We start from the raw sequence: 55,402 nt of genomic DNA, 5'->3' as shown, positions 1-55,402 counted from the left end.
GGGCGCCAGCGCATCGCCCTGGCCGCGCCGACCGGCAAGGCGGCGGCGCGCCTGAAGCAGTCGATCGACAAGGCGCTGACCGAACTGGCCGACAAGGTCGGCACCACCTTGCCGCTGCGCGACCTGACGGCCCGCATGGGCGCGGCGCGCACCTTGCATAGCTTGCTGGGCGCGCGTCCCGACACCCGCACCTTCGCGCACAACAAGGGTAATCCGCTCGATATCGACGTGCTCATTGTCGACGAAGCGTCGATGGTGCACCTGGAGATGATGGCGTCCCTGCTGGACGCGCTGCCCGCGGGTGCGACCCTGATCCTGCTGGGCGACAAAGACCAGCTGGCGTCGGTGGAGGCGGGCGCGGTGCTGGGCGACTTGTGCCGCGACGCGCAGGCGGGCGGCTATTCGGCGGCCACGATGGCGTATGCGCTGGCGGCCAGCGGCGAGACCATTCCGGCCGACTATGGCGGCGCCGGCGGGGCGCTGGCGCAGCAGACCGTCATGTTGCGCAGCAGCCGCCGCTTCAGTGGCCCGATCGGGCAACTGGCGCTGGCGGTGAACGCGGGCGATGTCGCGCGTGCCGAGGAAGTGCTGCGCGGTGGCGACGGCACGGTGCGCTGGATCGAGCATGGACACCAGCAGCATGTGGTGCAGCTGGGGTTCGACGGCTATGCGCCGTATCTGTCGTTGATGGGCGAGGGCGATGGCGGCGGCGCGCACGAAACCTGGGTGCGCGCGGTGCTGCACCGTTTTGAAGCGTTCCGCGTGCTGTGCGCGGTGCGCGAGGGCGAGTGGGGCGTGGGCGGCCTGAATGACGCGATCGAACAGCGGCTCGACGGGGCGGGACTGATCCGGCGCCGGGGCGAGTGGTATGTGGGACGGCCGGTGATGATTACGCGCAACGACTACGGCACCGGCGTGTTCAATGGCGATATCGGGCTGACCTTGGGCGATCCGGCGCGTCCGGGATCGCTGCGCGTGTATTTCCTGGAGGGCGACAAGGTGCGCAGCGTGCTGGCGACGCGCTTGCGGCATGTGGAGACCGCGTTCGCGATGACGGTGCATAAATCGCAGGGATCGGAATTTGCGCACACGGTGCTGGTGCTGCCGCGCGAGCGCGGGGCGATGATTGCGCGCGAGCTGATTTACACGGGGATTACGCGGGCCAGTGCGCAGTTCACGCTGGTGTCGCCGGGGGCGACGATCCTGGGCGAGTCGATCGCGCAGAGGACGCAGAGGGCGAGTGGCTTAAGGGAGATGATTGCGGGGTGAGGACGACCGTCGTTGGCGTCACCACGTCGTTGTTCCCGCAACTGGCTCGTCGTTCCCGGCCTGGGCGGCCCCCTTGGTGGGAACGACGGAGGTTTTTTACGCCCGGCGGTGAACGTGAATGACCGGCTTGTTCTGCTTTAACTTCACGCGGCTGGTGAAACGCGCCTTGGCCGGCGGGGTTTTGGCCACGGCCACAACGCGCGGCTGATGACGTCCGTGACTGCGCAGGCTGGTCTTGAGCACGGGCGCACGCGCCGCCGACGCCAATACAATCACCGGCTGGGTGACGCGCTGGCGCGTCCTGGCGCGGGCAATCACCGTCGCCGGCGCTTCGTCGCCGGCGATAAAACGGCGGATGCTCAGCGCGTCCACAATGCGCGCCGAACTGGCTTTGGCATTGAGCAGCACCAGGGTGGCGTTCTTGCCCGCCGATTTGATCTTCATGATCAGGCAGCGGCCCGCTTCTTCGGTATAGCCGGTTTTCGACAGGCCGATTTCCCAGCCCTTGGCGCCGACCAGGCGGTTGGTGTTGCGGTACTCGACCTCGCGCCCGCTGATATTGATCGTGTCGCTCGACTCGGTCGTGATGCGCGTGATTTCCGAATACGCCGATGCGGCCCTGGCCATCTTGACCAGGTCCGAGGCCGTCGATTTATTGTTCGGCGACAGGCCGGTTGGCTCTTCGATCACGGTCTGCGTCATGCCCAGCGCGGCCACCTTGGCGCGCACGGCCGACTTGAACGCCACCACGCCGCCCGGATAGGTGCGGCCCAGGGCGGCGGCGGCACGGTTGTCGGAACTCATCAGGGCCAGGGTGAGCACGTCCTGGCGGCTGATCACGCCGCCGACCGGCACCCGCGAGGTGCTGTGCTTGACGATGTCGACGTCACGCTCGTCGATGGCGATCAGTTCGTTCATGTTTTGTTTGGCGTCGAGCACGACCATGGCGGTCATCAGCTTGGTCAGCGAGGCGATCGACACGACCTGGTTGGGGTTCTTTTCGAGAAGGACCTTGCCGGTGGCGTCCTCGATCACCAGCACTGATTGCGAGCCGAAAGGCACGGCCATGGCGGCTGCGGCCGACATCGACATCAGTAGGGTGACAAGCAATTTCTTGATCATGTGGTGGGTCTTTGCAGTAGGGCTGGTCTGGGGCGGCGCTCGGTGTGCGCGGCAGCTGCTGGATGGGTTAATTCTATGCGGCAACTACTATAAGGGGCACGATAGCATCAAAGGCGCGGCCATGTCTAGCGTGTGCGCGGCAAAACGAGCTCGAGCGCAAGAAACACGCGAATAAACTGACGTAAGTACCTGAATTATTTCAAGAAAGCAAAGTTTCTTGTATGCTATGCGGGTGGCGAAAGTGCTACCGGAAGGGGTGGGGAGGGGTGGAAAAAACCGCTTCCGCGCCGATGGCGGAAGCGGCCAACCAGGCTTACTTGGCCTGGTAGATTTTGTCGAATTCGCCACCGTCGTCGAAGTGGGTTTTCTGCGCTTTTTTCCATCCGCCGAAGACCTCGTCGACCGTGAACAGCGAGATCGGCTTGTAGTTGGCGGCAAATTTCTTGGCCACCGCTTCCGAGCGCGGACGCAGGAAGTGCTTCGCGCCGATCGTCTGGCCCGCTTCCGAGTACAAGAAGTTCAGGTAAGCCGTGGCCTGCTTGCGCAAGCCGCGCTTGTCGACCACCTTGTCCACCACGGCCACCGGCGACTCGGCCAGGATCGACACGGGCGGATAGACGACCTCGAAATTGTCGCCGAATTCGGTGCGCACCATCTGCACTTCGCTCTCGAACGTCACCAGGGCGTCGCCGATGTCGCGCTGGGTGAAGGTGGTGGTGGCCGCACGCCCGCCGCCGTCGAGCACCGGCACGTTTTTGAAGATGCGCGTGACCAGCTCGCGCGCCTGGGCCTCGGTGCCGCCCTTCTTGATCGTGGCGCCCCAGGCGGCCAGGTAGGTATAGCGACCGTTGCCGGCCGTTTTCGGATTCGGAATGACCACTTTTACGCCCGGCTTGGCCAGGTCGTCCCAGTTCTTGATCTGTTTAGGGTTGCCTTTACGCACCAAAAAAATCATGGTGGAATAAAACGGCGCCGCATTGTGGGGAAATTTCTTGGCCCAGTCGGGCGAGACCACGCCGCGCTCGGCCAGCATGTCGATATCGTTGGCCTGGTTCATGGTCACCACAGACGCTTCGAGCCCGTCCGCGACCGAGCGCGCCTGCTTGCTCGAGCCCCCGTGCGACATGTTGATGCTGACCGTCTCGCCGCTCGTCTTCTTGTAGTCGGCAATGAAGGCCGGGTTGATTTCCTTGTACAGCTCGCGGGCCACGTCGTAGGACACGTTGAGCAACTGGGCGTCGGCGGCGCTGGCGCCGAGCGGCAGGATGGCCAGGCCGGCGGCCAGCGCCAGGATCGCGCGGCGGGTACGCAAATTGCATGTTGTTTTCATGGTGTTCTCTTGGGCTTTCTATTGTAGGAACTGAGACGCATGGTCTAAAATCCGCAGCCAAAACGGAAGGATTGTTTTGTCATATGCTTAGACTGCCCGGTACGGGTAGCGTTGCATAAGCTTCCTTGATTTTCTTCGTTGGGTTCGGCTGCGGGTCGGGGTAGGCTGATTGGATTGGGCAGATTCGCAACAGGTCATGTCGCCGGTTCTTGGTATAGTTGGTGGGTTGCGATTGAGTGGCGGCAACAACTATTTCTTCTGATTATTAACTATGGGTACACATGGGTATTGAGATTCGCACAGCAGTGCCTGACGACGCGTTCGCCGCGTGTGATGTGTTGCGCCGCTCGATTTCCGAGTGCTGCGTGGCCGATCATCGCAACGACCCCGACTTGCTCAAGGCATGGCTGGGCAACAAGACGCCGCAGAATGTGGCGAGCTGGTTCGTGTCGCCGGCCAACCACGTTCTCATCGCCGAGCGCGACGGGGTGGTGGTGGGCGTGGCCCTGCTGACCCAGGCCGGCAAGCTGTCGCTGTGCTATGTGTTGCCCGAAGCGCTGTATGGCGGCGTCGGCAAGGCCCTGTTGCACGGTGTCGAAGCCCAGGCCCGCGCCTGGGGCGTGAGCGTATTGCGCCTCAATAGTACGGTCACTGCCAGCAAGTTTTACGAGCGCAATGGCTACATCCTCGCGGGCAAGGAAATGAGCTGTTACGGGCTGGAATGCGACTTCTTCTGGAAGAAGCTGAACGCGACCGACGCCTGCGACCCGGCGCCGAAAAAGCGTTTTTGTCACTGCAGCGGTCAATAACGCGCGTGCGCCCTGTGCGCGGGGCAAGCTTGCGCTATAGTGTGCGCCTTGTTTACTGAGTATTCGTCATGGCCACGCGCAGAGATTTTCTACATCAAGGTTTATGCCTGTCCACCATGGGCATGATTTCCGTTCCGCTGATCGGCTGCGGCAGCGCCAGCGCGGCGCCGTCGGCGTCGGACAAGCCCAAGCGGCCGCTCCAGACCGCCAAAGCGGGCAAGCCCGCCCCTGTGGCCCGGCCTGCGGCACCAAGCGCCTCGGTCGCGCAGACCGAACTGGCGCCTCCTCCCGATATTTTCGACGCGCAAGCGCTCGATCTCGATTTCTGGCTCAAGCCGCGCGTGCTGACGATGATTCGTCCGCAAAGCGGCGAGAAAACCAAGGTGCTGTACTGGAAGGATGGCCAGGTCATCGATGCCGCCTATCAGGAACTGTGCCACCTGATGCGCGACGTCAACGGCAAGGAGACCGCGCCGATCGACCCCAAGCTGTTCGAAACGCTGTGGGGCACCCAGGCGTTCCTCGAGCGTTACGGGATCGAGCAACCGCTGGAAATCCTGTCGGGTTTTCGCACCTCCAAGTCGAACGAGAAGTTGCGCGAAGCGGGTGTGCCGGCGGCGCGCCAGTCGCTGCATATCGAAGGCAAGGCGGCCGATATCCGCATCGCCAACCTCAATAGCGAGGTGCTCGGCGGCCTGGTGCGCAGTTTCCGCCAGGGCGGTGTCGGCTATTACTACCGTTCCGGACCGCGCGGCGGCTGGATTCATGCCGATACGGGACTGAAACGGACCTGGAAGGGTTAAGGTCGGCGGCGCTATCCAATCGGCGGTATTTATGCCACTATGGATTTTTAATTGCCGAGTGACAACCATGCGAGTTATTTTTGCCGTCGTGGCGTTCAGCGCCGCATCCGGGCTGGCCACGCTGGCCTGGTCGACGGAACAGGCGAAGCCTGCGGCCTCCCGGTCCGCCGCCGATCCGGAAGTCATCAAGCGGGCCCGGGAAGGGGAGCGCGATGCGCGCATCGCGATTGCCCAAGGCAAGGACCGCTTGCAATACAGCGTGGGTGGCGGACCGCCGCCGCGTCCGGAAGAAGTCGAGCCCATGCGACTGCACGCCGAGATTCCGGTGCAGGTCATGAAAAAGCATGGCATCGAGGCCGTCATCCAGTCCAGCGGCTGCGACATGCAGACCGCGCGCTGGCAGGAAGCGTATGCCACGGCCTACAACGCCGTGATGGACGCGCACCTGCGCAAACAGCGCGGCCCCGACTACCGCAAGGCAATCGACGCCGAGATTGCGGCTGAGCTTCAAAAGGCGCTTGCCGCCCTGGCCAAGCGCTAAAGCAAGCCACGGCCGGCCCCCTGCGCTGCGGCCGGCCGGGCAAGAAACTACTTCGCCCCGTTCAGCATGATCGTCTTGACTTCGCCCTCGGTGACATCTTCCTTCGAGGTGAGCAAGCCGACCTGGACGCCGTGGAATGGCACAGTCCAGGTCAGTTCGCTACGCACATAGTAAGAACCGGCCAGGCCCCGCGCACCCCGCCAGCAACGCTAACGGGGCAAGCGATAACGTAAAAGTTTTCATAGTCTGCACTCGATCAGGAAGTTAACGTACCCGTTTTTATAGCTGCAGGGTACTTAAGCTAATGATTTTGCCAAAATTCCCCAACGGAAATTTGTATTTTGCCGATCCGAGGCGCTACTGCGGGCAGGCCCTGCCGCTGTGCGCATCGTTGATGTGTTCGCTGCGCGGGAGCGCTCGCGCCGCTATGATCGTTGAACAGCCGTGCTGCCTGCGGCAGTGTTACGCATATCAACGATTGGAGAAAACCATGAACCATCAGAATTGGCCCTGGAACTTTCCGGAGAGCGTGCCCGTCTCCCTGCGCGATTTGATCGGACGACCTGTCCGCACCGTGCGCCCTGGTGAAGTGATTACGCTGGAGTATCTCGCCGGGCGGGTTACTTTCTTCCTCGATGAAGCCGGCCTGGTGACCGACATCGGCTTCGAGCCGGAAGAGGCCGTTACACGAACGGTATGAGGCGTGTACTTCGCGCCAAGGCCGCGTTCAGCTGGCTTTGTCGGTGTGACAAAGCCAGTTCCGGCAATAGCCTGTTTTTCTGAATAAGCCACGCTCAGCCCCATTCGGACCGCCAGCGCGCCAACGACGAAGATCGTACCGCGCGGGTGTCAGTCGAAAGCGCAATCGGGGTTCATTTCCCAAGGCGTTCTCCAGGTGATGCCGTGACGCTCCAGTAATTCGCGCTTTACCCATGCTGAACGACTGCCGCCACTCCCCATGCCTCTGCCAAATTCCCCTTGCTCGCTCAGTTGGCCGGCTTCACAACGCAGTTCCGCCAGCGCGGCGCGCACTGCCGGATCGAGCTCCACCGGGTCGATAAAATAGCTGTGCTTATTCGATTCCATGTACGCGACGTAGGCGACGCGATTCGCCTCCGGAAGCTCTTCCAGGAACTGCTTGCAGAGCTGCGGTGGACGTTCCGTGACGGCGCGCAGTCGCATGGCAAGCCTGGCCAGACTGGTAGAGGAATCACTCATCTTTCGCGGCGCTTTAACAGGGATCGACACAGTTCCTCAGGGCGACAGTTCCAATCTGTGGCGGGCTTTCGGTGGCCAAAAGACTGTTATAGCAGGGCAGCGTGCATCATCGAGGCCATTAAGCCGCCAATGCCCGACCGAGCGCGCCTTGCCCGGTGGCCGTCCATTTTACCCGGCCGCGAGCGGCGCCTGGTTTTTACACACTACTTAGCGAGAATGCTTTTCATCACCACGACGTCGGATGCGAGTGCCTTGTCCGGCATGCCTGTTTTCATGGAAGCGAGCTTGGCTGAAAGGATCTCTTGCATCCTTTCCCTGGCCGGCGCATACACCGTGCCCAATAAGCCCCATGCCTGGAAGCCGCACGCCCGTCTGAATACTTCCGAGATGGGTTCGTCCGGCACCGGATGATCGTGCAGCCAGACGAATGCTTCCAGGGCATCAGGGTAATTGCCTTGCACGACTAATTGACATGCCCTGATGTATGTTTCCTTCAGCCTTTCCATACGCCATCTCCAAGTTAGGAAAATGGGTTGGACCGTGCCGGGGACCCGGTAGTTCGCCGGGTGGAGCGTGATCAGTATGGCCCGCGATAGCTGTCCAGCCAGCTCCAGTCGCCGGTGTGGCAGCTTTCCGTGCAATGTCGCAGAAAATCGTTGATCACCATCCTGCAGTTGTACCGGCCCTCGCTATCGCGCGCGGTGGTCAACTCGCAGACGACATCCAGGTTGATCGAGGCGGGTATGCAAATCGATAATTTGCAGCGCCGTGGATCTTTGTGCGCGTCGCGCAGGTTGGCCAGTGGATCGCCACCGGCAACGTTCCGGATCAGATCCGGCGTTGCGCATATCGATGGATGACGACCGAACGTCGTATTCGCGCGCCACGTCGGTGCATCCTCTTTTGCATTCGGCGCGACGACGACGGTCACGTCGGCTGCCGCATCCCGTGCTGCGCCGGCCGTCATGAGCACCAGCATCATGCCGACCGCAAGTTTCTTCTTCATAGCATCCCTGTCAAAATGAACGAGCTCGACAAACAAGCAAAAATGGACGCACCCCGGCGGCCAGGCTATGTGCATGGGAAGCTGGAAGGTGATGTAACCGGGAGTTAATATACTGTATGGATGTACAGTAGTAAACTGGAAAAACAAAGGGGGGGGCGGCTCAGGGCAAAGCCCTAAGCCGAGGTGATGTCGGGCAAGCCAGGCAGCCGGCTGGGTGGAAGATGGGAGCGGGGCGGGTCAGGCCGCTGGTGTCAGCGGCTTTCTTTTCGTGTGGGTGAAGTCCAGCTGGAAGACGAATTGTCGGGCACGGCGTGGGGAGGTGACGGGATCGTGATCACGATAGGTGGAGCGACGGCTGGCGCCTTCGTCACGACGTTATTGAAAAGAAATGTCATGATGGCGAGCCCAATCGTCCCGAGTAAGAGGACGACGCCGACTACCCACTTGAGGGTATCGGCTTGTGATTTGTGTAGTGTTGCCTCAAACCTGGCAAATTGGGCGTCCATATTGGTTCTTAACGATGAGATGCCGCTCTCAAGGGTGAGTTCGATCGCCGCCAACCGACCGTCGACTTTCGTCTCGATGGTTTTCAGCTTTGCATCAACTTCTTCTCGGCTTGGGCTGGTCATCATGCGATCTTCAATCGCGTCGGCGCGCTTGTCAACCGGGGCGCGCAAGAACAATGCGCTTGCCTGTGTGGACACTGTCGAATCTGGTGCGTGGTCCAGGAATCGAACCTGGTTATCAGTCATTCGGTCTGAGACGCTCCTGACTGGGCTTTACCAAATAAGCGAACCGCGCACCTTCATCATAGCCCGAAAATTCTAATTCGCAATAGAAATTTACATTGAACAATTAAATGATTCAATCGTACACATACGGCTTGACCGGCAATGCATTCTCGCGCTGCTTGTCGAGCTCATCGAGGTCGACGCGGTGATCCCACCATATATACCAACCGCGCTGGCGGTCTTGCTCCACTTCCGGATGGCGCGCCAGATAGCCGTCCATGAATTGCTCGAATTCGGATACATACTGCCTGCTCGCAGGACGGTATTTCTCGGCGTGCTTCATCATCAGGCCTCCCGTTAACGCTACTATGACCACCCATGCGCGCGTTGGTTCCACGCCCATGTACGCGCGGCCGAAAATGCCGTACGATACGCGCCGTTATCGCTTAACTCTCAGGACGCAATGAACTCAGAAACACCCGCGCCAGCACCGGCGCCGCGCTTTCGCCCCCGTCCCTGGACCGCCCTGGAAACGCCGCAAGACGTCGAACTGTGGATCGACGAGCACAACCAGAGCCTGACCGAACACATCGCCCCGCATGAAACCGGCTACGGCGTCTGCTTTACCCTGGCCGTGGGCGGCAATATCTATATGCAGACCAGCGCCGACGCCGTCATCCTCGACGTCGACGACGATGCCGCATGGATCGCGCCGTTGATCATGGCCGCCACCGGCGTCGAGGCGCCGCAGGGCCAGTTGTGGGTGCTGCCGGACGATAAATTGGTCCAGCTCATCATCGGCCTGTCGACCCTGGTCGCCAGCACCACCCTGGTGGTCGGACACAATTTTGGCGGACGCCACCGTAAAGCGAGCTATTCGCGCTAAACTGATTTTCTTTTCCATAACATTGCCGCCTCCATGCCCATCCTTTCCCGTCGCCGCCTGACCCTGACCCTGACCCTCGGACTGATCGGCGCCGCCCTGGCCATGCCGGCCGGCGCGGCTGACCTGCTCACTACCGTCAAAGCCCGCGGCACCCTGAAAATTGCCATGGAAGGCACTTATCCGCCCTTCAATTTCAAGGACTTGAAGGCCAACCAGTTGGCCGGCTACGATGTCGACGTCGCCACCTTGCTGGCGGCGCGCCTGGGTCTCAAGCCCGAGTTCGTCACCACCGAGTGGAGCGCCATCCTGGCTGGATTGGCCGCCGGCAAGTTCGATGTGGCGATCAGCCAGGTGGGCATCAATCCCAAGCGCGAGCAAACTTTCGATTTTTCCGAACCGTACACCTATTCCAATCCACAACTGATCGTGCGCAAGAATGAAAAGGCGAGCTACGCCAGCCTCGCCGATCTCAAGGGCAAGAAACTGGGCGTGGGGCAGGGCAGTGTCTACGAGCAGCAAGCCAAGGCCGTGCCCGGTATCGACGTGAAAAGTTACCCGGCCGCGCCGGAAACCTTGCAGGACCTGGCGTTCGGCCGCATCGACGCCGCCCTCAACGACAGCCTGATGGTCGCTTACCTGCTCAATCATTCCAAGCTGCCGATCCAGGCCGGCGCGCGTGTCGGCAATGTGGAGCGCATGGGTATTCCCATCCGCAAAGGCAATCCCCAGCTCAAGGCCGCCTTGAACAAGGCGCTGGCCGAGGCCCAGGCCGACGGCAGCCTCAAAAAAATCTCGGTCAAGTGGTTTGGTAGCGACGTCAGCCGCCCGGCCGCGCAGCCCTGATCCGGGGCGCTGCCGATGGACTGGGCCGCACTGGCCGAACTGTTGCGCGATGCCGCGCCGTCGATGCTCAAGGGCACCGGCTACACGGTCGCCTTTGCGCTGGCCTCGATGGTCGGCGGCTTGCTGCTCGGCTTTCCCACCGCCCTGATGCGCCTGTCGCGCTGGAAACTGGTGCGCGCCCCCGCCGAACTGTACGTCAGCGCCATGCGCGGCACGCCGCTGCTGGTGCAGTTGTACGTGATCTACTACTGGCTGCCCAGCATCGGCATCGACTTCCCGCCCGTGGTGGCGGGCGTGTTGGCGCTCTCGCTCAATGCCGGCGCATTCCTGTCGGAGAGCATTCGCGGCGCCGTGCTCGGCGTGAGCGAGGGCCAGTGGCGCGCCAGCTTCAGCCTGGGCCTCGGTTACTGGTTTACCCTGTATCACGTGGTGCTGCCGCAAGCCTTGCGCGTGGCCGTACCGTCGATGAGCAATACCCTGATCAGCCTGATCAAGGATACCTCGCTGGTCTCGGTCGTCACTATTAGCGAGCTCATGCTTGCGACCAAGGAAGCGGTGGCCGGCAGCGCCAATCCCTTGCCGCTGTATATGACCGCGGCCGTGATCTACTGGTGCCTGAGCCTGCTGTTCGAAGCGCTGCAGCGCTACCTGGAACGGCGCCTGAACCGCGCGCAGCGCTGACGATTGCATCGCGCCGCACGAATATGCGGCGCGATCGCCGGCTGCGTCCAGACGGCGCTCGACATCGCGCCCGCGCCCATGCTAGTCTAGGCGACAGTGCTTCCACCTTCCGTCCTGCGCTGCTTGCGTGCCGGTGCGTGGCAGGTTCGCTGGCGTGTGCTATGTGTGCGAGGTGAGATGGACAAGGATCACGATCCGGCAGCACAGGGTTCCGCGCAGGCGCATCAGCGCCAAGCCGGGCCGCGCCAGGCCGCGCCGCGCCCGGCAGGGCCGGACAGCGCCCTGCCGGGTGGCGCCTTCGCCTGGCATCCCGGACAGCCGGCCGCCGTGCCCACCGCCCCGCAGGCTCAAGCACTTGCCCCCGCCCTTGACAGCAGTGGCGTGACCATCGAGCGCCTGCGCCACGAGCAAGACCTGGCCCGTTCGGGCGACTTGTACCTGCTGGCCCCGGTCGGCTATTTCCTGCTCGCCTTCGACACGACCATGCTGCAGGTTAACCTGGTCGGCGCCACCATGCTCGGGGTGGCGCGCGCCAGTCCCGGCCTGCACCATTTTCGCTCCTTCGTGGTGCCCGCCTTCCTGCCCGACTTCGACGGATTTTTTGCCCGTTCCCTCAATAGCGGCAAGGGCGAAACCTGCCGCATGCGCCTGCGAACGCCCGACGACAGCGCGCTCGACGTCACCCTGCATGGCAGCGCCGACGGCAGCGGCCAGGCTTGCCGCCTCGTGGTCGAGCGCGCCGAAGGCCGGCAAGCCGCGCTCGAACGCAGCGAGGAACGCTTCCGGCGCATCGTCCACAGCGTCGGCGAAGGTATCTGGGAAATCGACGCCACCGCCAGCACCACCTTCGTCAACCCGCGCATGGCGCAGATCCTCGGCTACAGCATCGAAGAGATGCTGGCGCGCCCCTTGCTCTCGTTCATGGATGACGAGGGCATGGCCATGCTCGAGCAGTGCATCGCCGAGCGCGCCCAGGGCGTGCCGGCGCCGTACGAATACCGCTTCATCGGCAAGGATGGCAGGGTGGTCTGGACCACCATGTCGACCAGCCCCATCCTCGACGCCGACGGCGCCTGTCTTGGCGTGCTGGCGCTGGTCACCGATATCACCGAGCGCAAGCAGTCAACCGAGCTGATCTGGCATCAAGCCAACTACGACACCCTGACCGGACTGCCCAACCGCCACATGTTCATGGACCGGCTGGGCCACGAAACGCGCAAGGCCGATCGCGGCGCCGCCTTCCTGGCGCTGCTGTTCATCGACCTCGACCACTTCAAGCAGGTCGACGAACGCCTCGGCCATGCGCTCGGCGACCTGGTGCTGATCGAAGCGAGCCGGCGCATCGCCAACTGCGTGCGTTCGAGCGATACCCTGGCGCGCCTGCAAGGCGACCAGTTCACGGTGATTTTGTCGGGGCTCGACCATGTCGGCAGCGTCGAGCGCATCGCCCACGCCGTGGTCGCGGTGCTGGCCATGCCGTTCGATCTGGGCGGCGAGAAAGCGTTCCTGTCGGCCAGCATCGGCATCGCCCTGTATCCGCCGGACGGGCGCGACGTCGGGCACCTGCTCGAGCGCGCCGAACGCGCCATGGCGGTCGCCAAACATGCCGGCGGCCACCAGTTCAGCTATGTCACGCCGAATCTGCAACAGGCGGCGCAGGCGCGCCAGGGCATTGCCGACGACTTGCGCGCAGCCATTGCGCTGCGCCAGTTCGAGATCGTGTACCAGCCGATTGTGTCGCTCCAGACGGGGACGGTGCACAAGGCCGAAGCGCTGCTGCGCTGGCGCCATCCCACGCGCGGCTTGCTGGGGCCGGCGGAGTTCATCCCGTTTGCCGAGTCGAACGGGCTGATTGTCGAGATCGGCGACTGGGTGTTCCGCGAGGTGGCGCAGCAGGTGCAGCGCTGGCAGCGCAGTATCGACCCGTCGTTCCAGATCAGCGTCAACAAGTCGCCGGTGCAATTCCGGCGCGACGCCGACCTGTATCTGAGCTGGCTCGATTATCTGAACGAGCTCGGTTTGCCTGCGAACAGCATCGTCATCGAGATTACCGAAGGGGTGCTGTTCGAAGGCGCGACCCAGGTCATCGAGCGCCTGCGCCAGTTTCGCGCGATGGGCTTGCAGGTCGCGCTGGACGATTTCGGCACCGGATATTCATCGCTGTCGCACCTGAAGCGCTTCGATATCGATTATGTGAAGATCGACCAGTCCTTCGTGGCCACGCTCGAGAACGACGTGGGCGACCTGGCGCTGTGCGAAGCGATCATCGTCATGGCGCACAAGCTGGGGCTTAAAGTGGTGGCGGAAGGGGTGGAGACCAAGGTGCAGCGTGCGCTGCTGGTCGACGCCGGCTGCGATTACGCGCAGGGCTATGTGTTTGCCCGACCGATGCCGGCGCAGGAGTTCGAAGCAATGGCGGCTGCGGGGGCGCCGCGCTTGCCGCATTGAGCGGGCAGCGTCGGCGTCGGCTTCGCCATGGCGAAACCGACGCTGCCGGACTTACATTCCCGGATAATTCGGCCCGCCGCCACCTTCCGGCGTGACCCACACGATATTTTGCGTCGGATCCTTGATATCGCAGGTCTTGCAATGCACGCAGTTCTGCGCATTGATCTGCAGGCGGTCCTTGCCCTCGTCGGTCTTCACATACTCATACACGCCCGCGGGGCAATAACGCGACTCCGGACCGGCATACTGCGCCAGGTTGACCGACACCGGAATGCTGTCGTTCTTGAGCGTCAGGTGAATCGGCTGGTCTTCCGCGTGGTTGGTGTTCGAAATAAACACCGACGACAAGCGGTCGAAGGTCAGCTTGCCATCCGGCTTAGGATACGCGATCGGCGCATAGTTGGCCGCCGGCTTCAGGCACTCATGGTCGCCATAATCGCGGTGCAAGGTCCACGGCGCCTTGCCGCGCAAGATCAGCTGGTCGAAGGCGGTCATGATCGAGCCCAGGTACAGGCCTTTCGACAGCCACGGCTTCACATTGCGCGCCACGTGCAGCTCCTCGTGCAGCCAGGACTGTTCGAACGCGGTCGGGAAGGTCGACAATTCATCGTGCTGGCGCTGCTCGCCCAGCGCCGCGAAGGCCGACTCGGCCGCCAGCATGCCGGTCTTGATCGCCGCGTGGCTGCCCTTGATACGGCTCATGTTCAAGAAGCCCGCCTCGCAACCGATCAGCGCGCCGCCCGGGAACACCAGCTTCGGCAAGGCTTGCAGGCCGCCGGCCGTGATTGCGCGCGCGCCGTAGGAAATGCGCTTGCCGCCTTCGAAGAAGGTGCGGATTTCCGGGTGCGTTTTATAGCGCTGGAATTCTTCATACGGCGACAGATAGGGATTCTCGTACGACAGCCCGATCACATAACCGACCATGACCTGGTTGTTTTCCATGTGATACAGGAACGAACCGCCATAGGTATCCGACTTGAGCGGCCAGCCGGTGGTGTGGATCACCAGGCCCGGCTTGTGCTTGGCCGGATCGATTTCCCACAATTCCTTGATGCCGATGCTGTACGACTGCGGGTCCTTGCCCTTGTTCAGGTCGTACTTGACCATGAGCTGCTTGCCGAGGTGGCCGCGCGAACCTTCGGCGAACATGGTGTACTTGGCATGGAGTTCCATGCCGAGCTGAAAGGCTGCGGTCGGCTTGCCGTGGCGGTCGACGCCCATATTGCCGGTTGCCACGCCCTTGACCGAGCCATTTTCGTTGTACAGGATTTCGGCGGCAGGGAAGCCCGGGAAGATTTCCACGCCCAGCGCTTCGGCCTGTTGGCCCATCCAGCGCACCACGTTGCCCAGCGAAACCACATAATTGCCATGATTTTCAAAGCAGGCCGGCACCACGAAACCCGGCGTCTGGTACGCCTTGCTTTCGGTCAGGAACAGGATGCGGTCTTCGGTGACGGCGGTATTCAGCGGCGCGCCGAGTTCTTTCCAGTTTGGAATAAGTTCAGTCAGTGCGCGCGGATCCATCACGGCGCCGGACAGGATATGGGCGCCAATTTCGCCGCCTTTTTCCAGCACGCAAACGGACACTTCCTGGCCCTTGTCGGCCGCCATTTGTTTCAGGCGGATGGCGGCGGCCAGGCCGGCAGGCCCCCCGCCGACGACGACAACGTCGTACTCCATTGCTTCGCGCGGACCGTATTGTTCGAGGATGTTGATAGGCTCTGTCATGGTCTCTTCATGGGATAGAAAAATTTAAGCACGAGTGTGCGGCTTTTTGTCGAGGATTGCAACTTTGGCGCCATTTTACGGACAATATTAGACGCTGCCATCTAATACTGGCAATTTGTGACATCATTATGCTTTCGCAAGACCACCGCACAGGAGCCGATCGTGGGTATTGAAGTAAATTTCGAAGGAAAAATCGCACTCATTACCGGCGCATCGAGCGGCCTGGGCGCACGTTTCGCCAAGGCCCTGGCCGGGGCCGGGGCTCAGGTCGTGCTCGCTTCACGCCGCACCGACCGCCTCAAGGAGTTGCGCGCCGAGATCGAAGCCGACGGCGGCGCCGCGCACGTGGTCACGCTCGACGTGACCGACCTGGCCAGCATCAAGTCGGCCATTGCGCACGCCGAGACCGAAGCCGGCCCGATCGATATCCTGGTCAACAACTCGGGCGTCTCGACCACCCAGCGCCTGGTGGACGTGACGCCGGAAGACTACTCCTACGTCATGGACACCAACCTGCGCGGCGCGTTTTTTGTCGCGCAACAAGCCGCCAAGCGCATGATCCAGCGCGCCAAGGGCGATCCCAAAAAGCAGCATCGCATTATCAATATTGCCTCCGTGGCCGGCCTGCGCGTGCTGCCGCAGATCGGCGTGTACTGCATGAGCAAAGCCGGGGTGGTGCAGATGACCAAGGCGATGGCGGTGGAGTGGGGCAAATATGGCATTAACACCAACGCCATTTGTCCAGGCTACATTTCGACCGAAATCAACGAAGAGTACTTCGCCACCGAGCAAGGCCAGAAGCTGATCGACATGCTGCCGCGCAAGCGCCCCGGCAAGCCGGAAGACCTCGACGGCCTGTTGCTGCTGCTCGCCGCCGAAGAAAGCCACTTCATCAACGGCGCCATCATCACCGCCGATGATGGTATGACCGCGCAATAAGGTCATAGTTCCCCGTTCGCCGGCGCGGCGAACGACGCGTTCAACAGGCGATGCGCGTCCCCCAGGCGGTGCCAAGACGGTGTGTGCCAAAGACGGTGTCAAGACGGTGTCAGGTCTGACATTCGGACACGGCCTGTGCAGTTAAACGCCTCCCCCGGCTGGTGTCAGACATCGTGTCCGAGACGGTGTCAGGTCTGACATTCGGACACGACCTGTGCACTTGAACGCCCCCCCCCGACTGGGGTCAGACATCGTCGTGCTGTCGAGGTCGAGTCCGAATGTCAGACCTGACACCGGCGGTGGCGGTAGTGTCGAGGTCGTGTCCGAATGTCAGACCTGACACCGGGGTTTGACACCGGGGTTTGCGCACCAAGGTTTGCGCCATTTCGTCATTTTCGCAACACCCGCCACCCTGCTAGTACTGTCCACCTGCGCACAGGTCGAGAATCGTCTTTGTTGCTCGCCGGCCCCCCTCCAGCCTCCGTTCCTGTTGTGTATCAGCTATTTATTTGCATAAAATCCGCTAACAGTGGGACAATTCGCACTTCTGTTGCTTGGTGCTACTTTAGTTTCTCGAATGGAAGTATTCCCCTAGGAGCTAGTATTAGCTGCAGCTTATAATTTGGGCTGTACGTACCTTATAGAAAATAGTACCCAATGCGAGTAGACGGGCTGAAGTTTTCCATTGCTGCGCATTCGGCGTGGGCGCCCGGGCTGGCAACGGCCGAGGCCTGGTCCGCATGGGCGCAAGCGCCGACCCGGATCGGCGAGGGCGCCGACCCGGTCGTGGCGGCGATGCCCCCCATGCTGCGCCGTCGCGCCGGTTTTCTGGGCAAGATGGCGCTCGACGTGGCTTACCGCTGCCTGGATGGACGCACGAACGTTCCGGCCGTATTCTGCTCGCGCCATGGCGAAGTGTCGCGCGCGGTCGACTTGCTGGGCGAGCTCGCGCGCGGCGAGCCGATGTCGCCGACCGGCTTCGGCCTGGCCGTGCATAACGCCAGCGCGGGCCTGTTCTCGATCGCGCGCACCGACCGCGCCAATCACATGGCCTTGTCGGCCGGCGCGGCGACGGTGGAACATGGGGTGGTCGAAGCCTGCGGCCTGCTGGCCGACGGCGCGCCCATGGTCCTGCTGGTGGCGTACGATTGCGCGCTGCCGCCGGCGCTGGCGCACTTCGAGGATTGCGACGAACAGCCGCACGCGTGGGCATGGCTGATGACCGCGCCCGGCGCGGACGCCATCAGCCTGGCCTGCGATGGCGGCGCCGGCGAGGTGGCGGCGTCCACCCGGCCCGGTGGCCTGGACGTGCTGCATTTTCAGTTGAGCGGCGCGCCGCGCCTGGTGCGCCACGCCGGCCCGCAACGATGGACCTGGACGCGCAATGGTTAAGCGGATCGGCCGGTACTGGCGCGTGCTCGCCACCGGCCTGAGTTTTCTGGCGTTCGGGATCGGCGGCCTGCTGCTGCGCATCGTGGTGTTTCCGCTGCTGCAGCTGGTGGTGTGGGAGCGCGCGGCACGCGTGACGGCGGCGCGCGCCATCCTGCGCCTGACGTTTCGCAGCTTTGTGGGCCTGATGCGCGGCCTGGGTGTACTGCGTTACGAATTCATCGGCCTCGAAAAACTCGAACGCGGCGGCCTGCTGATCCTGGCGAACCATCCGTCGCTGATCGACACCGTGTTCCTGATGGCGTTCGTCAAGCGCGCCGACTGCATCGTCAAGAGCCACTTGTGGAATAACCCGTTCACCCGCGGCCCGGTACGCGCGGCCGGCTACATCAGCAACGACAGCGGCGAGCAATTGGTCGAGGCGTGCATCGCCTCCCTGCGCGCCGGGAACAACCTGATCATTTTCCCGGAAGGGACGCGCACCCCGGCCGGCGGCGCAATCAGCCTCAAACGCGGCGCCGCCAACATCGCCGTGCGCGGCGCGCGCGCCGTGACGCCGGTGGTCATCGACTGCCAGCCGCCCACGCTTGGCAAAGGCGACAAGTGGTGGCGCGTGCCGGAGCGCTTCGTGCAGTTCCGGCTTGAAGTGAAAGACGATATCGAAATCGGCGCCTTCCTCGGCGCCGGCGTAAGCGAAGTAATGGCGGTGCGTCATCTGACGGATCACCTGCAACGATTTTTTACTGGAGAGTACCAAGGCCATGCTTGAAACAGAAGTGAAACAACTGATCATCGACGTCCTGCAACTGGAAGATATTGGCGTCGACGATATCGACAGCGCCGCGCCGCTGTTTGTCGAAGGCCTGGGCCTGGACTCGATCGACGCGCTGGAACTGGGCGTCGCGCTGCAAAAGCGTTACGGCATTTCGCTGTCGGCCGATTCGGAAGATACCCGCAGCCACTTCGCGTCGGTGCGCGCGTTGGCGGCGCTGATTGAAACCCACCGCAAAAAGTAATGGAGGTTGTATGGTAGACGTAAACAATATGAGCCGCGACGAGCTGCAAGCGTGGGTTGTCGATCTGCTGGCCGAGATGTTCGAGCTCGATAAATCGGCCCTGACGGCCGAGTCGAACCTGTACGCCGATCTCGATATCGACAGCATCGACGCGGTCGACCTGGCGGTCAAGCTCAAGCAGTTGACCGGCAAGCGCCTGCAGCCGGAAGTGTTCAAGACCATCCGCACCATCGGCGACGTGGTCAACGCGCTCGATGCCCTGGTCGAGGAACAGGCGGTATAAGCGTGCGCCTGTTGGCCGCGCTGTTGGCCGCGACCTCGGTCGTTCTCACGCTGTGTTATCCGCTGGCCATCTGGTATGGACAGGGGAGGGTGGAGCCGCGTTGGCTGGCGCTGCTGCTGGTGCTGGCCGCCGGCGCGCGCCTGCCGGCCATGAAGGCCAGCGCGGCGGCGCGCTGGTCGGTCGCCGGCGCCCTGCTGCTGGCGGCGCTGACGGTGATGGGCAACGGCATGCTGCCATTGAAGCTGTACCCGGTGCTGGTCAACGCCGGCCTGCTGGCGGCGTTCGGGTACACCTTGAGCACGCCGGTTTCGATGGTCGAACGCTTTGCGCGCATGCGCGAGCCGGACCTGCCGCCGGCGGCGGTGGCGTACACGCGCACCGTCACCAAGGTATGGTGCGGGTTTTTCGTGGTGAACGGCGCCATTGCGCTGGGCACCGCGCTGTGGGCTTCGCAAGAGGTTTGGTCGCTGTACAACGGCGTGATTTCGTACGGCCTGATGGGCGTGCTGTTCGCCGCTGAATTTTTGGTACGCCTGCGCTTTAAGCGATTGCATCATGGTTGATTTGTTTTCTGTTCTCGGCGCGCGCGATGGCGCCGCCATCGCCGGCTGGCGCGAGGCCGCCTCGGTCAGCACGCCTGTCAGCGTGGCCGCCTTGCGCGCGCGCGTGGGCGCCTGGCGCGCACTGGCGCTGCGTACGCCCGGCGCCAATGCCGCCCTGTACATCGACGATAGCCTCGAATTTGCCGCCGCGCTGCTCGGCGCCTGGCAGGCCGGCAAAACCGTCTGGCTCAGCGCCGACACGCTCGACGCCAGTTGCGTCGCGCTGGCGCGTTCGGTCGACTGCTTCCTGGGCGAGTTCCCGCCGCGCTGGACCCCGCTGCACCCACGGCAGGACGAGGCCTGCGCGCTGCCATGGAGCGGCCCTGACGCCAGCTTCCCCGCGCTGGTGGTGCACACCTCCGGCAGCACCGGCGAGCCGCAGGCGATTCCCAAGAAACTGTCGCAGTTGACCGGCGAAGTGAGCACGCTGGAGGCCTTGTTCGGCCCCGCCATGGGCGACGCCGAGATCATCGCGACCGTCTCGCATCAGCATATCTACGGCCTGCTGTTCAAGGTGCTGTGGCCGCTGGCGGCCGGGCGCGCAATCCACGCGGCCAGCCTGGCCTTCCCGGAACAACTGGCGCTGATGCTGGGCCAGCGCCCGTGCGCGCTGGTGGCCAGCCCGGCCCATTTGAAACGCCTGCCGTCGCACCTGGACTGGAGCGCCGCCGCGACATGCCTGCGCGCGGTGTTCTCCTCGGGCGGCCCGCTCGCGCCCGACGCGTCGGTGGCGGCCGCCCACCTGCTCGGCCACGTCCCGACCGAAATTTACGGCAGCTCCGAAACCGGCGGCGTGGCCTGGCGCCGCCACCATCCCGGCTCGCCCGGCGCATGGGAAGCGCTGCCCGGCGTGGCCTGGCGTATCGCGCCCGACAGCGGGCGCCTCGAAGTGCGCTCGCACCACCTCGGTGACGACGGCTGGCTGGAACTCGAAGACCGCGTCAGTTCCGCGCCCGACGCGCGCTTCCTGCTGCTCGGGCGGGGCGACCGCCTGGTCAAGATCGAAGAAAAGCGCATCTCGCTCGACGCCATCGAAGCGGCCTTGCTGGCGTCCGGCTTTGCCAGCGAAGCGCGCGTGATCGTCTGCCCCGAACGCGCCGGCGAGCGCCAGGTGCTGGCCGCCTTCGTGGTTGCTTCGGCCAGCGGGCGCGCGCTGCTGGGCGCCGAGGGCAAGCAGGCGCTCAACGCGCTGCTGCGCGCCCACCTGGGCGGCGTGGTGGAGGCGGTGGCGCTGCCGCGCCGCTGGCGCTATCTCGATCAACTGCCATTCAACGCCCAGGGCAAGACCACCCATGCGCAGCTGCTTGCCTTGCTCGGCGTGGGCGACGCCCGCCCGCGCGTGCCGCAGGTGCGCCTGATCGAGCGCGACGCACCGCCGGACGGTGAGCCGAACGGCGCCCGGGTGCTGCTCGAACTGGTGGTGCCGTCGACCCTGTTCTACTTCGACGGCCACTTCACGCAGGCGCCGGTGCTGCCCGGCGTGGTGCAGGTCGACTGGGCCATCCGCTACGGGCGCGAGCACTTCGCCGTGGCGCCGGGGTTCCGCGGCATCCACGCGCTCAAGTTCCAGCAAGTGGTGCGGCCCGATGTGCCGTTCCGGCTGGAGCTCAAGTACGACAGCGCAAGCTGCACCCTGCATTTCCGCTATTTCTCCGACGCCGGGCAGCATGCCGGCGGTCGCATCCTGTTTGGCCCTTAACCTGAAGCGTCGCATGTTAGATAAAAAATTCTCCCCTGAACGCCAGACCGCCTTCGAAGCCCGTTTCGAAGCGCAAAAAATCGCCTTCGGTCCGGTGGTCTTCCAGTGCGTGCGCTACGCCTGGAAGCGCGGCATGCTGCAAACGCTGGCAGACGCCGGCGAAACGGGGCTGACCGTGGGCGAGATGGCGGCCAGCGGCCGCTGGACCGAGTACGCGCTCAAAGTGGTGCTGGAAACCTGCCTGTCGGCCGGGGTGGTGTTCGTCCATGGCGGGCGCTATGCGCTCGACAAGGCGGGCTTTTGCGTCCTTACCGACAGCATCACCCAGATCAATATCGATTTCAATCACGACGTTTGCTACCAAGGCCTGTTCAAGCTGGACGAGTCGCTCGACGCCGAAAAGCCGATCGGCCTCAAAGCCCTGGGCGAGTGGCCCACGTTGTACCAGGGCCTGTCGGAATTGTCGGAGCCGGCCAAGACCAGCTGGTTCGCCTTCGACCACTATTATTCGGACACCTCGTTCCCGTCGATCATGCCCGACGTCTTCGCCACCGCGCCGCGCAAGTTGATGGACGTGGGCGCCAACACCGGTAAGTTCAGCTGCGTCGCGCTGGACTACAACGCCGACGTCGAACTGCACCTGGTCGACCTGCCGCGCCAGCTGTCGGTCGCCGCAAGCGCGCTGGAGACGGCCGGCGTGCGCGAACGCGCGCACCTGCACCCCACCGACCTGCTCGACCCGGCCCTGGCGCTGCCGTCCGGGATGGACGTGATCTGGATGAGCCAATTCTTGAGCTGCTTCTCCGAGCCGGCGATTGCCACCATCCTCGAACGCGCTAGCGCCGCGCTGGCGCCGCAGGGCCAGCTGCTGGTGATGGACACCTTCTGGGACCGCCAGCGCTACGACATCGCCTCCTACTGCCTGATCAACACCTCGCCGTACTTCACGGCCATGGCCAGCGGGAACAGCAAGATCTACGAGAGCGGTGACTACGTGCGCCTGGCCGAAGCGGCCGGCCTCAAACTGCTCACCGCGCGCGACGGCATCGGCTATTGCCACTCGCTGCTGCGTTTCGGCCGCGCGGCGTAAGTCATGTTCAAGCCCTGCGTGATGATCCCCGTGTACGACCACGAACACGCCATCGGCGCCGTGGTCGACGCGGTGCTCGCTCACGACCTGCCGTGCCTGTTGGTCGACGATGCCAGCTCGCCTTCGTGCGCGCGCGTGCTCGACCAGTTGGCGCAAGCGTATCCGGGCAAGGTCGCGCTGGTGCGCCACGCCGTCAACCAGGGCAAGGGCGGGGCGGTGCTGACGGGTTTCAGGAGCGCCGCGCAAGCGGGCTTTACGCACCTGCTGCAAGTGGACGCCGACGGCCAGCACGCAACGTCCGACATCCCGCGCTTCATCGCGCTGGCGCGCCTGCATCCGCGCGCCGTGATTGCCGGCTGCCCGGTGTACGACGAGTCGGTGCCGAAGCTGCGCCTGTACGCGCGCTACCTGACCCACGTCTGGATCTGGATTAACACGCTCTCGTTCGCGATCCGCGATTCGATGTGCGGCTTTCGCATTTACCCGGTCGCGCCGGTGCTCTCGCTCGACGCGCGCTGCTCGCTCGGCAAGCGCATGAACTTCGACCCCGAAATCCTGGTGCGCCTGTTCTGGGACGGCGTGCAAGTGGTGAACCTGCCGACCCGGGTCACGTATCCGAGCGACGGCGTGTCGCACTTCCATGCCTTTCGCGACAACGTGCTCATTTCGCGCATGCACACGGTCCTGTTCTTCGGCATGCTGGTCCGCCTGCCCAAGCTGTTGGCCCGCAAATGGCGCAGCGCATGACGCGCCTGCACGCCAGCCACTGGGCGTCGATCTCGGAATCGAGCTTCGTGGGCGGCATGCGCCTGCTGTTCTGGGTGTGCCGCGTGTTCGGGCGCTGGCCGTTCCGCGTGGTGCTCTATCCGGTGCTGGCCTGGTATGTACTGACCAAGCCGGCCGCGCGCCGCGCGTCAATGACCTACCTGGACCGCGTACGCGCCTTTGCCCCGGTCCCCACAGGCTGGTACGGCGTGCTGCGCCACTTCGGCAGCTTCGCCGAAACCATTCTCGACAAGATGCTGCTGTGGGGCGGCCTGTTCGACACCGCCTCGGTCAGCCATGTCGGCATGGCGCCCATGCGGCGCCTGCTCGATGAAGGGCGCGGCGCGGTGCTGGTCTGCTCGCACCTTGGCAACGCCGACTTGTGCCGCGTGCTGTCGAACGACGTGCCGGGCCTGAAACTAACTGTGCTGGTGCACACGCGCCACGCGCAGGCCTTCAACAACATGCTCGCTTCGCTCGACCCGCGCAGCCAGACCAACCTGCTGCAAGTGACCGAGATGAATCCGGCCACGGCAATGATGCTGTCGGAGCGGGTAGGGCGCGGCGAACTGGTCGTCATCGCCGGCGACCGCGTACCGGTCGCGCCCGACCCGCGCGTAGCAACGGCGCCGTTCCTGGGCTTTGACGCGGCCTTTCCGGTCGGCCCCTACGTGCTGGCCTCGATCCTGCAATGCCCGCTCTACATGATGTTCTCGACCCGCATCAAGCGCGGCTACGAAGTCCACTTCGAACTGCTGCGCGAGTCGGTGCGCCTGCCACGCAAGGGCCGCGACGAAGCCGTGTCGGCCATCGCCGCCGATTACGCGGCGCGCCTGCAGCACCACTGCACCCGTTCCCCGCTCGAGTGGTTCAACTTTTACGATTTCTGGCACTTACCCCATCTGGACAAGCACGATGCACCCTGACCCGAGCACCACCCGCCGCGCCGTCACCTTCGACCGCGAGCGCCTCACCATCGAGGATATTGTCGATATTGCGCGCGGCACCGCCAGCGCGGAACTGTCGCTTGATCCGGTATTTCGCGCGGCGATCGCGCGCGGCGCCGATTTCCTCGACCGCCTGCTGCGCGAGGACGGCACTATCTACGGCGTGACCACCGGCTACGGCGACTCGTGCACGGTGGTCATTCCCCCGGAGCTGGTGGCCGAACTGCCGCACCACCTGTATACCTATCACGGCTGCGGCCTGGGCGAGTACCTGACCCCTGCGCAAACGCGCGCGGTCATGGCCACGCGCCTGGCGTCGCTCTCGAAAGGCTTTTCGGGCGTGAGCGTCGAACTGCTGGAACAGATCGCGCGCCTCCTGGACGCGGGCCTGTTGCCGCTGATCCCGAGCGAAGGCTCGGTCGGCGCCAGCGGCGACCTGACCCCGCTTTCCTACCTGGCGGCGGTATTGTGCGGCGAGCGTGAAGTCTGGCGCGACGGCGTGCAGGTCCCGGCCGCGCAAGCCTTGCGGGAAGCCGGCATCACGCCGCTGCGCCTGCGCCCCAAGGAAGGGCTGGCGATCATGAACGGCACCGCCGTCATGACCGCGCTGGCCTGCCTGGCCTACGATCGCGCCGACTACCTGACCCGCATGTGCACGCGGATTACCGCCATGGCCTCGTTCGCACTCGACGGCAATGCCCATCACTTCGACGAAACCCTGTTCTCGGTCAAGCCGCACGCCGGCATGCAGGGCGTGGCCGCATGGCTGCGCGAAGACCTGCACGTGGGCCGGGCCGAACGCAATGGCAAGCGCCTGCAGGACCGCTACTCGATCCGCTGCGCGCCGCACGTCATCGGCGTGCTGGCCGACGCGCTGCCGTTCTTCCGCCAGTCGATCGAAAATGAACTCAATAGCGCCAACGACAATCCGATCATCGACGCCGAAGGCGAACGCGTACTGCACGGCGGCCATTTTTACGGCGGTCATATCGCCTTCGCCATGGACGGCATGAAAAATGCGGTCGCCAACCTGGCCGACCTGCTCGACCGCCAGATGGCGCTGCTGGTCGACAGCCGCTACAACCACGGCCTGCCGGCCAACCTGTCCGGCGCCGAAGGTCCACGCGCGGCCATCAACCACGGCCTGAAAGCCTTGCAGATCAGTTCTTCGGCATGGACCGCCGAAGCGCTCAAGCTGACCATGCCGGCCTCGGTGTTTTCGCGCTCGACCGAATGCCACAACCAGGACAAGGTCAGCATGGGCACCATCGCCGCGCGCGACTGCCTGCGCGTGCTCGACCTGACCGAGCAGGTGGTCGCCGCGCTCCTGATCACGGTGCGCCAGGGCGTGTGGCTGCGCCTGCGCGTCAATCCGGAGCATCCCGCGCCGGCCGCGCTGATGGACATGATGGAAAAGATCGGCGTGGACGTGGCGCCGGTGGTGGAAGACCGCCGCCTGGAGCCCGAGCTGCGCGTGCTCATCGCGCGCCTGCGCGAGCAAGCCTGGAGCCTGTATGCGTAGGGGCGCGCCGCCGAGCCGCTGGTTCGCCGAGACCGGGATGCAGGTCCAGTTCTTCGACCTGGACCCGATGCAGATCGTCTGGCACGGTAACTACGTCAAGTACCTCGAAGTGGCGCGTTGCGCGCTGCTCGACAAGATCGGCTACAACTACGAGCAGATGAAGGCGTCCGGCTTCGCCTGGCCGGTGATCGACATGAACCTGCGCTACATCGGGCCGGCCGTGTTCGGCCAGCGCCTGACCCTGCGCGCCGAAATCGTCGAATACGAAAACCGCCTCAAGATCGATTACCTGATCACCGACGCGGCCAGCGGCAAGCGCCTGAACCGCGCCAGCACCACCCAGGTGGCGGTCGATATCGCCAGCGGCGAGATGTGTTTCATGTCGCCGCCCGTGCTGTTTGAAAAACTAGGAGTCACACCCGCATGAAACGCCTGATCCTGGCATTCGCCATCGCCGCCTCCTGCGCAGCCGCCAACGCCGCCGCGCCGATCGCCAAAATCCAGGCGCTGCTGGCCAAGCCGAGCATGCTGTGCGGCCGCTTCGACCAGACCAAGCACCTGGCCGGCATGAAAAAGCCGCTCGCGTCGAACGGCCGCTTTTGCGTCGTCGCCGGCAAGGGCGTGCTGTGGCGCACCTTGAAGCCATTCCCGAACACCCTGCGCCTGACGCGCGACGAAATCGTCAGCTTCCAGGGCGAGCGCGTGGCGATGCGCCTCGAAGCGAAGCAGGAGCCGACCGTACGCATGATTAACAGCGTGCTGTTCTCGCTGCTCTCGGGCGACCTGGGCCAGCTCGAGACCCTGTTCGAAGTCGATGGCAGCGTCGACGGCGGCGCCTGGCAAGTGGCGCTCAAGGCGCGCCAGCCGGCGCTGGCCAAGGCCATCGGCGCCATCTCGCTCGACGGCGGCGCCTACGTGAAGAACATCCAGATTGCGGAGGCATCGGGCGACAAAACCTTGATCGTTTTCTCCGAAATCAAAACAGGCGAGGGCGCAATCACGCTTGATGAGGCGGCGCTGCTGTGAACATGGAAGTAAAGCGGCACAAGTGGCTGGCCTGGATCTGGGCCGTGGTGGTGTGCGCCCTGCTGGGGCATAACGCCTACCTGTGGATGGTCCAGCGCATCGTGCCGGACACCGATATCCTGGCCTTGCTGCCGGTGCAGGAGCGCGATCGGGTGCTGCAGGAGTCGTTCACCCACATGGTGGACGCGGCGCAGCAGCGCGTGATCGTGCTGGTCGGCGCCGCCGACTGGAACGACGCCAGGCGCGCCGCCGACGCCTACAACGCCGTATTGGCCAGCAGGCCCGGCGTGCTGGAAGCGGTCAAATTGTCCGACGAAACCCAGGGCGACTGGCTGGCGCCATTCCAGAAGCATAGCGTGGCATTGCTGACGGCGCCGCAGGAAGCGCAGCTGCGCAACGAGAGCCCACAATTCTGGACCGAGGCGGCGCTGGCAAAACTGTACACCGCTTTCTCAGGCCCGAAGCTGGGCGCTTTCCGCGACGATCCGTTCGGCCTGTTCACCGGCTGGGTCCAGGAACGCGCGCAAGAAACGCCGGTGCGTCCACGCGACGACAAGCTGTTCGTGGCCGACGCCGAACGTCAATACGTGCTCATGCCGCTGACCATGCGTGCCCCGGCATTTTCGATGACGGCCCAGCAAACCGTGGTGCCGCTGCTCGAACAGGCCAAGCAGGCCGCGCTCAAGGCCGCCCCGCAGGCGCGCGTGATCACGGCCGGCGTGGTGCTGCATGCCGCCGCCGCCAGCCACCAGGCCGAAGGCGAAATGTCGACCATCGGCGTCGGCTCGCTGGCCGGCATCGTGCTGCTGACGTGGTTTACTTTTCGCTCGCTGCGTCCGATCGCGCTGGTGCTGCTGTCGATCGGAATCGGTTTTCTCGGTTCGCTGTCGGTGTGCTGGCTGCTGTTCGGCCGCATCCACCTGCTCACGCTCGTTTTTGGGGCAAGCCTGATCGGCGTGGCCCAGGATTACGGCATCTACTACCTGTGCAACCGCCTGAGCGCCGATCCGGACGAGAATTCGGTGCGCCTGCTCAAACGCCTGCTGCCGGGACTGTGCCTGACCTTGCTGGCGGCGGTGATCGGCTACACGGGCCTCGGTTTCACGCCGTTCCCCGGCCTGCGGCACATGGCCGTGTTTTCCGCCGTGGGCCTGGTGTTCGCCTGGCTGACGGTGACCTGCTGGTTCCCGCTGCTCGTTTCCGGCGGCACCCTGAAAACCGGCTCGCTGGCGCGCCACTACGGCGCGGCGCTGGGCCGCTGGCCGCGCGCGCGCCTGAACGCGCCGACCTTCGCCATCGCAGCCTTATTCGTGCTGCTGGCCGGTTTCGGCTGGTCGCGCCTGGGCGTCAATGACGATATCCGCTCGCTGCAAACGCCGCCCAAGCACCTGATCGACGACCAGATCAAACTGGGCAAATTGCTCGATGCGCCGACGCCGGTGCAGTATTTCCTGGTACGCGGCGCCAGCGCCGAAATCGTGCTGCAGCGCGAAGAAGCACTCAAGCGCCGCCTCGATCCGCTGGTCGCGGCCAAGCGCATCGGCGGCTACCAGGCCATGTCGAACTGGGTGCCGTCGACCCGCACGCAGGTCGAACGGCGCGCCCTGGTCGATGCCAAACTGCTCGCGCCCGGCGGCCCGCTCGACGCGCTGGCCAAGGCGATCGATGAAGACAGCGCCTGGGTCGCCGCCACGCGCGCGCACCTGATGGCGCCGCGCACGCCGCTCACGCCCGAGGAATTCCTCAAGACGCCGCCGAGCGAGCCATGGCGCCACCTGTGGCTGGGCCAGATCGACGGCGTCCACGCCAGCATCGTCGCGCTGCGCGGCATGAGCATGGCCGCGCTGCCCGAACTGCGTTCGGCGGGCGAGGGCATGGAAGGCGTGCAGTGGGTCGACAAGGTCGCCGAGATTTCATCGGTGCTGGGCCGCTACCGGCAGTACATGGGCTGGGTCGTGCTGGCCGCCTACGCGGTGGTGCTGGTGCTGCTGTACCCGCGCTATCGCGGCAACGCCTGGCGCGTGGTGGCGCCGACCGCGCTGGCAAGCATCGCCACCCTGGGCGTGCTGGGACTGGCCGGCCAGTCGCTGCAACTGTTCCACGTGCTCGCGCTGATGCTGCTCCTGGGGGTGGGCGTCGATTACGGCATCTTCATGCAGGAGCACCCGGACCGGCGCGACAGCACGCCGTGGCTGGCGGTGGGCCTGTCGGCTGCGAATACGATTTTGTCTTTCGGCCTGCTTGGCCTGAGCCGCACCCCGGCGCTGCAAGCGTTCGGACTGACGATGTTGATCGGGACCGCGCTCGCGTGGCTGCTGGTCCCCTGTTTCACGAACACCGAGGACAAGAACCATGCGTAACTCCCGCCTTTCCCCAGCCCTGCCGGCCCTGCTGGCCGCCACGCTGCTGGGCGCCTGTAGCACGCCGCCGGCACCGCTCGCGCGCCTGGGCATCAAGCTGGCGCCGCAAGCGCTGGAGGCAAGCATCAGCGTGCAGCAGCACCTGAAGGTCGAGCGCAAGGGCCGCATCGACGAACTCGATGCCGCCGTCGAAGTCGATCCGCAGCAGGTGCAGATGGTCGGCCTGGCCTTTGGCCAGCGCGTTTTGAGCCTGAACTACGACGGCAAGGAACTGAGCTCGTGGCGCCACATGATGCTGCCCAAGCAGGTGCGCGCCGACGACGTGCTGGAAGACATGCAGCTGACCCTGTGGCCGGCCGAGGCGATTGCGCGCAGCCTGCCGCAGGGCTGGCGCATCGAAGACGCCGGCCTCTCCCGCACCCTTTACCTCGATGGCGCGGTGGTGGCCACGATTACCTACACGCAGATGCCGCGCTGGAGCGGCACTGTGATCCTCGACAACCTGCGTTACGATTACCGCCTGACCATCGAGTCGGCGCCTTAAGAATATGAAGCTCTTTCTGAACGAATGCGGGATCGTGTGCGCGCTGGGCGACTCGCATCAAGAGATCAAGCGCCGCCTGTACGCCGGCGAGAGCGGCATCGCCCCGACCGACGCCTGGTCGCCGGGGCGCGAACTGCCGCTCGGGCGCGTGCTTGGCGAGCTGCCCGACGCCGCCGCGCTCCCGCTCGGCCAGCGCAGCCGCAACAACCGGCTGGCGCTGGCCGCGCTGGCGCAAATCCGCCCGGCCGTCGATGCCGCCGTGGCGCGCTACGGCGCCGACCGGGTCGGCATCGTGATCGGCACCAGCACGTCCGGCATCGCCGAAACCGAAGCGGCGCTGCGGGCGCATTTTGCGGGCGCCGCGCTGCCGGCCGATTTTCATTATGCGCAGCAGGAGATGGGCTCCCCCGCATCCATGCTGGCGCACGAACTGGGCACCACCGGCCCGGCCTACGCCCATTCGAGCGCCTGCGCGTCCGGCGCCAAGGCCATGGCCAGCGCCGCGCGCCTGATCCGCATGGGCCTGTGCGATGCCGTCGTCACCGGCGGTGTCGACACCTTGTGCGGCTTTACGGTCGCCGGTTTTTCGGCGCTCGAATCGGTCAGCGCGACGCGCTGCAACCCGCTGAGCGCGAACCGCGCCGGCATCAACATCGGCGAGGGCGCGGCCCTGTTCCTGATGACGCGCGAGCCGGCCGCGGTCGCCCTGTGCGGCTGGGGCGAAGCTTCCGACGGCCATCACATGTCCGCCCCCGATCCGGCCGGCAGCGGCGCACGCCTGGCGATCGCCGAAGCGCTCGGGCGGGCGGGCATCGACGCCGCGCAGATCGACTACATCAACCTGCACGGCACCGCCACCATCCAGAACGATGCGATGGAGTCGCGCGTGGTGCACGACCTGTTCGGGCCAGCGGTGCCGGTCAGTTCGACCAAGGGTTTTACCGGTCACGCGCTGGGCGCGGCGGCCGCGCTGGAAGCGGCGCTGATCTGGCTGGCCATGCAGATTGACAATCCGGAAGGCCTGCTGCCGCCGCAGTTGTGGGACGGCGTGCCCGACCCGGCGCTGCCGGTCCTGAACGTGGCGGCGCCCGGCGCGCGCCTCGGTCGCCCGCTCAACTGGGCGCTGAGTAACTCGTTCGCCTTCGGCGGCTCGAACGCCACCTTGATCCTGGGACGGACCCAATGAACAGCGACAGCTTTCCCGACATCCGCGCGCTGGTCCCGCATGAAGGCGAGATGGTGTTCCTCGACCGCGTGCTCACGGCCGGCACCAGTACCTTGTGCGCGGAAGTGACCATCGGCCAGCACAGCGTGTTTTTCGACGCGGAAGGCGCCGAGCCGGGCGTCGGCTCGTGGGTCGGCATCGAATACATGGCGCAGGCCATCGCCGCCCACGCCGGCTTTCTGGCGCGCCTGCGCGGCGACGCGGTGCGCGTGGGCTTTTTGCTCGGCGCGCGTCGCTACCAGGCCAATGTGCCCTTGTTCACCCTGGGTAGCGTGCTGCATGTGCATGTCCAGCACGTGCTGCAGGGCGAGAACGGCCTGGGCGCGTTCGACTGCCGCATCGACGATGGCGCCAGCGCGGCCAACCTGGCCAACGCCACCATCACGGTCTTCCAGCCCGATAATGTTAACGAATTTTTGCAGCGGAGTTTTTAATGAGTAGCCAGAGCAGTATCAACGAGACAGTATTGGTGACGGGTTCGTCGCGCGGCATCGGCAAGGCCATTGCGCTGCGCCTGGCGCGCGACGGCTACGATATTGTCGTCCATTGTCGCAGCCAGCGCGCCGAGGCCGACGCGGTCGCGTGCGAGATCGAAGCGATGGGGCGCCATGCGCGCGTGCTGCAGTTCGATATCGGCGAGCGCGACGCGACCGCTGCCGCGCTGCTGGCCGACATCGAACAGCATGGCTGCTACTACGGCGTGGTGTGCAACGCCGGCGTGGCGCGCGACAATGCCTTCCCGGCCATGAGCGGCGAGGATTGGGATATCGTCTTGAAGACCAATCTCGATGGCTTCTACAACGTGCTCAATCCCCTGGTCATGCCGATGGTCCAGCGCCGCAAACCCGGCCGCATCGTCACCATGGCGTCGGTGTCGGGCCTGGCGGGCAATCGCGGGCAGGTCAATTACAGCGCCGCCAAGGCCGGCATCATCGGCGCCACCAAGGCGCTGGCGATCGAACTGGCCAAGCGCGCGATCACCGTCAACTGCGTGGCGCCCGGCCTGATCGAGACCGACATGATCAGCGACGTGCCGCTGGAAGAAGCGCTCAAGATGATTCCCGCCAAACGGGTCGGCAAACCCGAGGAAGTGGCGGCGGCGGTCAGTTTCCTGGTCGGCGCCGACGCGTCCTACATCACGCGCCAGGTTATTTCGGTCAACGGAGGCATGGTATGACACGCCGCGTCGTCGTCACCGGCATGGCCGGCATCAGCCCCCTGGGCAACGACTGGGCCGCGATCCGCACGCGCCTGGGCGAATACCGCAACGCCATCGTGCCAATGGCTGATTGGGCCGACTACGAAGGCCTGAACACCAAGCTGGGGGCGCCGGCCGCCCCGTTCGAACTGGGCGAGCGCTTTCACCGCAAAGCCATCCGCAGCATGGGACGGGTGGCGCTGATGGCCACGCGCGCCAGCGAGATGGCGCTGGCACACGCCGGCCTGCTCGAGCATCCACTGCTTAAAAGCGGTCGCATGGGCGTGTCCTTCGGTTCGTCCGCCGGCACCCCGAGCGCGATCGGCGACTTTGGCCGCATGATGGAAGAGCGCAGCACGCGCGGCATCAACGCCACCACCTACATCAAGATGATGGCGCATACGGCGCCGGTCAACATCGGCGTGTTTTTCGGTTTGACCGGGCGCGTGATCACCACTTCGTCGGCCTGCACCTCGGGCAGCCAGGGCATCGGCTACGCGTATGAAGCGATCCGCAACGGCCAGCAAACGGCCATGGTCGCCGGCGGCGCCGAGGAGCTGTGCGCCACCGAAGCGGCGGTGTTCGACACCCTGTTCGCCACCAGTACCCGCAACGATACGCCGGGCGAGACCCCGCGTCCGTTCGACGGCGCGCGCGACGGTTTGGTGATCGGGGAGGGCGCCGGTTGCCTGATCCTGGAAGAGATGGAGCATGCGCTTGCGCGCGGCGCCACCATCCACGCGGAGCTGGTCGGCTTCGGCACCAACAGCGACGGCTGCCACGTGACCCAGCCGAATGCGGCGACGATGAAGATTGCGATGGAGCTGGCCTTGGCCGATGCCGACCTGGCGCCCGGCGCGATCGGCTACATCAACGCGCACGGCACCGCCACCGAGCAGGGCGACATCGCCGAATCGCACGCCACGAACGCCATGTTCGGCGCGGGCGTGCCGATTAGTTCACTGAAAAGCTACATGGGCCACACCTTGGGTGCGTGCGGCGCGCTGGAAGCGTGGATCAGCATCGAGATGATGCGCGAGGGCTGGTTTGCGCCGACCATCAACCTGGAGCAGGTGGACCCGCGCTGCGCGCCGCTCGACTACATCCACGGCGAGGGTCGGCGCATCGACACCGACTACATCATGACCAACAATTTTGCCTTCGGCGGCATTAACACTTCGCTCATTTTCAAGCGGTTTGGCTAAACCGGAGCACGACGCCGGCCAAAGCGCGGCCCGCCGGCCAGGCCGCGCGCTCAATCACGATCCCGATCCCGCCGTAATCGGGAACAGCTGGTCGACCAGCTCGGTGATCTTCTTTTCCGCACCGATGAACTTGCCCATATTGCCGCCGCCGCGCGTGGCGTCGTAGGTGGCTTTGCCGGAGGGCTTGCCGTTCTTGTAGACGACGATGTCGGCATACGACATGTACATCGCCAGGTCCCAGCGCCAGCTCGCCGTGTAGGTCGAGGTGACCGGGCACGCGATCAGCGAGGCGTCGGCCTCGAGGCGCTTGACCTCGTAACCCTTGTTGCTCAGCGCGCGCTCGAAGGCGTCGAGGAAGGTCGCACGCACGTTGCCGTTCTGGACGATGCACACGGTTTTGCTGTCGAGCCGCTCGACAGGCTTGACGGTTTGATGGATCGCGCAGCCGCTCAAGGCGAACAGGGCAAGGGAAACGCTGGCCAGTCTGGAAAACATATAGTTTCTTAATGGAAATTATCGGGACTGAACTATACCATTGCGTTTCCGCGCAAACATAGCCTTTTCAGGCGAAACTAAGAGTTGGTCGGCAGACACTTAAAAAGCAACGCCTATCTGCGAATAGTTCGACATGGATCAATCCGAGGCATAGAATCGACAGTTGTCCACCGGAAACTTGAGAGGTCTCCATGTCCTGGTTCTACAATCTGAAGATTGCCCGCAAGCTGATGCTGGTGTTTGCGCTGGTCGTCGCGATGGCCTGTTTCCTGGGCGTGTTTTCGATCAGCCAGCTGGTCAAGGTGCGCGACGCCTCCAACGATATCGCCACCAATTGGCTGCCGTCGGTACGCTACCTGGGGCAGGTGCAAGCCTCGCTGTCGCGCTACCGCATCTCGGAAGCGACCCATGTGTTGCTGCTTGAGGAAACCGACATGCTGGCCACCGACAAGTCGATGGCCACGCGCCTGGAGACCCTGCGCAAGCAGCAGGCGTCGTACGCCGCGCTGGTGACCGAAGCGGAGGAAACGCGGCTCTACAACGAACTGAAGGTAGTGCTCGACAACTACCTGGCCGAGAGCAAGAAGGTGACGGACTTGTCGCACGCCGGCAAGAAGGATGAAGCGCGCGCGGCCTTCCGTGGCCCGTCGAACAAGGTATTTCGCCAGATTAACGAAGCGCTCGACGCCATCATCAAGACCAATGACAGCGGCAGCGCGGCGTCGGCGGCGTTTGCCATGCAGACCTACGAGATGGCGCGCAAGCTGATCATCGGCAGCCTGGTGGCGCTGGCGGCGGTGGGCCTGCTGCTGGCCGTGGGCCTGGCGCGCATTGTGGCCGGCCCCTTGCAGGAAGCGGTGGCGATCGCCGGACGGGTGGCCGGCGGCGACCTGACCGGGGTGATCGTCGCCTCCAGCACCGACGAAACCGGGCAGCTGATGACTTCCCTGCGCAGCATGAACGACAGCCTGCTGGGCGTGGTCCAGCAAGTGCGCAGCGGCACCGATACGATCGCGCTGGCCTCGGCGGAAATCGCCAGCGGCAACCTGGACCTGTCGAGCCGCACCGAGGAACAGGCCAGTTCGCTCGAAGAAACCGCTTCCGCCATGGAGGAGCTCACCTCCACCGTGCGCCAGAATGCCGACAATGCGCGCCAGGCCAACCAGCTGGCGATGACCGCCTCGACCATCGCCAGCGACGGCGGCGCCGTGGTGAGCGAAGTGATCAGCACCATGGAATCGATCAGCGCTTCCTCGCGCAAGATCGTCGACATCATCAGCGTGATCGACGGCATCGCCTTCCAGACCAATATCCTGGCGCTCAACGCCGCCGTCGAAGCGGCGCGCGCCGGCGAGCAGGGCCGGGGTTTCGCGGTGGTCGCCTCCGAAGTGCGCAACCTGGCCCAGCGCAGCGCGGCGGCCGCCAAGGAAATCAAGCAATTGATCGACAATTCCGTGTTCCAGGTCGACGCTGGCACCGCGCTGGTGCAGCGCGCCGGCAGCACCATGACCGAGGTGGTGGTCAGCGTGCGCCGCGTGAGCGACGTGGTGGCCGAAATCTCGGCCGCCAGCCACGAGCAGAGCACCGGCATCGATGAAGTCAACAAGGCCATCGTGCAGATGGATGAAGTGACCCAGCAGAACGCCGCGCTGGTCGAACAGGCGGCCGCCGCGGCGGGCGCCTTGCAGGAACAGGCTGACAACCTGGCGCGCGTGGTCAGCGTGTTCCGGCTCGACAGCGCCGGCGCGCCCGCGCTGGCGTTGCGGCCGGCGGCCGCGCGCCCCCGTCATTAATGGCCGCAAGGCCCCGTACCCTTTACCGGAGAGACCAATGAAAAGTAGCTCGTTCGCAGTTGCCGTCCTCGCCCTCGGCGCCAGCGCCGCGGCCCATGCCCAGTCCAGCGTGCAAGTCTACGGACTGCTCGATGCGGGCGTCGATTATGCGTCCGATGCGGGCGCCGGCGGCAAGTCGGCCACCCGGGTCAGTTCGGGCGGCATGAATACCTCGCGCTGGGGCTTGCGCGGCAGCGAAGACATCGGCGCCGGCCTGAAAGCGGTGTGGAACCTCGAAGGCGGCGTGCTGATGGATACCGGCGGCATGGACGGGGCCCTGTTCCGGCGCCAGGCCTACGTGGGCCTGGATGGCAAGTTCGGCCGGGTGGTGCTGGGGCGCTCGTTTACCAGCGTGTACGACACCGTCATCCAGTTCGATCCGATGGGCTTTGCGCCCTTCTATTCCTGGGCCACCAGCGGACCGGCCACCGGGCCGTCCAAGTACGGCATGACGACCGGCTTCGATAATATGGTCAAGTATTCAGGCGCGACCGGCGCCTTCAAGTATGGCGCGACCTACGGCTTCGGCGAGCAGAGCAGCGGCGCGCGCGACAGCGCCAAGATCGCCACTGCCGTGAGCTACAGCGCCGGCGGCCTCGGCTTGATGGGCACCTGGGAGCGGGTCAACGGCAACACGCTGGCGGCCAGCGGCCGGCGCGACGAGAACACCGTCATCCATGCCGGCGCGACCTATGAAGCCGGTTCCTTCAAAATGTACCTGGTCGCGCGCGATTACCAGGCCGAATCGGGCAACCGCACGCTGCGCGATGTGGAAGGCAAGACTGTGTGGGCCGGCGTCGCCTGGAAAGGCTTGCCGAACACCACCATCACCGGCGCGGTCTACAAGATCGATGTGAGCAACGTGGCCGCCGGCGCCGATGCCGACCCGACTTTATATGTGGCGCGCTACCGTTACGCGCTCTCGAAACGCACCGATGTCTACGTGGCGGCGGCGTACGCCAAGGCCAAGAACGCGCGCCTGACCGGCCTGTCGCGCGATGATGCCGGCTTTGCCGATACCCAGCGCGGCGTCATCACCGGCGTGCAGCACCGTTTCTGAGAGACTCAATTGCAAGGAATGAAAAGGCGAACGAACGACGACACCGACGAACTGGCCCAGTGCTACTTTCGCGAGAACGTGCAAGCGCACCTCACTGCGGAAGAGATCGACGAGTTCGAGCAGTACGGTGCTGTCGGCTCCGGTTCGCCCTTCGATTTCTGGGAGGAGGTCGTGGGCAGGCCAGTCACGGCGCGCGAGTTCACCCAATACAAGGTGTTCAAGCGGTCCGATACCTGCCCGTACGTCGAACGGATCTACGCGTGGCTTCTGGTGAGCCGCTACTGGGATGAGCAGCCTTGCTACGCTCTATGGAAACCGGTCCTCGAACCGTACACGGGACCGTGGTTTTCCTGAGCGGGGACGGCGCAAGCCTCCGGTGTGCCCGCAGGTTCGTCTACCAGTCTCCCGGTGTCTCTCCCGGTGTCAGGTCTGACAAACGGACACGGGCTCTGCCTCTCCCGGTGTGAGGTCTGACTCTCCCGGTGTCAGGTCTGACTCTCCCGGTGTCAGGTCTGACAAACGGACACGGGCTCTGCCGCAATACCGCCGAGTTCGTGTCCGAATGTCAGACCTGACACCGGGGGGACACCGGGGGCGGGGGCTGCCGCGATAAAGCCGAGCTCGTGTCCGAATGTCAGACCTGACACCGGGGGAGACGCCGGGGGAAACATGGTGTGCCCGCAAGTCCGTCTACCAGAGCAGCGGCCGTCCGAAACTGGCCCAGAATAGCCAGCGCTGCAGCTCGCGGTGCCCGCCGGTGCCGATCTGCCACGGCGCGGTCTTGCCGGCGTCGAGGCGGATAGTGGAAATGAAGCCCGCGCAGGTCGACACCACCAGCGTGTTACCGTCGCGTGAAATATCCATCGCCATGACGGTCGAGCCGACGAAGTGGTGCCAGTGCTTCCTGCCGGTCGGGCCGAATGCGCGCAGGTAGCCTTGCGCGTCGCCCACGATGAACTCGCCCTGGCGGTGCACCGCCGCATACACGCGCGCGCCTTCTTGCACGGTCGGGGTGCGCGGGTCGTCGTCGTAGAAATCGGTGTCCAGGCCCGGAAAATCCTTCACGTCCACGGCCAGGGTGGCGCCTTCATAAAAGTGGCAGGCGTTGAAGATCGCCATCTGGCTGTCGCCGCTGAAAGCAGCGTAGTGCGGATACTCGCCCACCGGGCCGATGCTCGAGACCATGTTCAACTGCGCGTCGAACACCTGGTGCGTGCCATCCTGCCCGCCCACCGCGATCCACTTGCCATCCGGCGAAATGGCGCCGTGCTCCATGTCGAGCCGCACCGGCAAGCCATGTTCTTCCAGCGACTCGGCGGTCGGCCACAGGCGCCGCGCGCCGCCCGCCGCCAGCACGTAAATGCCGCTTGAACTGACCAGCAGCACGCGCTGGCCGTCGGGGAAGGGGATCAGGCGCGTCGGGCGCGGACGGTCTTCCAGGTCTTCGCCTTCCATTCCTTCGGGCAGGTCTTCATGCCCGGTCGGCCACGCCAGCTCGGCCACCTTGGGGCCGAGCCAGCCGTCGGTGACGGTCACGCCTTCGTCATTGCAAGTGGCAAAATAGCGGCGCTGCGGGCAGCGCCCGATAAAGTCGATGCCCTCGACATCGGTGCAGGTGGCGCCCTGCAGATGCAGCACCGGCCCATCCTGGTACGGGGCGCCGGCGCGCAGCAGCATGCTGCCGTCGTCGAGCAAGAGCAGTTCCGAACTCTTGATGCCTTGCGAATCGAGCAGGTCGGCCAACGGCGCGTGCGCCGGCGGCCAGGCCTTGCGGAACGCATCATGCGCGCCCTGGTCCTTGCCGGGCTGGTTGACCTCCCGCGGCGCTTCCAGCCAGTGCGGCAACAGGTGCGCCATCGGCGGCATGGACGGCTCTTCGCCAGCCTTGTCCCAGCCGTCGGCCAGGCCGGTGCGCACATAGTCGTTGATGGCGTCGGCATAGCCGAGCACGTGTTTTTGCCATTCTGCCTGGGGAGAAGTCATGCGGTCGTTCCTGATCGTGAGCGGAGTAGATAAGTGGTAACTATTGGCAAGAAAATATTGCCGGAAATATATTACCAGAAATCGAATGACAACAGAATGTCAGCGGCTCACGCCCACCAGTTTATGCACCAGTTCGGACGAGGTGGAGGCGGAGAATTTGCGCATCAGCTTGGCGCGATGCATTTCCACGGTGCGTGGACTGAGGTCGGTTTCGCGAGCGATCACCTTGCTGGTCTTGCCCTCGACCAGCAGGGCGGCGATTTCGCGTTCGCGCGGGGTCAGTTCGGCCGTGACCGGGCGCTTTTCGCTGACGTCCTCGAACGTCCACACGCCGGCGCCGAGCGGCTCGCGCGGGTCCAGGGCGCGCCCGCTCACGTGGCACCAGAACAGTTCGCCGGCGGCGCGGCGCATGATGCGCTCGTCCGAATACACGCCGCGCGCGTTCATCACCGGAATGATGCGGTCGCCCGTGCGCAGGAATTCATCCATGGTCGGGTACAGTACGCGGAACGATTGGCCATCGAGTTCGCCGTGCACGTAGCCGAACATCGAGGTCAGCGCATCGTTGCTGGACTGGATGACGCGGTCGAGCGAAATGCACATGCCGACCGGCGCGTGGCGGAAAATGGTTTCGTAATCGATGGCGTATGATGCGGTCATTGGCATGGTGTTCAGTGATTCGGCTAGCCGGTAGTTCTACGGTATTGTGCTTTCGGCCCGCGTATTTTATGCTGAGAATCCACTATGCAGTGCAGTAGGAACGAATTTAGCTTAACTATAAAAAGGGACAGGGAATGAACAAAGTTTATCCTGACGCGGCATCGGCGTTGGCCGGCATCGTGAGCGATGGCCAGACCATCGCAGTCGGCGGCTTCGGCCTGTGCGGCATACCGGAAGCGCTGATCCTGGCCTTGCGCAACAGCGCCGTCAAGCAGCTCACCGTGATTTCCAACAATGCCGGCGTGGACGACTTCGGCCTCGGCCAGTTGCTCACCACGCGCCAGATCAAGAAAATGATTTCGTCCTATGTGGGCGAGAACAAGGAATTCGCGCGCCAGTACCTGGCCGGCGAACTCGAACTCGAATTCACGCCGCAAGGCACCCTGGCCGAGAAGCTGCGCGCCGGCGGTTCGGGCATTCCCGCGTTTTTCACCAAGACCGGCGTCGGCACCATCGTCGCTGAAGGAAAAGAAGTGCGCGAGTTTGACGGAGAACAATACGTGATGGAGCGCAGCCTGGTAGCCGATGTGTCGCTGGTCAAGGCTTACATGGCCGACCGCGCCGGCAACCTGGTGTACCGCAAGACGGCGCGCAACTTCAACCCGAACGTGGCGCAAGCGGGCAAGATCACCATCGTCGAAGTCGAAAAGCTGGTCGAAGTGGGCGAGATCGATCCCGACCAGGTGCATACGCCAAGCATTTTCGTGCACCGCATCGTCGTCAACGCCACGCCGGAAAAGCGCATCGAACAGCGCACCGTGCGCACCAACTAAGAGCACAGGAGAATAAGATGGCATGGACTCGTGATGAAATGGCCGCGCGCGCGGCAAAAGAATTGCAGGATGGATTTTATGTGAACCTGGGCATCGGTTTGCCGACCCTGGTGGCGAACTACGTGCCGGCCGACATCGAAGTCTTCCTGCAGTCCGAAAACGGCTTGCTCGGCATCGGCCCGTTTCCGGCCGACGACGAGGTCGACGCCGACCTGATCAACGCCGGCAAGCAGACCGTGACGGCCTTGCCCGGCGCTGCCTACTTCAGCTCGGCCGATTCCTTCGGCATGATCCGCGGCGGCAAGATCAACCTGGCGATCCTGGGCGCGATGCAGGTGTCGGCCCAGGGCGACCTGGCCAACTGGATGATTCCCGGCAAAATGGTCAAGGGCATGGGCGGTGCGATGGACCTGGTGGCCGGCGTCAAGCGCGTGGTGGTGGTGATGGAACACGTCGCCACGGCCAAGGATGGCTCGACCTCGCATAAAATCCTGCCGAAGTGCGACCTGCCGCTGACCGGCGTGGGCGTGGTCGACCTGATCATCACCGACCTGGGCGTGATCGAAGTGACCCCGGCCGGCCTGAAACTGGTGGAACTGGCTCCTGGCGTGAGCAAGGAACAGGTACTGGCCGCCACCGGCGCCGAACTCGACGCCAGCGCGCTGTAAATACGGCGCCCGCGCGGCGCACATGCGGTTCAAACGAAACAGCACCGGAATACCGGTGCTTTTTTTCGTCTGTATGGATGGAATGATCGTAGAATTGCCCTACGGGTTTTGATTGCATTTCTCTAAATTTCTATCAATAAAGAAATGTAAGTACTGGTGCATCACTGCGCATTGCGCTGGAGAAAACATTACTTACCCACTCATCACGCATCGTCTCGCCAACGCACGCCGCATGTGCGCTGCGGGAACCTGCGCCTGTCGCCGCGCCGCCCGCCCAGCGGCCGCGCCGCCGCGCCCATGACGCGCCCGATCCGCCTGCTCCTGATCGACGACCACACGGTGGCGCGCCACGGCCTGCGCCTGATGCTGGCCGACGCCGCCGAACTGCAAGTGAGCGGCGAAGCCGACAGCGCCGCCGTCGCCCTGAACCTGCTGCGCACCGGGTCCTTCGACGTGGCCCTGCTCGACATCAACCTGCCCGACAAGAATGGCCTGGAACTGCTCAAGCAATTGCGCGAGTTGCATCCCGGCCTGGCGGTGTTAATCGTGAGCATGTACGGCGAGGATATCTACGCGCTGCGCGCCCTCAAGCTGGGCGCGGCCGGTTACCTGAGCAAGACCTGCAGCGCCGACAGCCTGGTCGAGGCGGTGCGCAAGGCGGCCGGCGGCGGCAAGTATGTCACGCCGTCGCTGCTGCAAAAGCTGGCCGGCATGCTCGGCGGCGGCCCCGGCGGCGTGCCGCACGACGCGCTCACCGACCGCGAGCTGGAAATCTTCCGCATGATCGCCTCGGGCGAAAGCCTGGTCGGCATCGCCGCCGCGCTGCACCTGAGTCCAAGCACGGTCACCACCTACCGCGCGCGCATCCTCGACAAGATGGATATGAAGAGCAATGCCGAACTGACACGTTACGGCCTGGACCATGGCTTGTTAGGCTGACAAGCCAGCGACAGCGTGTAGCGGATCGACTACAACGGCCCCGGACAAAGCCCCGACAAACGATCACACAGATCCACGATAGCCAGTTTTTTACCCAACAGCAATACTTGAACCCAAGGCGTAGTTACGCGCAGTATGAACCGGGGGCGGGATGTCGGCATTGAGGCAAAACAATGTTTGTGTTGATGGGGCGGGATGGCAAGCCATGCCATTCGCCCACGGCGCCGGCGGCGACCAGGGCCTGCGGCGTGTGGCCGGACCAGCGTTGCGCGCCGACTACCTGAGGACGTCTCCATGAACCAGGCTCCCGCCACGATCGCCCCGGCCCTGCTGGCCTTGATGGAGCAGGGCGTCGTCGAGCAGTACCAGCAGGCGCCGCTCGGCTTCGTGTGCCTGTCGGTCGACGGCTGGATCGGCACGCTCAACCAGACCATGCTCGACTGGACCGGCTTCCAGCGCGACGAGCTGGTGGGCCGGGTCCGCTTCCAGGACCTGATCGGCGCCGGCGCCCGCATCTTCTTCGACACCCACCACGCGCCGCTGTTGCTGATGCAGGGCTTCGTCAACGACATCGCGATCAACCTGCGCGGCAAGGATGGCGCCCTGATTCCGGTGCTGGTCAACTCGGTGCTCAAGCGCGACGCCGAGCACCGTCCGCTGATGATCCAGATGTCGGTCTTCAACGCCAGCGAGCGGCGCCGCCACGAACGCGAACTGCTGCAGGCCAAGCGCTGCGCCGAGCAGGCCGCCGTCACGCTCGAACAGCGCGTCCAGGAGCGTACCAGCCTGCTGGCCGACGCCCTTGCCCACGCCGAGGCGGCGGTGCGCGCCAAGAACGACTTCCTGGCCAATATGAGCCACGAAATCCGCACCCCCCTGAACTGCATTCTCGGCATGGCGGCGCTGGCGCTGGAAGGGGCGCCCGATGCGCGCCAGCGCAATTACCTCGACAAGATCGGCCAGTCGGGCCAGCACGTGCTCGCCATCGTCAGCGAGATCCTCGACTTTTGCAAAATGGACGCGGGCAAGCTGCAGATCGAGCAACTGCCGCTGAACATGAAGGGCGTGGTCGCCGAGGTGGCCGCCGGCTTCGTGGCGATCGCGCGCGAGAAGGGCCTGGCCCTCACGGTGCGGATCGACGACAAGGTGCCCGAACGCGCCCTCGGCGACGCCCTGCGCATCTCCCAGATCCTCGGCAACTACATCGGCAACGCGATCAAGTTCACCGAGCGCGGCGAAATCAGTATCGACGCCTGCCTGATCGGCACCGAACGCGAACGCATGCGGGTGCGGGTCGAGGTGCGCGACAGCGGCATCGGCCTCTCGCCCGAAGAGCAGCAGAATCTGTTCCAGCCCTTCCACCAGGCCGACAGTTCGACCACCCGCCAGTACGGCGGCACCGGCCTGGGCCTGGCCATCTGCCGCCAGTTGGCCGACATGATGGACGGTACCGTGGGCGTGACCAGCGCGCGCGGCGTGGGCAGCCTGTTCTGGTTCGAGGTGCGCCTGGCCGCGCCGGCGCCGGCCATGCCGCCGGAACTGCCGTCCACCCGCGAGCAGGCCGGCCGCTACGAACCGGTCGAACACACCATGGCGCGCCTGACCGGCAAGCGCCTGCTGCTGGCCGAAGACAATCCCCTCAACCAGGAACTCACGCGCATCCTGGTCGAACGCGCCGGCGCCAGCATGACCCTGGCCGGCAACGGCGCGGAGGCGCTGGTGGCGCTGGCCGGCGGGGCCTTCGACTGCGTGCTGATGGACGTGCAGATGCCGGTGATGGACGGCCAGAGCGCGGCACGCCACATCCGCGCCGACGCCCGCCTGAACCACCTGCCGATCATCGCCATGACCGCGAACGCCTTCAACAGCAATCGCGACGACTGCCTGGCCGCCGGCATGGACGACTTTTTGGTCAAGCCGATCGAGGCTGGCCTGTTCTACCGCACCGTGGCGTACTGGATCGACGGACGCGACGCCCGCCCCGCGCCGCCGGAGGACGGCGAGGGCGCCGCCAGTCCGGGCGAGTCGGGCGAGACCATGTCGCTCAGCGTGCTCGCCGCGCTGGTCGACAACGACCCGGACACCATGAGCCGCCTGCTGCGCATCTTCCTCGACAACGCCGCCAGCACCATCGCCGAACTCGAAGCGGCCTTGCAGGCCGGCGCGCCGGACAAGCTCAGGACGCTCGGGCACCGCCTCAAGTCGTCGGCGCGCGCGGTCGGCGCCATGCGCCTGGCCGACGCCTGCCAGGCGCTCGAACAGGTGGACGGGGTCAAGCAAGCCGTGACGCTGGTCGCCTCCTTGCCGGCCATGCTCGACGCGCTGCGGCACGAGCTGGCCGCCAGCCACCTGGCGCCGCTCGAACCGCGTACAGCGGCGCACTGACGCCATCTCATCCAACCAACAAAGCGAGCACAGAACATGACCGCCACCTTCACCCCGACCACGCTGGCAGCGCTGCACGTGTTGCTGGTCGACGACGACCCCTTCATGCTCGAACTGCTGGGCAGCATGCTCAACAAACTGGGCGTCACGCGCGTCTCGCAGGCCGCCGACGGCGAACGTGGCGTGGCCGCCCTGGCCAGCGGGCGCGGCATGCCCGACGTGGTCATTTGCGACATCCACATGCCCGGCAAGGACGGCTTCCAGGTGATGGAGGCGATGGCCGCCAGCGGCTACAAGGGCGCGGTGGTGCTGCTGTCGGGGATGGACGCGCGCACCCTCAATTCGGCGGCGCTGATGGCGCGCTTCCACCATCTTCAAGTGCTCGGCGTGATGACCAAACCGGTCTCGCGGGCCGCGCTGTCGGACCTGCTGTCCAGGGCCAGGTCCCTGCAGGAGCGATGATGGCCGTCTCGACCCTCGATTTTTCCGCTTCGCCCGTGCGCCGCCTGCTGGCCTGGCGCCACCTGCCGGCGCTGGCCGCCTGCGCCAGCGCCGCCTTGCCGCTGCTGGCCCAATCCGGCTGGCTGAAACTGGCCGCGCTGGCCGGCGTGGCCGGCGCCTGCGCCTGGGGCGCGCTGCGCGAGCCGGCGCCATCGATCGACGTCGCGGCGGCGGCGGCGGCGCCGCCGCCGCTCCAGGACGGCGCGCAGATGGCGGCGCTGCTGACCGACGTGCTGCCGGTGTGGGAGCACCACGTGGCCTCGGTGCGCAGCCAGTCCGAAGAAGCGATCGGCCAATTGCTGACCTCGTTCTCGTCGATCCTGGCGCGCTTCGACGACGCCGGTTTCAAGGGCGCGCATGGCACGGCCGGCGGCTCCGACTCCGCCATCAGCCTGTTGACCCTGTGCCAGCGCGAGCTGGGGCCGGTGATCGCGGTGCTCCAGAGCGTCATCGACAGCAAGGCGGGCCTGCTAGGCCACGTACGCTCGCTGTCGGACACCATCGCCGAACTGAAGGAACTGTCGACCGAAGTGAGCCTGATCGCGGCGCAAACCAATATGTTGGCGATCAACGCCTCGATCGAGGCCGCGCGCGCCGGCGAGGCCGGGCGCGGCTTCGCCGTGATCGCGGCCGAAGTGCGGCGCCTGTCGTCTTCCTCGTCGGACATCGGCAAGCGCATCACCGCGCGCATGAACCTGGCCTCGAGCACCATGCACACCACGCTCGAAGTGGCGGGGCGGGCCGACAAGAGCGACCGCGAAGCGATCGTCTCGTCCGGGCACGTGATGGAAGACGTGCTCTCGCACGTGCGCGAACTGGCGGCCGCCACCGAATCGATGAAGACCAGCGGCGGCGCCCTGCGCGGCGACGTGGCCGAACTGCTGGTGGCGCTGCAGTTCCAGGACCGCATCCGCCAGATCCTGGACGTGGTCAGCGCCGACATGCTGCGCATGCAGCAGACTCTGGGCGAGGGCGCGGCGCTGCCGGGCGCGCAGCAGTGGCTGGGCGAACTGGGGACGCGCTACACCATGGCCGATGAACACCAAGCGCACCACGCGCACGCCGCGCCGGCCGCCGCTGCGGCCGAGGCGAACGCCGCAGATGAAGTCACGTTTTTCTGAAATCACCAACGACATAACAAGAGGGAACCATGGCAAAGACAATCATGATCGTCGACGATTCGAGCTCGGTGCGCCAGGTGATCGGCATCACCCTGCGCGGCGCGGGCTACGATGTGCTCGAGGGCTGCGACGGCAAGGATGCGCTGACCAAGCTCGATGGGCGCAAGGTGCACCTGATCATCAGCGACGTCAACATGCCGAACATGGATGGCATCAGCTTCGTCAAGCAGGTCAAGCAGCTGGCTAATTACAAGTTTACGCCGGTGATCATGCTCACCACCGAGTCGGCCGAGGAAAAGAAGCGCGAAGGCCAGGCCGCCGGCGCCAAGGCCTGGGTGGTCAAGCCGTTCAAGCCGGACGTGCTGCTCAACGCCGTGCAAAAGCTGATCCTGCCATGAGCGCGGCGGCGGCACGGGTGCTGCGGCTGGAGCCCGAACTGACCATCTACAGCGCGGCCCAGCTCAGGCAAACCCTGGTCGACGCGCTGGTGGCGCGCGCTCCGCTCACGCTCGACCTGACCGACGTGTGCGAGGTCGACAGCGCCGGCGTCCAGGTGCTGCTGGCCGCGATCCGCCACGCCGGCGCGCAGGGCGTGCCCCTGCAACTGGCCGGCCACAGCGCCGCCGTGCAGGAAGCGTTCGCGCTGCTGGGGCTCGATGCGCAGCTCGCGCCCTGTTTTATCAACGCCAACTGAGGCGAGGCTCGCATGACACTCGATGATGCGCTGGTCACCTTTATCGCCGAATGCGGCGAACTGCTGCAGGACATGGAAGCGGCGCTGCTGTCGATCGCCGATCGTGGCGCCGGGGCCGACGGCGAAGCGGTCAACGCCATATTCCGCGCCGCCCACACCATCAAGGGCTCGGCTGGCCTGTTCGGGCTCGATCACATCGTCGCCTTCACCCACGTGGCCGAAAGCGTGCTCGATGTGGTGCGCACCGGCGACTGCCCGCTCGACCCGGACCTGGTGGCGCTGCTGCTGTCCTGCCGCGACCATCTGGGCCTCCTGATCGCCACCGTGCAAAGCGAGGGCTTGGCCGAAGACCTGGCGTTGACCGAGGCCGGCAAACCCGTGCTGGCGCGCCTGCAGCGCTATCTGGAACCGTGCGCCAGTGCGCCGCAGCCGGCCAGCGACCTGTGGCACATTGCCTTGCGTTTCGGCCCGCCGGTGCTGTGCAACGGCATGGACCCGATGTCCTTCCTGCGCTACCTGGGCACCCTGGGCACGATCGAGCGCATCGAGACGCTCGGCGACACGCTGCCGCCGCTGGCCGAGATGGACCCCGAGTGCTGCTACCTCGGCTTCAACATCGGCTTGCGCAGCGTCGCCAGCAAGGCCGACATCGAAGGCGTCTTCGAATTCGTGCGCGACGATTGCCACATCGCGATCACGCCGCCAGCCAGCACCATGAGCGACGCGATCCGCCAGATCGAAGCGAGCCCCGTCACGCCGGAACGCCTGGGCGACACCCTGGTGCGCACCGGCAGCGTCACGCGCGCCGAACTGGCCAGCGCGCTGCACGAGCAGGCCAGCGGCGACGGCAACAGGCCGATCGGCGAGATCCTGATCGCCCAGGGCGCGGCCGCCGCCCCGGTGGTCGAAGCGGCGCTGGCGCGCCAGGGCAAGGCGCGCGACGCCCGCGGCCTGGACGGCAGCAGCATCCGGGTCGACGCCGAAAAACTCGACCGCCTGATCAACCTGGTGGGGGAATTGATCATCACCACCGCCAGCGCCAACCTGATTGCGCGGCGCGCCCGCAACGTGCAGTTCCAGGAATGCAGCTCGACCCTGTCGGCGCTGGTGGAAGAAGTGCGCAACAGCGCGCTGCAACTGCGCATGGTGAAGATCGGCGCCACCTTCAACCGCTTCCAGCGCGTGGTGCACGACGTGGCGCGCGAACTGGGCAAGGATATCGCCCTGCACGTGAGCGGCGAAGACACCGAACTCGATAAAACCGTGGTCGAGAAAATCGGCGACCCGCTTACCCACCTGGTGCGCAACGCCATGGATCACGGCATCGAAGCGGCCGATCTGCGCACCGCACGCGGCAAGCCGGCGGCCGGCGCCATCGCCCTGCATGCCTACCACGACGCGGGCACGATCGTGATCGAAGTGGCCGACGACGGCGGCGGCTTGAACCGCGAGCGCATCCTGGCCAAGGCAGTCGAACGCGGGCTGGTCGAGCCGGGTCGCGTGCTGGCGGACGCGGAAGTGTTCGCGTTGGTGTTCGAACCGGGCTTTTCGACCGCCGAGAAAGTCACCAACCTGTCCGGGCGCGGGGTCGGCATGGATGTCGTCAAGCGCAACATCACGGCGCTGCGCGGCACGGTCGGCATCGACAGCATCGAAGGCCAAGGCACCACGGTCACGGTGCGTTTGCCGCTGACTCTCGCCATCATCAACGGCTTCCAGGTCGGGGTGGGGCGCTCGGTGTTCGTGATCCCGCTCGACATGGTCGACGAATGCGTGGAACTGCGCGCCGAACCGGGCCACGATTTCGCCGACCTGCGCGGCCAGATCCTGCCGCTCCTGCGCCTGCGCCAACTGTTCGCTGTGGACGGCGTGCCCGGTGCGCGCCAGAGCGTGGTGGTGGTCAAGTACGCCGGCCAGCGGGTCGGGCTGGTGATCGACACCCTGCTCGGCGAATCGCAGACGGTCATCAAACCGCTCGGCAAACTCTTTCAAAAGCTCGACTGCATCAGCGGCTCGAGCATCCTGGGTAGCGGCGAAGTGGCGCTGATCCTCGACGTGCCGGCGCTGCTGCGCGCGGCTCCCGCAGCGGCGGCGCTCCGGCCCGAGGCGCTTATGAACTGAGCCAGGCCAGCCGCGTCAACGTGCAGTGCGTGTTGTTTCAAGCGACACCGGAATCATCTAAACAAGGAGTGAGATTATGAAATTTGGAAACCTGAACATCGGCGTGCGCCTGGCCGCCGGATTTGGCCTGGTGCTGGCCCTGCTGATCGGCTGCGTGCTGCTGGCAATGACCCGCATGGCGGGCGTGCAGGGGAGCCTGGAGCGCATCGTGGAAGTCAATAACGTCGAAATGGCACTGGCCACCGCGATGCGGGTCACGGTCACCGACCGCATGCTGGCACTGCGTAACGTGGCCTTGCTCACCGATCCCAACGAGATGGCGCCGGAAATCGAGCGTGTCAAGCGCCAGAAGGAGAAGTACGACGAGAACGAAGCGAAACTGGCCAAGATGTTTAACGACCTGGCCGAGACCACGCTTGAAGAAAAGGCTTTTTTGACGCGTATCAAGGAAGCCGAGTCGGTCATCCTGCCGGTGATGGCAAAGGCGCTCGGGCTGGGCCAGGCCAACAAGAGCGAGGAAGCGATCAAGGTGCTGATTCATGAGGTGCGGCCTTTGCAAAACAAGTGGCTCGGCGAGCTGACCGGCCTGATCGAACTGGAACAACGACGTAGCGACCAGGCGTCGATCGATGCGCGCAAGAGCTATGAAAGTGCGCGCACCGAGCTGATGGCGATGGGTTGCGTGGCGACCACGCTCGGACTGCTGTTCGCCTTCATGATTACCCGCTCGATCACGCGGCCGATCAATGTGGCGGTGGCGCTGGCCGAAAAAGTCGCCAGCGGCGACCTGACCAGCGAAATCGACGTCACCACCACCGACGAAACCGGCAAGCTACTGCGCGCCATGAAGACCATGAACGAGAGCCTGGTGCGCATCGTCACGGAAGCGAACAGCTCGGCCGAAGCGGTGGCCAGCGCTTCCGAAGAAGTGAGCGCCACCGCGCAGGCGCTGTCGCAATCGGCCAGCGAGCAGGCCGCCGGGGTCGAGCAAACCAGCGCTTCGATCGAGCAGATGACCGCCTCGATCAGCCAGAATACCGAAAACGCCAAGGTCACCGACGGCATGGCCTCGCGCTCGGCCGAAGGCGCGGTCGAAGGCGGCGAAGCGGTGAAAGCGACCGCCGGCGCGATGAACCAGATCGCCCAGAAGATCGGCATCATCGACGATATCGCCTACCAGACCAACCTGCTGGCGCTGAACGCGGCGATCGAAGCGGCGCGCGCCGGTGAACACGGCAAGGGCTTTGCGGTGGTGGCGGCCGAAGTGCGCAAGCTGGCCGAACGCAGCCAGGTGGCGGCGCAGGAAATCAGCAGCGTGGCCGGCAGCAGCGTGGAACTGGCGCAGCGCGCCGGCAAGCTGCTCGACGAAATGGTCCCGAACATCAAGAAGACCTCCGACCTGGTGCAGGAAATCACAGCCGCCTCGGAAGAGCAGTCGACCGGCGTGAGCCAGATCAATGCGGCCATCGGTCAACTGAGCATGGCAACCCAGCAGAACGCATCGAGTTCGGAAGAACTGGCCGCCACCGCCGAAGAACTGAGCGGCCAGGCCGAGCAGCTGCAGCAGACCATGAGCTTCTTCCGCCTGGCGCGCGACGCCGGCGCCGCCACGCGCAGCAAACCGGTCAAGCCGGCCGCGCCGGGCAGGCGCGCCGCGGCCAAGCCGGCGCCGACCCGCTTCGCCTCCGGCCTGACCCTGGCGCCGGCGGCGGCCGGTGCGCCTGACGAAGCCGATTTCACCAAGTTCTGAGCGGGGGCAGCATGAATCAACTGATCCAGAATCGGGCCAGGGCCGCAGCCAGCGCGGCGCCCGTGGCGCCTGCGCCGACCCAGTACCTGACCTTCACCCTGGGCGGCGAGACCTTCGCCATCGGCATCCTGGGCGTCAAGGAGATCATCGAGTACACCAGCCTGACCGACGTGCCGATGATGTCGGACTGCATTCGCGGGGTGATCAACCTGCGCGGCTCGGTGGTGACGGTGATGGACCTGTCGGTGCGTTTCGGGCGCCCGTCCACGCCGGTCACCAAGCGCACCTGCATCATCATCGTCGAGATCGAAGAGGACGGCGAGCGCCAGGTGATCGGGGTGGTGGTCGACGCCGTCAACGCGGTGCTCGAGATCGCCGCCAGCGACATCGAACCGCCGCCGGCCTTCGGCGCCCATATCCGCAACGACTACATCGCCGGCATGGGCAAGATCAACGGGCGCTTCGTGATCCTGCTCGACATCGGCCAGGTTTTCGCCGGCCTGCAGACCGACGACGCGGTGCTGGCTGCGCCGGACCAGTAAGTGGCGCCGCATACCCACCACGGCGCGCGGCCCGGCATCAGCCAGGCCGAATTCGTCCAGTTCCAGCGGTTTATCTACGACGCCGCCGGCATCACCTTGTCGGACGCGAAAAAGGCGCTGGTCAGCGGACGCCTGGCCAAGCGCCTGGCGCATTGCGGAGTGGGCAGCTACGGCGAGTATTTCAGGCTGCTCGACAGCGGCGCCCACAAGGCCGAGGTGCAGGAGGCGATCGACCTCCTGACCACCAACGAGACCTATTTTTTCCGCGAAGCGAAGCACTTCGACCTGCTGCGCGAACGCGCGCTGGCCGCGCGCCCGCGCGGCGAAGCGTTCCGGGTATGGAGCGCGGCCTGTTCCAGCGGCGAGGAATGTTACAGCATCGCCATGGTGCTGGCCGACTGCCTGGGCGAGCGGCCGTGGGACATCATGGGCTCCGATATCTGCACCAAGGTGCTGCACAAGGCGCAGATCGGCCATTATCCGATGGAGCGCGCGCGCCACATTCCGCCGGCCCTGCTGCGCAAGTACTGCCTGAAAGGCCAGGATGCGCAGGAGGGCACCATGCTGGTCGAAGCAAGCCTGCGCCGGCGCGTGCGGTTCGGCCAGGTCAACCTGAACACGGCGCTGCCGCAACTGGGCCAGTTCGACATCATCTTCCTGCGCAACGTGATGATCTATTTTAATGGCGACACCAAGCGCCAGGTGGTCGACCGCATCAGCGCCTTGCTCAAGCCGCATGGCTGCCTGGTGATCGGCCTTGCCGAGTCGCTCGGCGACAGCGGCGCCATGGTCAAGTCGCTGGCGCCGTCGGTCTATGTGAGGGCCTGAGCATGGGTGAGGCCGACGCGATCGATGTGTTCCTGCAGCCGGGCGATTTTTTCGTCGGCGATGCGCGGTTTCGCCTGCGCACCCTGCTCGGCTCGTGCGTGTCGATCACCCTGTGGCACCCGCGCTCGCGCATCGGCGCCATGTCGCACTTCCTGCTGCCGGGGCGCGGCAAGGGGGGCGCGCCTGACGCGCGCTACGGCAACGATGCGCTGGACCTGATGCTGGCCGGCCTGCGCGCGCAAGGCGTGGCGCCGGCCGAATGCCAGGCCAAGGTGTTCGGCGGCGGGAACATGTTCCCGGGGCGCCGCTCGCCGCAACGCGCCATCGGCATGCAGAACGGCGAGGAAGCGTGCGCGCTGCTGGCCGGCCATGCGATCGAGGTGCAATCGGCCTGCCTGTACGGCGTCGGGCACCGCCAGATCATTTTCGATATCGCCAGCGGCGACGTGTGGGCGCGCCAGTTCGAGAAAGTGGAGCAATGAACCGCATCAAGGTATTGATCGTCGACGATTCTGCGGTGGTGCGCCAGGTGGTGGCGGGCGTGCTCGGGGCCGACCCGCGCATCGACGTGCTGGGGGCGGCGGCCGATCCGCTGCTGGCGATCGAATACATGCGCCGCCAGTGGCCCGACGTGATCGTGCTGGACCTGGAAATGCCGAAGATGGATGGCCTGACCTTCCTGCGCAAGATCATGAGCGAGCGGCCCACGCCGGTGATCATCTGTTCGACCCTGACCGAGGCCGGCGCGCGTGTGACCATCGACGCGCTGGCGGCCGGCGCGGTGGCGATCATCCAGAAGCCCAAGCTGGGCTTGAAGTCGTTCCTGAGCGCGGCCTCGGACGACCTGACCAGCGCGGTGCTCTGCGCGGCCCGCGCCAACGTGGCGGTGCTGGCCGGCCGCCGCCCGCCCGCGCCGGCGCCGCCTGCCGCCAAGCTCAATGCGGACGCGGTGATCGCCCCTGGCGCGCCCGGCGCCCTGATCCAGACCACCGAGCGGGTGGTGGCGATCGGCACCTCGACCGGCGGCACCCAGGCGCTGGAACTGGTGCTGGCGGCGCTGCCGCGCACCGCGCCCGGCATTGTGGTGGTCCAGCACATGCCCGAAAAATTCACGGCGGCGTTTGCCGAGCGCCTCAACAGCGTATGCCGCATCACCGTGCTGGAGGCGGCGCACAACATGCGCGTGCTGCCCGGGCAGGCCCTGATCGCGCCCGGCGGCAAGCATATGCTGATGCGGCGCAGCGGCGCTCAGTACGTGGTCGATGTGGTGGACGGGCCGCTGGTGAACCGCCATCGGCCGTCGGTCGACGTGCTGTTTCGCTCGGTGGCCAAGTGCGCCGGGCCGAATGCGACCGGGATCATCATGACCGGCATGGGCGACGACGGTGCGGCTGGCTTGCTGGAGATGCGCACCGCCGGCGCGCGCACCATCGCGCAGGACGAGGCCAGCTGCGTGGTGTACGGCATGCCCAAGGAAGCGGTCAAGCGCGGCGGCGTGCAGCACACGGTGGCGCTGGAGGCGATTGCTCGCGCGATCGCGGCGGTTTAGTCGCTCAGGCTCCAGATATACTGCATTTCCATCCAGGCCGCGGCGGGCTTGCCCTTGTGCGTGCCGGGCTTGAACTGGCAGCGCATGATGCCGGCGCGCGCCGCTTCGTCGAGCGGCACGTGCCCGCTCGATGCCTTCACGCGCGAGCCGGTGACGCGCCCGCTCGCGCTGACCTTGAAGCCCAGCGTGACGGTGCCGGTATGCCCGGCCTTGAGCGACGACGCTGGCCAGACCGGCTTGGGGCAGCTGGAAAAGTCGACCACGGGCCTGGTCGTCGCCAGCGCCGGGGTGGCGCCCGCGCGCTCGTCGGCGGCATGGGCGTACAGGCTGAAACAGGCGGCGGCCAGGCCGAGTGCGGGCAGGGCGGCCCTCCAGTCGAGCGCCTGGCGGCCGGGCTTGACCAGGCGCCGCACGCGCTCCACCAGGTCGCCGCCATTGGCCGCAACGCTCAGGTGATGCGCGGAAAACTGCAGGCGTTCGAGTTCCGACAGGGCGCGCGCCAGCCGGCGTGGCTCGCCCAGGTGGCGCGCCGCCAGGTCGTCGGCGATCTGTTCGCGTTCGATGCGGATGCGGCCCGAAATCCACCACACCGCCGGGTGATAGAACAGCACGATCTCGGCTACGTTCTGGCCCAGGTTGACCAGGTAGTCGAAGCGCCGCACGTGCGCCATTTCGTGCGCCAGCAGCGCTTCGAGCAGGTCGGCCGGCATGCCGCTCATGAGCGAGGCCGGCACCAGCACCAGGGGGCGCAGCCAGCCAATCGTCAGCGGGCTGTCCAGGTTCCCGACCACGCGCAGGCGCACCGTGCGCGTTACGCCGAAGGCGGCGGCCATGCGCGCGGTGCGCGCCTGCCATTCGACGCCGGCCGGCGGCGCGTCGCCGGCGCGGCCGATCCACGCCAGCCCGGCCGCCATGCGCAGCGCCAGCAGCGCGGCGCACACCGACCAGAAGCCGACGATCCACAGCAGTTGATCCTGCAGCCAGGCCGCGAGGCCGGCGTCGCCGCCGCGCGCGGCGCCGATCACCTGATCGTCCAAGCGCATGGCGGCCGCGCCGGCGCCGCCATCGTGCAGGCGCAGCGTCAGTTCGGCGGCGGGCCACAGCACGCAGGCCAGCAGCGCCGCGCAAGCGAGGTTGTAGCGATATTCAGGCCGGGTGTTGCGCATCAGGGCCAGCAGGACCGCGCAGGTGCAGCCGATCAGCAAGCCTTGCCAGGTGAAGTGGAGCAGGGTCCAGCCAATGCTGTCGATGAGGGGCGCCGTCATTGGTCTTCTTCCTTGAGCATGTTTTCGATCTCCTCGCGCTCCTTTTTGCTGATGCCGCTGCGCAGGGCGGCCATCACCAGCGCCTTGGCCGAGCCGGAAAAGGCTTTCTGGATCAGGTCCTTGAGCAAATTGGTCTGCAGCGAATCCTGCGCCTGGGCCGGCGCGTACACGTGCGAACGTTCGCGCTCGTCGCGGATCAGCAAGCCCTTGGTGTGCATGATCTGCATCAGGCGCAGCACCGTCGCGTAGGTCACCTCGGGCCGCTCCTTGAGGATGGCCTGGTGCACCTGCTTGGCGGTGGCCGCGCCGAGGGGCCACAGGGTTTGCAGCAGATCGAGTTCGGCCGCTGTCGGCTTGGGTGGGGCGGGAAGTGTCGGCATGGCGCGGTTTCGGTTGATGACAGAGCTCAGGTTAACGCAAATAGACAGCATTGTCTATGATGGAGGCAGGTTTGGCTTTGCCAGCGGCGGGCATCGGCAGTACCATCGCTGTGCAGTCCATGCAAACGACACGACGGAGGATTCATTGAAGAGCGCTCAACTTGCGTTGGCGGGCATCGGCGTCGCCGTGCTGGCTTACGCGCTGGCGATCCTGGTCACGCGCGGTACGTTTTCGGGATGGACCGGCGGCTGCGGCGACTTTGGCATGCGCTGCGTGGGGCAGGGCGTCATGGTGCTTGGCGTGGGATGCCTGGCCGGCGCGCTGCTGGCCGTGGCCGCGCTCGCACCTGCCGATACGCGCAGCTGGCTTGGCTGGATGGCGCTGCTGATGAATGGCTTGCCGCTGGCCGCGATCGGGGTCGCGGCGCTGCTGATCGCGCTGCGCTAGCCTGAATTTTGCATAAAAAGGGGCAAGAATGCCGTAAGTGATTGATAAAATGTGAGTTATCTAGAAACACAGTTATCAACAAAAACGCCACCTTGCCCGACATGAATTCTACCTCAGAGCAGC

General features: G+C 65.2%; 59 protein-coding genes and 1 tRNA gene (1 of these 60 cut by a window edge). 46 read left to right on the top strand and 14 right to left on the bottom strand.

Translation table 11 applies throughout. The annotated features are described in order from the left end of the window. Positions 1-1,269, top strand: partial view of an exodeoxyribonuclease V subunit alpha gene (gene recD, locus F0185_RS26495; RefSeq protein WP_167229671.1) — the 3' portion only. It extends 660 nt beyond the left edge of the window; only the last 1,269 of its 1,929 coding nucleotides appear in the window; the start codon falls outside the window, past its left edge; it ends in the stop codon at positions 1,267-1,269. A 96-nt stretch (positions 1,270-1,365) separates the two neighbouring features. Here recD and F0185_RS26490 read toward each other — a convergent pair whose 3' ends face one another. Then, positions 1,366-2,391 (bottom strand): serine hydrolase, encoded by a 1,026-nt coding sequence (locus F0185_RS26490; protein ID WP_167229668.1) that lies wholly within the window; start codon positions 2,389-2,391, stop codon positions 1,366-1,368. Positions 2,392-2,704: 313 nt separating this feature from the next. Continuing rightward, the gene (locus tag F0185_RS26485; protein ID WP_167229665.1) at positions 2,705-3,721 is read right to left on the bottom strand and encodes a sulfate ABC transporter substrate-binding protein; all 1,017 of its coding nucleotides are present in this window, start codon (positions 3,719-3,721) and stop codon (positions 2,705-2,707) included. A gap of 281 nt (positions 3,722-4,002) precedes the next feature. On the opposite strand from F0185_RS26485, the gene F0185_RS26480 reads away from it, so the two are divergent. The 4 genes from F0185_RS26480 to F0185_RS26465 all read left to right on the top strand — a co-directional run bounded on the left by F0185_RS26480 (position 4,003) and on the right by F0185_RS26465 (position 6,574). After that, entirely contained in the window at positions 4,003-4,530 is a 528-nt protein-coding gene (locus F0185_RS26480; RefSeq protein ID WP_167229662.1) for a GNAT family N-acetyltransferase, read from the top strand. A gap of 116 nt (positions 4,531-4,646) precedes the next feature. Beyond that, positions 4,647-5,333, top strand: a complete 687-nt coding sequence (locus F0185_RS26475) for a YcbK family protein (protein ID WP_229477197.1) — start codon at positions 4,647-4,649, stop codon at positions 5,331-5,333. Positions 5,334-5,364: 31 nt separating this feature from the next. Further along, entirely contained in the window at positions 5,365-5,874 is a 510-nt protein-coding gene (locus F0185_RS26470; protein ID WP_167229656.1) for a hypothetical protein, read from the top strand. A 490-nt stretch (positions 5,875-6,364) separates the two neighbouring features. Beyond that, on the top strand, positions 6,365-6,574 hold the full coding sequence (locus F0185_RS26465; protein ID WP_166890833.1) for an I78 family peptidase inhibitor: 210 nt from the start codon (positions 6,365-6,367) through the stop codon (positions 6,572-6,574). 149 nt (positions 6,575-6,723) lie between these two features. On the opposite strand, the gene F0185_RS26460 is transcribed toward F0185_RS26465, so the two are convergent. The 6 genes from F0185_RS26460 to F0185_RS26435 form a co-directional block, all read right to left on the bottom strand. Continuing rightward, positions 6,724-7,092: a hypothetical protein gene (locus F0185_RS26460; protein ID WP_167229653.1), complete on the bottom strand. Its 369-nt coding sequence runs from the start codon at positions 7,090-7,092 to the stop codon at positions 6,724-6,726. Between the two features lie 203 nt (positions 7,093-7,295). Then, complete coding sequence (locus tag F0185_RS26455) at positions 7,296-7,598, bottom strand: hypothetical protein (RefSeq protein WP_167229650.1); 303 nt, start codon at positions 7,596-7,598, stop codon at positions 7,296-7,298. Positions 7,599-7,669: 71 nt separating this feature from the next. Continuing rightward, entirely contained in the window at positions 7,670-8,098 is a 429-nt protein-coding gene (locus tag F0185_RS26450) for a hypothetical protein (protein ID WP_167229647.1), read from the bottom strand. Positions 8,099-8,349: 251 nt separating this feature from the next. Beyond that, complete coding sequence (locus F0185_RS26445; protein WP_167229644.1) at positions 8,350-8,850, bottom strand: hypothetical protein; 501 nt, start codon at positions 8,848-8,850, stop codon at positions 8,350-8,352. After that, positions 8,812-8,899, bottom strand: a tRNA-OTHER gene (locus F0185_RS26440). The genes F0185_RS26445 and F0185_RS26440 overlap by 39 nt, the downstream gene beginning before the upstream one ends. Before the next feature lie 63 nt (positions 8,900-8,962). Then, on the bottom strand, positions 8,963-9,175 hold the full coding sequence (locus tag F0185_RS26435) for a DUF3460 family protein (RefSeq protein ID WP_167229641.1): 213 nt from the start codon (positions 9,173-9,175) through the stop codon (positions 8,963-8,965). Between the two features lie 117 nt (positions 9,176-9,292). Here F0185_RS26435 and F0185_RS26430 point away from each other — a divergent pair, with 117 nt between their 5' ends. From F0185_RS26430 to F0185_RS26415, 4 genes are all read left to right on the top strand, one after another. Beyond that, the gene (locus F0185_RS26430) at positions 9,293-9,715 is read left to right on the top strand and encodes a hypothetical protein (RefSeq protein ID WP_167229638.1); all 423 of its coding nucleotides are present in this window, start codon (positions 9,293-9,295) and stop codon (positions 9,713-9,715) included. A gap of 33 nt (positions 9,716-9,748) precedes the next feature. Further along, complete coding sequence (locus F0185_RS26425) at positions 9,749-10,558, top strand: transporter substrate-binding domain-containing protein (protein ID WP_166890849.1); 810 nt, start codon at positions 9,749-9,751, stop codon at positions 10,556-10,558. Positions 10,559-10,573: 15 nt separating this feature from the next. Then, positions 10,574-11,239, top strand: a complete 666-nt coding sequence (locus tag F0185_RS26420; RefSeq protein ID WP_167229635.1) for an amino acid ABC transporter permease — start codon at positions 10,574-10,576, stop codon at positions 11,237-11,239. A 177-nt stretch (positions 11,240-11,416) separates the two neighbouring features. After that, the gene (locus F0185_RS26415; protein WP_167229632.1) at positions 11,417-13,687 is read left to right on the top strand and encodes a putative bifunctional diguanylate cyclase/phosphodiesterase; all 2,271 of its coding nucleotides are present in this window, start codon (positions 11,417-11,419) and stop codon (positions 13,685-13,687) included. 51 nt (positions 13,688-13,738) lie between these two features. On the opposite strand, the gene F0185_RS26410 is transcribed toward F0185_RS26415, so the two are convergent. Beyond that, the gene (locus F0185_RS26410; protein ID WP_187362660.1) at positions 13,739-15,415 is read right to left on the bottom strand and encodes an electron transfer flavoprotein-ubiquinone oxidoreductase; all 1,677 of its coding nucleotides are present in this window, start codon (positions 15,413-15,415) and stop codon (positions 13,739-13,741) included. A gap of 162 nt (positions 15,416-15,577) precedes the next feature. On the opposite strand from F0185_RS26410, the gene F0185_RS26405 reads away from it, so the two are divergent. From F0185_RS26405 to F0185_RS26315, 19 genes are all read left to right on the top strand, one after another. After that, on the top strand, positions 15,578-16,354 hold the full coding sequence (locus F0185_RS26405) for an SDR family oxidoreductase (protein WP_166879616.1): 777 nt from the start codon (positions 15,578-15,580) through the stop codon (positions 16,352-16,354). Between the two features lie 657 nt (positions 16,355-17,011). Continuing rightward, positions 17,012-17,746, top strand: coding sequence for a beta-ketoacyl synthase chain length factor (locus tag F0185_RS26400; protein WP_167229629.1), 735 nt, complete (start codon positions 17,012-17,014; stop codon positions 17,744-17,746). Continuing rightward, on the top strand, positions 17,739-18,512 hold the full coding sequence (locus tag F0185_RS26395) for a lysophospholipid acyltransferase family protein (protein ID WP_167229626.1): 774 nt from the start codon (positions 17,739-17,741) through the stop codon (positions 18,510-18,512). Before F0185_RS26400 ends, F0185_RS26395 begins: the two co-directional genes overlap by 8 nt. Continuing rightward, positions 18,505-18,759, top strand: coding sequence for a phosphopantetheine-binding protein (locus F0185_RS26390; protein WP_166890863.1), 255 nt, complete (start codon positions 18,505-18,507; stop codon positions 18,757-18,759). The genes F0185_RS26395 and F0185_RS26390 overlap by 8 nt, the downstream gene beginning before the upstream one ends. 10 nt (positions 18,760-18,769) lie before the next feature. After that, a complete protein-coding gene (locus F0185_RS26385; protein ID WP_229477196.1) occupies positions 18,770-19,042 on the top strand; it encodes an acyl carrier protein in 273 nt (90 codons plus the stop codon). A gap of 11 nt (positions 19,043-19,053) precedes the next feature. After that, positions 19,054-19,605, top strand: coding sequence for a COG4648 family protein (locus F0185_RS26380; RefSeq protein WP_370664072.1), 552 nt, complete (start codon positions 19,054-19,056; stop codon positions 19,603-19,605). Next, on the top strand, positions 19,598-21,343 hold the full coding sequence (locus F0185_RS26375) for an ApeI family dehydratase (RefSeq protein WP_167229623.1): 1,746 nt from the start codon (positions 19,598-19,600) through the stop codon (positions 21,341-21,343). The genes F0185_RS26380 and F0185_RS26375 overlap by 8 nt, the downstream gene beginning before the upstream one ends. Before the next feature lie 13 nt (positions 21,344-21,356). Then, a complete protein-coding gene (locus tag F0185_RS26370; protein ID WP_167229621.1) occupies positions 21,357-22,433 on the top strand; it encodes a class I SAM-dependent methyltransferase in 1,077 nt (358 codons plus the stop codon). 3 nt (positions 22,434-22,436) lie between these two features. Beyond that, a complete protein-coding gene (locus tag F0185_RS26365; RefSeq protein ID WP_167229618.1) occupies positions 22,437-23,180 on the top strand; it encodes a glycosyltransferase family 2 protein in 744 nt (247 codons plus the stop codon). Beyond that, positions 23,177-24,124, top strand: a complete 948-nt coding sequence (locus F0185_RS26360) for a lysophospholipid acyltransferase family protein (protein ID WP_167229615.1) — start codon at positions 23,177-23,179, stop codon at positions 24,122-24,124. The genes F0185_RS26365 and F0185_RS26360 overlap by 4 nt, the downstream gene beginning before the upstream one ends. Further along, positions 24,114-25,667 (top strand): HAL/PAL/TAL family ammonia-lyase, encoded by a 1,554-nt coding sequence (locus F0185_RS26355; RefSeq protein WP_167229613.1) that lies wholly within the window; start codon positions 24,114-24,116, stop codon positions 25,665-25,667. The genes F0185_RS26360 and F0185_RS26355 overlap by 11 nt, the downstream gene beginning before the upstream one ends. Continuing rightward, complete coding sequence (locus F0185_RS26350; protein WP_166890879.1) at positions 25,660-26,094, top strand: acyl-CoA thioesterase; 435 nt, start codon at positions 25,660-25,662, stop codon at positions 26,092-26,094. The genes F0185_RS26355 and F0185_RS26350 overlap by 8 nt, the downstream gene beginning before the upstream one ends. Next, positions 26,091-26,693 (top strand): outer membrane lipoprotein carrier protein LolA, encoded by a 603-nt coding sequence (locus F0185_RS26345; RefSeq protein WP_167229610.1) that lies wholly within the window; start codon positions 26,091-26,093, stop codon positions 26,691-26,693. The genes F0185_RS26350 and F0185_RS26345 overlap by 4 nt, the downstream gene beginning before the upstream one ends. Positions 26,694-26,695: 2 nt before the next feature. Next, entirely contained in the window at positions 26,696-29,053 is a 2,358-nt protein-coding gene (locus F0185_RS26340; protein WP_167229757.1) for an MMPL family transporter, read from the top strand. Next, a complete protein-coding gene (locus tag F0185_RS26335; protein ID WP_167229607.1) occupies positions 29,046-29,597 on the top strand; it encodes a DUF3261 domain-containing protein in 552 nt (183 codons plus the stop codon). Before F0185_RS26340 ends, F0185_RS26335 begins: the two co-directional genes overlap by 8 nt. Before the next feature lie 4 nt (positions 29,598-29,601). Then, on the top strand, positions 29,602-30,783 hold the full coding sequence (locus F0185_RS26330) for a beta-ketoacyl-ACP synthase (protein ID WP_167229604.1): 1,182 nt from the start codon (positions 29,602-29,604) through the stop codon (positions 30,781-30,783). Further along, positions 30,780-31,256 (top strand): hotdog family protein, encoded by a 477-nt coding sequence (locus tag F0185_RS26325; RefSeq protein WP_167229601.1) that lies wholly within the window; start codon positions 30,780-30,782, stop codon positions 31,254-31,256. The genes F0185_RS26330 and F0185_RS26325 overlap by 4 nt, the downstream gene beginning before the upstream one ends. Beyond that, positions 31,256-31,999 (top strand): 3-ketoacyl-ACP reductase FabG2, encoded by a 744-nt coding sequence (locus F0185_RS26320; RefSeq protein ID WP_167229598.1) that lies wholly within the window; start codon positions 31,256-31,258, stop codon positions 31,997-31,999. Before F0185_RS26325 ends, F0185_RS26320 begins: the two co-directional genes overlap by 1 nt. Continuing rightward, positions 31,996-33,225 (top strand): beta-ketoacyl-ACP synthase, encoded by a 1,230-nt coding sequence (locus F0185_RS26315; RefSeq protein ID WP_167229595.1) that lies wholly within the window; start codon positions 31,996-31,998, stop codon positions 33,223-33,225. The genes F0185_RS26320 and F0185_RS26315 overlap by 4 nt, the downstream gene beginning before the upstream one ends. A 54-nt stretch (positions 33,226-33,279) precedes the next feature. On the opposite strand, the gene F0185_RS26310 is transcribed toward F0185_RS26315, so the two are convergent. Then, on the bottom strand, positions 33,280-33,720 hold the full coding sequence (locus F0185_RS26310) for an Sbal_3080 family lipoprotein (RefSeq protein ID WP_167229592.1): 441 nt from the start codon (positions 33,718-33,720) through the stop codon (positions 33,280-33,282). Between the two features lie 191 nt (positions 33,721-33,911). Here F0185_RS26310 and F0185_RS26305 point away from each other — a divergent pair, with 191 nt between their 5' ends. The 3 genes from F0185_RS26305 to F0185_RS26295 are packed head-to-tail and all read left to right on the top strand — an operon-like array spanning position 33,912 to position 36,966. Continuing rightward, entirely contained in the window at positions 33,912-35,513 is a 1,602-nt protein-coding gene (locus F0185_RS26305; RefSeq protein WP_167229589.1) for a methyl-accepting chemotaxis protein, read from the top strand. A 37-nt stretch (positions 35,514-35,550) separates the two neighbouring features. After that, positions 35,551-36,612: a porin gene (locus F0185_RS26300; RefSeq protein WP_167229587.1), complete on the top strand. Its 1,062-nt coding sequence runs from the start codon at positions 35,551-35,553 to the stop codon at positions 36,610-36,612. Positions 36,613-36,630: 18 nt separating this feature from the next. After that, a complete protein-coding gene (locus F0185_RS26295) occupies positions 36,631-36,966 on the top strand; it encodes a DUF440 family protein (RefSeq protein WP_167229584.1) in 336 nt (111 codons plus the stop codon). A gap of 336 nt (positions 36,967-37,302) precedes the next feature. On the opposite strand, the gene F0185_RS26290 is transcribed toward F0185_RS26295, so the two are convergent. Then, positions 37,303-38,595 carry a WD40 repeat domain-containing protein gene (locus F0185_RS26290; RefSeq protein ID WP_167229581.1) on the bottom strand — a complete coding sequence of 431 codons (1,293 nt, stop codon included), beginning with the start codon at positions 38,593-38,595 and terminating at the stop codon, positions 37,303-37,305. Between the two features lie 99 nt (positions 38,596-38,694). Next, entirely contained in the window at positions 38,695-39,255 is a 561-nt protein-coding gene (locus F0185_RS26285) for a PAS and helix-turn-helix domain-containing protein (RefSeq protein ID WP_167229577.1), read from the bottom strand. Positions 39,256-39,389: 134 nt separating this feature from the next. Between F0185_RS26285 and F0185_RS26280 the strand changes: the two genes are divergently transcribed. The 14 genes from F0185_RS26280 to F0185_RS26215 all read left to right on the top strand — a co-directional run bounded on the left by F0185_RS26280 (position 39,390) and on the right by F0185_RS26215 (position 53,186). Further along, positions 39,390-40,088 (top strand): CoA transferase subunit A, encoded by a 699-nt coding sequence (locus tag F0185_RS26280; RefSeq protein ID WP_166890922.1) that lies wholly within the window; start codon positions 39,390-39,392, stop codon positions 40,086-40,088. A gap of 17 nt (positions 40,089-40,105) precedes the next feature. After that, positions 40,106-40,756, top strand: a complete 651-nt coding sequence (locus F0185_RS26275; RefSeq protein ID WP_167229574.1) for a 3-oxoacid CoA-transferase subunit B — start codon at positions 40,106-40,108, stop codon at positions 40,754-40,756. A gap of 297 nt (positions 40,757-41,053) precedes the next feature. Beyond that, positions 41,054-41,695, top strand: coding sequence for a response regulator (locus F0185_RS26270; protein ID WP_167229571.1), 642 nt, complete (start codon positions 41,054-41,056; stop codon positions 41,693-41,695). A gap of 294 nt (positions 41,696-41,989) precedes the next feature. After that, positions 41,990-44,080 carry an ATP-binding protein gene (locus F0185_RS26265; protein WP_167229568.1) on the top strand — a complete coding sequence of 697 codons (2,091 nt, stop codon included), beginning with the start codon at positions 41,990-41,992 and terminating at the stop codon, positions 44,078-44,080. Positions 44,081-44,116: 36 nt separating this feature from the next. Beyond that, positions 44,117-44,542: a response regulator gene (locus F0185_RS26260; RefSeq protein ID WP_167229565.1), complete on the top strand. Its 426-nt coding sequence runs from the start codon at positions 44,117-44,119 to the stop codon at positions 44,540-44,542. After that, positions 44,542-45,702 (top strand): methyl-accepting chemotaxis protein, encoded by a 1,161-nt coding sequence (locus tag F0185_RS34990; protein WP_308624443.1) that lies wholly within the window; start codon positions 44,542-44,544, stop codon positions 45,700-45,702. Before F0185_RS26260 ends, F0185_RS34990 begins: the two co-directional genes overlap by 1 nt. Before the next feature lie 29 nt (positions 45,703-45,731). Next, positions 45,732-46,100: a response regulator gene (locus F0185_RS26250; protein ID WP_167229562.1), complete on the top strand. Its 369-nt coding sequence runs from the start codon at positions 45,732-45,734 to the stop codon at positions 46,098-46,100. Continuing rightward, entirely contained in the window at positions 46,097-46,396 is a 300-nt protein-coding gene (locus F0185_RS26245) for an STAS domain-containing protein (protein WP_167229559.1), read from the top strand. The genes F0185_RS26250 and F0185_RS26245 overlap by 4 nt, the downstream gene beginning before the upstream one ends. A gap of 12 nt (positions 46,397-46,408) precedes the next feature. Next, positions 46,409-48,517, top strand: a complete 2,109-nt coding sequence (locus F0185_RS26240) for a chemotaxis protein CheA (RefSeq protein ID WP_167229556.1) — start codon at positions 46,409-46,411, stop codon at positions 48,515-48,517. Between the two features lie 76 nt (positions 48,518-48,593). Further along, entirely contained in the window at positions 48,594-50,267 is a 1,674-nt protein-coding gene (locus F0185_RS26235; RefSeq protein WP_167229553.1) for a methyl-accepting chemotaxis protein, read from the top strand. An 11-nt stretch (positions 50,268-50,278) separates the two neighbouring features. After that, positions 50,279-50,809, top strand: coding sequence for a chemotaxis protein CheW (locus F0185_RS26230; protein ID WP_167229550.1), 531 nt, complete (start codon positions 50,279-50,281; stop codon positions 50,807-50,809). Next, the gene (locus F0185_RS26225) at positions 50,810-51,637 is read left to right on the top strand and encodes a CheR family methyltransferase (RefSeq protein ID WP_167229547.1); all 828 of its coding nucleotides are present in this window, start codon (positions 50,810-50,812) and stop codon (positions 51,635-51,637) included. A 2-nt stretch (positions 51,638-51,639) separates the two neighbouring features. Further along, positions 51,640-52,119, top strand: coding sequence for a chemotaxis protein CheD (locus F0185_RS26220; protein ID WP_187362658.1), 480 nt, complete (start codon positions 51,640-51,642; stop codon positions 52,117-52,119). Further along, entirely contained in the window at positions 52,116-53,186 is a 1,071-nt protein-coding gene (locus F0185_RS26215; protein WP_167229544.1) for a protein-glutamate methylesterase/protein-glutamine glutaminase, read from the top strand. Before F0185_RS26220 ends, F0185_RS26215 begins: the two co-directional genes overlap by 4 nt. On the opposite strand, the gene F0185_RS26210 is transcribed toward F0185_RS26215, so the two are convergent. Together F0185_RS26210 and F0185_RS26205 are read right to left on the bottom strand one after the other, a co-directional pair. Beyond that, entirely contained in the window at positions 53,183-54,451 is a 1,269-nt protein-coding gene (locus F0185_RS26210; RefSeq protein ID WP_167229541.1) for a M56 family metallopeptidase, read from the bottom strand. The two genes, F0185_RS26215 and F0185_RS26210, sit on opposite strands and share 4 nt — an antisense overlap. Continuing rightward, on the bottom strand, positions 54,448-54,831 hold the full coding sequence (locus tag F0185_RS26205) for a BlaI/MecI/CopY family transcriptional regulator (protein ID WP_167229538.1): 384 nt from the start codon (positions 54,829-54,831) through the stop codon (positions 54,448-54,450). Before F0185_RS26205 ends, F0185_RS26210 begins: the two co-directional genes overlap by 4 nt. 145 nt (positions 54,832-54,976) lie before the next feature. Between F0185_RS26205 and F0185_RS26200 the strand changes: the two genes are divergently transcribed. Continuing rightward, the gene (locus F0185_RS26200; protein WP_167229535.1) at positions 54,977-55,279 is read left to right on the top strand and encodes a hypothetical protein; all 303 of its coding nucleotides are present in this window, start codon (positions 54,977-54,979) and stop codon (positions 55,277-55,279) included. Positions 55,280-55,402: the final 123 nt, after the last annotated feature.

This window comes from Massilia rubra (assembly GCF_011682065.1).
Classification (GTDB): domain Bacteria; phylum Pseudomonadota; class Gammaproteobacteria; order Burkholderiales; family Burkholderiaceae_D; genus Telluria_A; species Telluria_A rubra.
Note: the sequence above shows the minus strand (reverse complement) of the source record. Positions and strands in the feature narration are given on the sequence as shown.

Excerpts from the sequence above, each read along its gene's own strand:
- F0185_RS26490 (WP_167229668.1), bottom strand. The coding sequence starts at position 2,391 with ATGATCAAGAAATTGCTTGTCACCCTACTGATGTCGATGTCGGCCGCA.
- F0185_RS26485 (WP_167229665.1), bottom strand. The coding sequence starts at position 3,721 with ATGAAAACAACATGCAATTTGCGTACCCGCCGCGCGATCCTGGCGCTG.
- F0185_RS26480 (WP_167229662.1), top strand. The coding sequence starts at position 4,003 with ATGGGTATTGAGATTCGCACAGCAGTGCCTGACGACGCGTTCGCCGCG.
- F0185_RS26475 (WP_229477197.1), top strand. The coding sequence starts at position 4,647 with ATGGGCATGATTTCCGTTCCGCTGATCGGCTGCGGCAGCGCCAGCGCG.
- F0185_RS26470 (WP_167229656.1), top strand. The coding sequence starts at position 5,365 with ATGCCACTATGGATTTTTAATTGCCGAGTGACAACCATGCGAGTTATT.
- F0185_RS26465 (WP_166890833.1), top strand. The coding sequence starts at position 6,365 with ATGAACCATCAGAATTGGCCCTGGAACTTTCCGGAGAGCGTGCCCGTC.
- F0185_RS26460 (WP_167229653.1), bottom strand. The coding sequence starts at position 7,092 with ATGAGTGATTCCTCTACCAGTCTGGCCAGGCTTGCCATGCGACTGCGC.
- F0185_RS26455 (WP_167229650.1), bottom strand. The coding sequence starts at position 7,598 with ATGGAAAGGCTGAAGGAAACATACATCAGGGCATGTCAATTAGTCGTG.
- F0185_RS26450 (WP_167229647.1), bottom strand. The coding sequence starts at position 8,098 with ATGAAGAAGAAACTTGCGGTCGGCATGATGCTGGTGCTCATGACGGCC.
- F0185_RS26445 (WP_167229644.1), bottom strand. The coding sequence starts at position 8,850 with ATGACTGATAACCAGGTTCGATTCCTGGACCACGCACCAGATTCGACA.
- F0185_RS26435 (WP_167229641.1), bottom strand. The coding sequence starts at position 9,175 with ATGATGAAGCACGCCGAGAAATACCGTCCTGCGAGCAGGCAGTATGTA.
- F0185_RS26430 (WP_167229638.1), top strand. The coding sequence starts at position 9,293 with ATGAACTCAGAAACACCCGCGCCAGCACCGGCGCCGCGCTTTCGCCCC.
- F0185_RS26425 (WP_166890849.1), top strand. The coding sequence starts at position 9,749 with ATGCCCATCCTTTCCCGTCGCCGCCTGACCCTGACCCTGACCCTCGGA.
- F0185_RS26420 (WP_167229635.1), top strand. The coding sequence starts at position 10,574 with ATGGACTGGGCCGCACTGGCCGAACTGTTGCGCGATGCCGCGCCGTCG.
- F0185_RS26415 (WP_167229632.1), top strand. The coding sequence starts at position 11,417 with ATGGACAAGGATCACGATCCGGCAGCACAGGGTTCCGCGCAGGCGCAT.
- F0185_RS26410 (WP_187362660.1), bottom strand. The coding sequence starts at position 15,415 with ATGACAGAGCCTATCAACATCCTCGAACAATACGGTCCGCGCGAAGCA.
- F0185_RS26400 (WP_167229629.1), top strand. The coding sequence starts at position 17,012 with ATGCGAGTAGACGGGCTGAAGTTTTCCATTGCTGCGCATTCGGCGTGG.
- F0185_RS26395 (WP_167229626.1), top strand. The coding sequence starts at position 17,739 with ATGGTTAAGCGGATCGGCCGGTACTGGCGCGTGCTCGCCACCGGCCTG.
- F0185_RS26390 (WP_166890863.1), top strand. The coding sequence starts at position 18,505 with ATGCTTGAAACAGAAGTGAAACAACTGATCATCGACGTCCTGCAACTG.
- F0185_RS26385 (WP_229477196.1), top strand. The coding sequence starts at position 18,770 with ATGGTAGACGTAAACAATATGAGCCGCGACGAGCTGCAAGCGTGGGTT.
- F0185_RS26375 (WP_167229623.1), top strand. The coding sequence starts at position 19,598 with ATGGTTGATTTGTTTTCTGTTCTCGGCGCGCGCGATGGCGCCGCCATC.
- F0185_RS26370 (WP_167229621.1), top strand. The coding sequence starts at position 21,357 with ATGTTAGATAAAAAATTCTCCCCTGAACGCCAGACCGCCTTCGAAGCC.
- F0185_RS26365 (WP_167229618.1), top strand. The coding sequence starts at position 22,437 with ATGTTCAAGCCCTGCGTGATGATCCCCGTGTACGACCACGAACACGCC.
- F0185_RS26360 (WP_167229615.1), top strand. The coding sequence starts at position 23,177 with ATGACGCGCCTGCACGCCAGCCACTGGGCGTCGATCTCGGAATCGAGC.
- F0185_RS26355 (WP_167229613.1), top strand. The coding sequence starts at position 24,114 with ATGCACCCTGACCCGAGCACCACCCGCCGCGCCGTCACCTTCGACCGC.
- F0185_RS26350 (WP_166890879.1), top strand. The coding sequence starts at position 25,660 with ATGCGTAGGGGCGCGCCGCCGAGCCGCTGGTTCGCCGAGACCGGGATG.
- F0185_RS26345 (WP_167229610.1), top strand. The coding sequence starts at position 26,091 with ATGAAACGCCTGATCCTGGCATTCGCCATCGCCGCCTCCTGCGCAGCC.
- F0185_RS26340 (WP_167229757.1), top strand. The coding sequence starts at position 26,696 with ATGGAAGTAAAGCGGCACAAGTGGCTGGCCTGGATCTGGGCCGTGGTG.
- F0185_RS26335 (WP_167229607.1), top strand. The coding sequence starts at position 29,046 with ATGCGTAACTCCCGCCTTTCCCCAGCCCTGCCGGCCCTGCTGGCCGCC.
- F0185_RS26330 (WP_167229604.1), top strand. The coding sequence starts at position 29,602 with ATGAAGCTCTTTCTGAACGAATGCGGGATCGTGTGCGCGCTGGGCGAC.
- F0185_RS26325 (WP_167229601.1), top strand. The coding sequence starts at position 30,780 with ATGAACAGCGACAGCTTTCCCGACATCCGCGCGCTGGTCCCGCATGAA.
- F0185_RS26320 (WP_167229598.1), top strand. The coding sequence starts at position 31,256 with ATGAGTAGCCAGAGCAGTATCAACGAGACAGTATTGGTGACGGGTTCG.
- F0185_RS26315 (WP_167229595.1), top strand. The coding sequence starts at position 31,996 with ATGACACGCCGCGTCGTCGTCACCGGCATGGCCGGCATCAGCCCCCTG.
- F0185_RS26310 (WP_167229592.1), bottom strand. The coding sequence starts at position 33,720 with ATGTTTTCCAGACTGGCCAGCGTTTCCCTTGCCCTGTTCGCCTTGAGC.
- F0185_RS26305 (WP_167229589.1), top strand. The coding sequence starts at position 33,912 with ATGTCCTGGTTCTACAATCTGAAGATTGCCCGCAAGCTGATGCTGGTG.
- F0185_RS26300 (WP_167229587.1), top strand. The coding sequence starts at position 35,551 with ATGAAAAGTAGCTCGTTCGCAGTTGCCGTCCTCGCCCTCGGCGCCAGC.
- F0185_RS26295 (WP_167229584.1), top strand. The coding sequence starts at position 36,631 with ATGAAAAGGCGAACGAACGACGACACCGACGAACTGGCCCAGTGCTAC.
- F0185_RS26290 (WP_167229581.1), bottom strand. The coding sequence starts at position 38,595 with ATGACTTCTCCCCAGGCAGAATGGCAAAAACACGTGCTCGGCTATGCC.
- F0185_RS26285 (WP_167229577.1), bottom strand. The coding sequence starts at position 39,255 with ATGACCGCATCATACGCCATCGATTACGAAACCATTTTCCGCCACGCG.
- F0185_RS26280 (WP_166890922.1), top strand. The coding sequence starts at position 39,390 with ATGAACAAAGTTTATCCTGACGCGGCATCGGCGTTGGCCGGCATCGTG.
- F0185_RS26275 (WP_167229574.1), top strand. The coding sequence starts at position 40,106 with ATGGCATGGACTCGTGATGAAATGGCCGCGCGCGCGGCAAAAGAATTG.
- F0185_RS26270 (WP_167229571.1), top strand. The coding sequence starts at position 41,054 with ATGACGCGCCCGATCCGCCTGCTCCTGATCGACGACCACACGGTGGCG.
- F0185_RS26265 (WP_167229568.1), top strand. The coding sequence starts at position 41,990 with ATGAACCAGGCTCCCGCCACGATCGCCCCGGCCCTGCTGGCCTTGATG.
- F0185_RS26260 (WP_167229565.1), top strand. The coding sequence starts at position 44,117 with ATGACCGCCACCTTCACCCCGACCACGCTGGCAGCGCTGCACGTGTTG.
- F0185_RS34990 (WP_308624443.1), top strand. The coding sequence starts at position 44,542 with ATGGCCGTCTCGACCCTCGATTTTTCCGCTTCGCCCGTGCGCCGCCTG.
- F0185_RS26250 (WP_167229562.1), top strand. The coding sequence starts at position 45,732 with ATGGCAAAGACAATCATGATCGTCGACGATTCGAGCTCGGTGCGCCAG.
- F0185_RS26245 (WP_167229559.1), top strand. The coding sequence starts at position 46,097 with ATGAGCGCGGCGGCGGCACGGGTGCTGCGGCTGGAGCCCGAACTGACC.
- F0185_RS26240 (WP_167229556.1), top strand. The coding sequence starts at position 46,409 with ATGACACTCGATGATGCGCTGGTCACCTTTATCGCCGAATGCGGCGAA.
- F0185_RS26235 (WP_167229553.1), top strand. The coding sequence starts at position 48,594 with ATGAAATTTGGAAACCTGAACATCGGCGTGCGCCTGGCCGCCGGATTT.
- F0185_RS26230 (WP_167229550.1), top strand. The coding sequence starts at position 50,279 with ATGAATCAACTGATCCAGAATCGGGCCAGGGCCGCAGCCAGCGCGGCG.
- F0185_RS26220 (WP_187362658.1), top strand. The coding sequence starts at position 51,640 with ATGGGTGAGGCCGACGCGATCGATGTGTTCCTGCAGCCGGGCGATTTT.
- F0185_RS26215 (WP_167229544.1), top strand. The coding sequence starts at position 52,116 with ATGAACCGCATCAAGGTATTGATCGTCGACGATTCTGCGGTGGTGCGC.
- F0185_RS26210 (WP_167229541.1), bottom strand. The coding sequence starts at position 54,451 with ATGACGGCGCCCCTCATCGACAGCATTGGCTGGACCCTGCTCCACTTC.
- F0185_RS26205 (WP_167229538.1), bottom strand. The coding sequence starts at position 54,831 with ATGCCGACACTTCCCGCCCCACCCAAGCCGACAGCGGCCGAACTCGAT.